Genomic DNA, 56,300 nt, shown 5'->3' with positions numbered 1-56,300 from the left:
GCCTTGGTGGGCCAGGATAGCGGCATGGTCTACGCCCAATTCGGCGCCTTCAGCATCACCGAGGGATCGGTGGCCGGGGGCATTGCCACCGGACTGCGCGCTTTCGCGCTGGCCATCCCGTGCATCTTGCTGCTGGCCACCACGAATCCAAGCGATTTGGGCGGGGCGCTGTCGCAGCAGCTGAAGGTACCCCACCGGTTTGTGCTCGGGGCCTTGGCCGGCATGCGATTGCTCGGGTTGATGGTGGAAGAATTCACCACGCTCACGCTGGCCCGGCGCGCTCGCGGTGTCGGGAACTTCGGCACCGTGGGCCAACGCATCAAGGCAACCCTCGGCCAGGTGCTGGCCTTGCTGGTGCAAGCGATTCGCCGCGCCGGACGGTTGGCCACCACGATGGAGGCCAAGGGGTTCGGCACGGCCAAGCGCACATGGATTCGCACGGCCACCTTCACCTGGCGTGATGGCATGGTGCTGGCCACGGGGATCCTGTTTGGCACGGCCGCAATGGCTGCGGCCGTGCTGGCAGGGACCTACAACTTGGTGTGGTCCTAGCGGATTGCTTCGCTCAGGGCGCTGAGCTCTTCATGGAGCTCAGCGTCCAGGCGCAACGGCTTGGCATCGATGGTGCGCACCGGGGTCAGCAGGCGGATGGAGGAAACCAGCCACACGCCATCGGCCTGGTACAGGTCTTCCGGGCGCAACGGGCCGTAGCCCAGCTCCCAGCCATCCTGGGCCGCGGCGTCGAAGATGGCGCTTTGCGTGGTGCCTGGCAGGATTCCGGTTTCAAGCATCGGGGTCAGCAGCCGCTTGGTCTCGCCATCGCGCTGGGCTACCAGCACGGTCGAGGTCGGAGCTTCCAGGATGATCCCGTCGGCGGAGGTGAAAATGACATCATGGGCGCCGTGCTTGTGCGCGTAGCGCAGGGCGGCCATGTTGATCGAATAGGAAAGGGTCTTGGCGCCCATCATGAGCCATGGCGCACGTTCGGCCAGCTTCGAGTCGTAGCCGCGATCCAGCATCAGGACATCCACACCGGTTTCACGCTGTTCCCTGCCCAAAGCCGGGGCAGGGGTCACGGTGACCCAGCAAATGGCAGGATCATTGTCGTGCTCGCCGCGCGCGGCGACCAGCTTGACCACCGCTTCTTCAGCGCCGCCGGTGGCATCGAAATCGGCCACAGCGGTATCTACCGCGGCAAACCAGCTGCGCGCATCGGGAATGGCCAAGTCGGCAACTTCAGCGGAGGTCGCCAAGCGTGCCAGGTGCGCTTCGAATTTGCGTACGGCCTGGTTGGTGTAGAGCATCGATTCAAAGATGCCATCACCTCGCGTGACTCCCTGTGCTGTGACCAGAAGTTGCGGTGCAGTGATGTCTGCAAGACGACCAGCCGGATAGGCCGGATCCAAGAATACAAGTGAGCTCATAAAGACAGATTATCGAACCCCAGCGTCTTCTGCGTGATTTCTGCAGGCGGAGATTCAGACAAGTCCGGCAATGTTCGATAAGCTAAGCGAAGGATTTTGGCCTGTACATCGCAGATCAGAGGCCGATAATGCCGAATTCGCGGGGTGTAGCCAAGGGGGTGCCCGAGTGTGGCCAAGTAATGAAGTCTTCTTGCAGATTGGCGGCGTTCTCTGGAGCGTGCTGGTCGCAATAGAGCTAGCGGTTCGCTACTTCATGATCGGCATCGTTCCGGGCAACCGGCGCCCCACCACCGCCATGGCATGGCTATTGGCTATCTTCTTCCTGCCCGTTGTGGGACTTGTCGCATACTGGCTTTTCGCCAACCCGCACCTGTCGCGCCGCCGCTTGGAAAAGCAGCGGCGTGCGCACGATGAAATCATGAAGGCCACGAGCCACATGCAGCTGCCCGAAGAATTCCATTCCCAGGAGGAATGGGTCGAATCGGCAGTCATGCTCAACCGCAATCTGGGTGCCATGCCGCTGGAAGGCGGCAACCAGGTAGAGGTCATCTCCGATTACCGGGCTTCGCTCGATGCCATGCGCAAGGAAATCGATAACGCCACCCGCTATGTGCACATCCAGTTCTACATCATGGGCGATGACCCGGATTATGTTGGACCGGTACTCGATGCGCTGGAAGCGGCCGCGGAGCGCGGCGTGCACGTCCGGTTGCTCTTCGACCACCTGGGAACCTTGCGCGTCAAGGGCTACAAGGATTTCAAGAAGCGGCTGAAGAAATCCGGTATTAACTGGCGCCCGATGCTGCCCATCGACCTGATCGGCCGTCGTTGGCGCCGCCCGGATCTGCGCAACCACCGCAAGATCCTCGTTGTTGATGGCGAGGTGGCCTTCACCGGAAGCCAGAACCTGATTGAACCCGGCTACAAGCGCGAGTCCTCGCATAAGGTGGGCCGCGAATGGGTTGAAATGATGCTCCGGGTCGAAGGTCCGCTGGTGCGCAGCCTCGACGTCACTTTCGCTACCGACTGGTGGCAGGAGGACGACGACCAGGAAGTGCTGATGGATATGGCCGAGGCCCGCCACCCGCTGGCCTATGAGGAACGTCCCGGTTCCACCCTGGCGCAGCTGCTGCCCAGCGGCCCCGGATACGGTACCGAGAACAACCTCCGGCTGTTCAATACGCTGATCTATTCTGCCTCCGAACGCCTGGAAATCACCAGCCCGTACTTCGTTCCCGACGATTCGCTGCTCTATGCCATCACCACTGCCGCCCAGCGCGGGGTAGAAGTGGAATTGTATGTTTGTGAAGAGGGCGACCAGTTCCTGGTGCACCACGCGCAGCAGTCCTACTACCAGCAGCTGCTGGAAGCTGGCGTGCGCATTCACCGCTACCCGGCACCGATGGTGCTGCATACCAAGTGCTTCACCGTGGATAACGACGTGGCCGTGGTGGGATCCTCGAATATGGACATGCGCTCATTCAGCTTGAACATGGAAATTTCCGTGATGCTGCTGGGCAAGGAAATGGTCGATGCGGTTAACCAGGTGCAGAACCACTACCGCGGGATTTCCTCGGAAATCACCCTCTCGCAGTGGCGCCGCCGCCCACGCATGCAACGCTGGATCGACAACGTGGCGCGCTTGACGGCCACCTTGCAGTAATGCGGTTGGCTTACGTGTCTTGCGGGAAGCTGGCGCCCAGCGCTTGAAGCACGCCGCGGGATTTGGTGATGACCTCGTCCCACTCTTCAGCGGGCACCGAATCTGCGGTGATTGCCCCGCCAAGGCCCAGGCTCAACCGCCATGACTGGTCAGCTAGCCGGTCGCACACCAGGGTTCGGATCACCACGGAGAAATCGGCGGCACCATCAGCACCCAGATACCCCACGGCCCCGGAGTACAGGCCGCGGGCACGGTGCTCTTCGAGCTCATCCAAGATGCTCATCGTGGACAGCTTCGGTGCACCGGTCATGGAGCCCGGCGGGAAAGCTTCGCGCAGGGCTTCGGCGGCCAGCTGCGGGGAGGATAATGTGGCGTCGATGGTGGAGACCATCTGGTGCACTGTCGCGTAGGTTTCCACCGCGCACAGCCGGGCAACCTTCACCGACCCGGGAATGGCATGGTGCGACAGGTCGTTGCGCAACAGGTCAACGATCATGATGTTCTCGGCCCGGTCCTTGGGATGGGTGGCCAGATCATGCTTCAACGCGAGATCTGATTCTTCATTCTCGCCACGCGGCCGGGTGCCCTTGATCGGCTCGGCCCGCAACTGCCCGTCCTTGGACAGCGCGAGGAACCGTTCCGGTGAAATGCTGGCGATTTGCAGGTCAGTGAAACGCAGGTAGTGGGCAAACGGTGCAGGGCTGGAGCGGCGCATCCGGCAGTAGGCCTCGAACGGATCGAACAGGTCGGCATGGGCCGTCAGTTCGGTCGTCAGGCAAACTTCGTAGGTGTTGCCTTCATAGATCTCGCGTTGGGCCTGGCGTATCTTCTGCTTGTAACCGGCTTCGGTATCCGCGCAGCTGAACTGCGGGATAGGCAACGGGTGGTGGGCGCGCAGTTCTGGAGGATTGCCCAACAGGATGCTCAGCGCTGCTGCCGGTTCGCTAATGCTGTGCAGATGCATCTGGCCTTCTTGATGGTCAATGACCACCACGGTATCCGGCGCAAAGAACTGGGCATCGGGGCGCACCCGCCCGGGTTCAACGACTGCCTGCAGATCCGCGGCGCCGAGCTCGCGCTTGAGCTCATAACCGAGGTACCCCACCCATGCCGGCAGCGGGTAGCCGACTTTAGCGGTGGTTCCGGCAGGCCAGAGGCCTGCCAGCGCGCGGAAGAAATCCTCGCCCAGCCGTACTTGCGCTCCGGGCAAGCTGACGGTGGTGCCATGGCTGGTGGCGCTCAGTACCGGGGGCTGTTCTGCCGCCGAAAGCGCGATCACCGAATAGCGGTTGCGTCCCAACGGGTCGCTGAGCTTATGGCTTGTTGATTCCAATAGTGCGGCATGCGGAAGGGACCGGGCCAGTTCCTCGAAGAGTGACGCCGTATCGTCTGGCGCCTCGTAGCTCTGGCGGAAGGCCGGGGCAATGGGGGACTGGTCGGAAGGGAGGCAAAGCTGGCGCATCATGGCCGGCAGGTAGCGGCAGGAACGCGCCCAGATCTCGATGGGGTCCTGGTCGCCAGCGGCATCAATGAGCAGGGTTGCTGCGGCGTACGGCTGATGGGCCTGCAGGTACCGCTCCTCTTGCTCGGCCCACATCTGCCAGTACGGACGGTAGGCCTGTCCATCGCGTGCCAGCGCCCGGTCGCGACGGAAGCTTTCGGGTGCTTCCAGCCAGATCCCGATATCGAGGAATTCTCGGGCGTCGGAATGGATCGCTCCTACGCCTTCGATGATCACTACCTCGGCCGGAGTGAAGTTCTTGGATGCGCCAAGGGCACCTGCGGCCCAATCCCAGGTGGGGTAGGCAATCGTGTTGCCTGCTGCGAGCTGAGGCAGGATCCGGTGGTAGAGATCGAAGGACCGGTGCAGCCCGTCCCAACCGTGGTAGAGCTCTTCGAGGCGCAAAATAGCTACGGAGGCGGTGGCTTCCAGGTATTTCGCTAGGTCTGTTGCAAAGGTGCTTTTGCCGGATCCGGAACGCCCGTCAATGGCAATCAGCGTTGGTCTAGCGGTTTCCACGAGAGGCGATGTTACTCCGCACGTAATCTACAAGGGCAGGCAGGGAAGCAGAAATGAGTTTCCAGGTCTCGCGGAAGTCTCCGGCATCACCGTACCAGGGGTCATAGATGCCCTGCTGGTCGTGCGGGGAGCTCGCGGTTCCCGGATCAAAGGAACGGAACATCCGCAGTTGCGGACGTTCGCTCGGATCGATTTCGGCCAATTCGGGAACGAGTTCCTCGAAGTGGTCGGTGTCCATCGCCAGTACGAGATCCATCTTGGCGATTTCGTCCGAGTCGATCTGGGCGGCAATGTGCTCAGATGCATCAAGGCCATGGCTGCGCAGAGTACTGGCTGCACGCTCATCGATGCGCTTGCCGACTTCACCGTCGGTGATGGCTCGCGATATGACCTCGACCTGCGAGACCTCGGCATCCTTGAGCGCATTCTTGAGCATGTACTCGGCCATAGGCGAACGGCAAATATTTCCCGTGCACACGATCATTATCCGGAACATGGCATCAGTCTATGGGCACAAGGCGATTCGATCGATAGCTACGCGCCCGTTTCCCGGCAACAAATCGGCAACGATTCGGAAATTGGCGCGGGAATCGGTTCACGGCTAGGAGTTCTACGGCAAGAGCGGGGCGAAAATGCTAGTGCATGAGCAGCAGGAGCGCGGCGACCAGGATGAACAGTACGCCGAAGAGGATGTTCAGCAGCTTGGCGCCGCGGTAGGTCGCGGTGAAGCGCTGGAAGGTGCGGGCCGTGCCGGCAAAGAAGAAGAACATCACCGCGATGTCTACCACGATGACCGTGCCAATGAAGATGGCGTATTGGGCCAGGAGCGGCTGATCGGTGCGGATGAACTGCGGGGTGAAAGCCAGGAAGAAGACAATGGCCTTCGGATTGAGCAGGTTGACCAGGATGCCCCGGTTGAGCATGGACCAGCGGGTCAGGCGGTGCCCGGTGCTGGTTCCATCGGAGGCGACCTCCGGCTTGGAGAGCAGCATGCGGATACCGAGGTACACCAGATAGGCAGCGCCTGCGTAGCGGATGATGGCGAACAGCAACGGCGAGCTGGCCACGAGCAGCCCGACTCCGGCGGCAACGATCACCACGTGGATCAGCAAGGCGATCTGCTGCCCGAGCACGCCCCAAATGGAAGCGCGCCAGCCTTGGCGCATTGAATTGCTCATCGTGTTGATGGCTCCGGCCCCGGGGGTGAAGCTGATGACGATGCAGGCGCTGAGAAGGGATATCCAGAGTGAAAGGGTCACTGCTTAAGGCTAGTGTCCGTCGCGCTCTTGGCTGGTTTCGTTGCCCGCTGTGTTACGACTTCTTCGCGCGCGCTGTCCACGCCGGCCACGGCTTCTGCCATGAAGCGGGCTATGACCTGCAGCTGCTGCTCGTCGTAGTGGCTGATCACTTCCCGCATTTTGGCACCTAGCGGCATGAACATTTCCATGCCCTTGCCGCGGGCTTTGGGTGTCATGGCGATGCGGATGACACGGCGATCCCGGTCCGAGCGCTGGCGCTCGATCATTCCCAGTTTTTCCAGGCGGTCGAGCATGGCGGTGGTAGCCGGAGAACTCAGTTGCAGGTCGCGGCTCAGGTCGCGCGGGGAAGGCAGAAGGCTGCGCTGCTCGTATTTCATGATGATCGACAGTGCGTTCATATCCGTGCGGTGCGTTGCGTAAAGTGCTCCCGTGGACTCAACGTAGCGGTCCGAGGCTTGGCCGAATTCCTGCAGGAGCATGACCAAATTGTGCTGTTGTCTTGCGCTCATAGGCGCAATCCTAGTCGGAAAAGCATTTAATAGCCTGGGAAGTATTTCTACGATGGAAGTAAGTCTTGTAGTATGGCATTCGGATCGCCCTTTGATCCACCGCCAGCAATCACGAGTGAGGACGGATCAGTGGCGCATGTAGCGAAAACCGACCAGCCATCGGGCAAGAAGCGATTGGACAAGAAGGGTATCGGCATCAGGGCAGGAATCTACGCCCTGCTGATCATCCTCTGGCTGGGTGTAGCCGGAATCGGCGGCCCGACCTTCGGCAAGCTTTCCGAGGTCCAGACCAACGACCAGACCTCCTTCCTCCCGGCCACCGCCGAAGCAACCGAAGCCCTGGAATGGCAGAACAAATTCCGCTCCACCGAAGCAATCCCAGCGGTGGTCCTGCTCACCAGCGATGGCGAGGTCAGCAAGGAAACTGCTGGAGGGATCGGCGAGGCGCTGAAGGACTTCACGCATCTGGACGGGCAGATCACCGGGCCCTTCCTCTCCGAGGACGGCAAGGCCGCTGAATTCATCGTTCCGGTCTCCGGCGAGGTGGAGGCCGATACCGGAGTCGAAGAGCTGCGTTCGCTCCTGGCCGCCGAGAAGCCCGAGGGCACCACCGCCTATGTCACCGGGCCGGCAGGCTTCAGCGCCGACCTGGTCGAGGCCTTCGGCGGCATTGACGGCGTGCTGCTGGGCGTGGCCCTGGCAGCTGTGCTGGTGATCCTGCTGCTGGTCTACCGTTCGATCCTGCTTCCCTTCACGGTGCTGCTCACCTCGGTCGTCGCGCTGTGCGCGGCAATTGTCGCGGTGTACTTCATGGCATCCGAAGGCTGGATCCGGCTCGACGGCCAGGCCCAGGGCATCTTGTCCATCCTGGTCATCGGCGCGGCTACCGACTACTCGCTGCTGTTCGTGGCCAGGCACAAGGAAGCGCTCATGGCCGGCCAGGACAAGTGGCAGGCCGTGGCTTCCGCATGGAAAGGCTCGCTGGAACCGATTGTCGCTTCGGGCGGCACCGTGACGGTGGGCCTGCTGTGCCTGCTGTTCTCCGATCTGAACTCCAATAAGGCACTGGGACCCATTGGCGCCTCGGGCATCATCTTCTCGATCATTGCCGCGTTGACGTTCCTGCCGGCGGTGCTCGGCTTGCTGGGACGGGCCGCTTACTGGCCCTTCCCGCCCAAGCCGGCGGCCGTGGACGCCCAAGGCCAGGAGAAGGAAGGCCTGTGGGGCCGCGTTGCGCGGTTCGTTGCCAGCCATCCGCGCCCGATCTGGCTCATCACCGCTCTGGTGCTCGCCGTGGGAGCCCTGGGCATGACCCAGCTCAAGGCCCATGGCGTGCCGCAGAGCGAGCTGGTGGTAGGCGGTTCGGAGTCGCGTGACGGGCAGATCGCCCTGGGCGAGCACTTCCCTGGCGGCACGGGATCCCCGGCCACGGTGATTGTCGATGAATCCGAAGCGCAGACGGCCCTGGAAAAGGCCCTTGATGTCTCCGGCGTGGATTCGGCCTACTTGCAGGCTGAAGACGGCGGACCGGCCATGGCCGCCCGCGGGGCGGAGCCAATGAGCGTCGAAGGCCGCAACCTGATGTCGGTGACGCTGGCCGATGCGGCGGACTCGGATGCCGCCAAGCAGACCGTGGTCGAGCTGCGCGAGCAGATGCATGCGGTCGATGCCGACGCGCTGGTCGGCGGCACCACTGCGACCCAGCTCGATACCAACGAGACGGCGATCGCGGATCTGTTCAAGATCATTCCGATTACCCTCCTGGCCATCTTGCTGATCTTGATGCTGCTGCTGCGTTCCATTCTGGCTCCGGTGCTGCTGATCCTGACCACCGTGCTGTCCTACGGCACGGCGATGGGTGTCAGTGCGCTGGTCTTCAACAATGTCTTCGGCTACGTGGGTGCCGATCCATCCGTACCGCTGTTCGGCTTCGTCTTCCTGGTGGCGCTGGGCGTGGACTACAACATCTTCTTGATGACCCGTGTGCGCGAGGAATCCTTGAAGCGTGGAACCCGTGAGGGCATGCGGGTGGGCTTGAAGGTCACCGGCGGCGTGATTACCTCCGCCGGCGTGGTGCTTGCCGCCACCTTCGCCGCACTGGGTGTGGTGCCAATCATGTTCCTGGGCCAGTTGGGCTTCATCGTGGCCTTCGGGGTGCTCTTGGATACCTTCGTCGTGCGAAGCCTGCTGGTGCCGGCGCTGGTCGAAGAAATCGGACCAAAGGTCTGGTGGCCCTCGAAATTGGCGAAGAAGGAATTCGAGCTGAACTAGGCAGCGCGGCGGACTGTCCCGGGATCCCTAGTGGTGAACGTCTCCCGGGGCGGCAGTGCAAAGCGGGGCCGCTCACAGACGGGCCCCGCTTTTGCACTGTAGTATGGATACTTGTGCGTCACCGGAAAAATCTGTGGTGCATGCGTCGACAGTTTAGATTTCCCTCCTGTGGATCGCCCGGAAAACCTCCGCCGGTCCACTTTTGGCAGCAGGCCTTCCTTGGCCTTGCATGTTGCGGACTTCCTCCTGGCTCGGCGAAACCCAACGCCTGAAGCAGGCGTGCGAATCAGAGAGAAAGTTTGAATATGTCCGTAACTTTTAGCGCCCTCGGCGTGCCCGAATACCTGTCGAAGGTCCTTGCTGCCAGCGGAATCGAAGCCGCTTTCCCGATCCAGGAAGCCACCTTGCCTTCGACCTTGGCCGGCGGCGACGTCCTGGGCCGCGGCCAGACCGGCTCCGGCAAGACTTTGGCCTTCTCGCTGCCCCTGGTAGCCCGGCTGGCAGATCGCCCACAGCGCCGCAAGGCCCGCTTCCCACGCGCGCTGATCATGGCTCCAACCCGTGAACTGGCGACCCAGATTGCCAAGACCGTTGACCCGCTGGCAAAGGCCGCAGGCCTGCGTACCACCGTGATCTACGGTGGCGTGGCCCAGAGCCGCCAGGAAAAGGCCATGAACGAGGGCGTGGACATTGTCATCGCCTGCCCGGGCCGCCTGGATGACCTGATCAAGCAGAAGGTCGTGGACCTTTCCCAGCTGGAAATCTCCGTGCTGGATGAAGCCGACCATATGGCCGATATGGGCTTCCTGCCTGTAGTTCGCCGCATCATGGACCGCATGCCAACCGGCATCCAGCACATGCTGTTCTCCGCGACCTTGGACAACGGTGTGGACAAGGTGGTCAAGCGCTACCTGAGCAACCCGACCATTCACTCGGTGGATGCACCCAAGGCCGCTGTGAACACCATGGAGCACCACGTCTTCGTCATCGGCAACGATGATAAGAAGGACCTGATCCGCGTTCTGGCTCAGGGCACTGCCCGTCGCATCATGTTCATGCGCACCAAGCACCACGCCAAGAAGATGGCCCTCACCCTGTCCAAGGCTGGCGTTCCGGCGGTAGACCTGCACGGTAACCTCTCGCAGAATGCCCGTGACCGCAACCTTGCTGCTTTTGCTTCAGGCGAGGCGAAGGTTCTTGTCGCCACCGACGTTGCCGCTCGTGGCGTGCACGTTGATGGTGTGGAGCTGGTTGTCCACGTTGATCCACCAGCAGAGCACAAGGCCTACACCCACCGCTCCGGCCGTACCGCACGTGCGGGTTCGGATGGAACTGTAGTGACCATCTGCACCCCTGATCAGCAGGGCGACGTTTCGACTTTGCTGAAGCAGGCCGGACTGAAGGTGCCTTTCGAAAAGGTCAACCTGAATTCTCCGGTTGTGGCCAAGGTCGTCGGCGAAGTTGCCGAGCCGGTTGCCTACGTTGCTCCGGTTCAGCAGAAGCGCAATCCTGCCAAGAGCAAGCCTGCCGGTGAAGGTGCCGGCCGCGGTGGCCGCGGCCAGCGCCCGGCGCGTGGCGCCAAGCCAGCTGCCGAAGCCCAGGGCCGTGGCGGCGAACGCCGCCGTACGGAACGTGACGGCGCTAGCCAGGGCGAGCGTCCAGCGCGCAGCGCCCGCGGTGCGAACACCGACCGTCCAGCCCGCGGCGCACGAGGTGCCAACGCTGAACGCCCGTCGAGCCCTTCGCGCTCACCGCGAACCGGCGGCCGCAATGCCGCTGGCGGTGCAACCGGTGGCCGTTCGCGTGGCCCGCGTCGCGCATCGAGCCCAGCTGGTCGCGGCAACTAGGCGCTGGCACTAATCCTTGCGGAGTACTCCCCCGCATCCATCCCAATGGATGCGGGGGAGTTTTGCGTTAAACCCGGGAAATTGCGCGTCAAAAGTTTAGATCTGCTGGCTGATCCCGTTTCGACTACGCGATACGTAGGATTGAAGCAACGAGCCGCCGAGTAACCTTCACCGCTTCAGGAGCACCAGCCATGATTGAATCCCTGCAGAATTTCGCTGCGTCTTTCCCAGAACCGCTGCAGTTCTTGGCGGTTGCCTTGCTAGCTGCCATTCCGCTGATCGAGTCCTACTTTGGTTCGGCCATTGGCGTGGTCATCGGTGTTCCGGTGGTTGCTGCCATTGCCACCGCCGTGATCGGCAACGTGATTTCCATGCTGTTGTTCGTCAACAGCGCCCACGCCGTGCGCAACAAGGTTCGCAAGGGCAAAGACTCGGAGAAGAAGGAACGCAAGTTCGAGAAGCTGCACCGTGCTTTCGATAAATACGGCATTGCCGGGGTGAGCCTTCTGGGGCAGACCATCCTGCCTTCGCAGGTGACCTCTGCTGCCCTGATCTCCTTCGGTGCCAATAAGCAGAAGGTGATCATCTGGCAGATCATCTCGATTATCTTGTGGGGCACCGCGTTTGGCGTTCTGGCTGCCCGGGGAATTAGCCTGATGGGCTAGCCGGAACTCGCTGAAAGCGAACAAGCCGTCCTCGAATGACCGAGGACGGCTTGTTTTCCAGTGGCTATGGAATGCCAAGGGATTACTTGCGGCGTCCAAAAGCAAAATAGGCGATGGGGCCAAGGAAATTGATCATGCTGGCCGCTGCCCATGCCGGCTTTGGACCCTTGACTTGTTCGGCGGGGCGCTTGTACAAATCCCGCAGTGCCGCAACCATCAAGGTCAGCTCGGCAATTGCCGCAAAGGCGACCGCGATCTTTCCGCCCGGTGGCAGATCCTGGAACTTGCGCTTCGTTTCCATGAGGTGGCTCCTAGCTGCCGCTTTTCCCGCCCGCTGGACGCGTTGAAAGCGGATGAATGAAAAATTTTTTCAGGACGGGAATTATTCTCTCACCACCGCAGTTGAAATGATCAGAACGCAAAGTTGAGTCACCTTCGCTCAAGTTGATTTGACAGTCGAAACCGGCTGAGTAAACTTGAGTGCAGAACGCTCAATGAGGATAAATGTCCTCAGCGTTAGTACTTTCAACCAAGGCAAAGGAGAGCCATTATGTCGCGTGCCGTAGGTATCGACCTAGGAACCACCAACTCCGTCGTTTCCGTGCTCGAAGGTGGTGAGCCAACCGTTATCGCAAACGCGGAAGGCAACCGCACTACCCCGTCGATCGTTGCTTTCTCGAAGAGCGGCGAAGTCCTGGTTGGCGATATCGCCAAGCGCCAGGCCGTCAACAACATCGACCGCACCATCGCATCGGTCAAGCGTCACATGGGTACCGACTGGACCATTGACGTTGACGAGAAGAAGTACACCGCTCAGGAAATCTCGGCTCGTACCCTGATGAAGCTGAAGAACGACGCTGAGTCGTACCTGGGCGAGAAGGTCACCGACGCGGTGATCACCGTTCCTGCATACTTCAACGACGCAGAGCGCCAGGCCACCAAGGAAGCTGGCGAGATCGCCGGCCTGAACGTCCTGCGCATCGTCAACGAGCCAACCGCAGCTGCGCTGGCTTACGGCCTGGAAAAGGGCCAGGAAGACGAGCTCATCCTGGTCTTCGACCTCGGTGGCGGCACCTTCGACGTTTCCCTGCTGGAAGTCGGCAAGGACGACGACGGCTTCTCGACCATCCAGGTCCGCTCCACCGCAGGCGATAACCGCCTGGGCGGCGACGACTGGGATCAGCGCATCGTGGATTGGCTGCTGGCCCAGGCCAAGGCCAAGGGCGCGGACCTGTCCAAGGACAAGATCGCGCTGCAGCGCCTGAAGGAATCTGCTGAGCAGGCCAAGAAGGAACTGTCCTCGGCTACCAGCACCAACATCTCGCTGCAGTACCTCTCGGTGACCCCGGAAGGCCCAGTGCACCTGGACGAGCACCTCTCGCGTGCCAAGTTCCAGGACCTGACCAAGGACCTGCTGGAGCGCACCCGCAAGCCATTCAACGACGTCATCGCCGAGGCAGGCGTCAAGGTTTCGGACATCGCCCACGTGATCCTGGTTGGCGGTTCCACCCGCATGCCAGCGGTTGCCGAACTGGTCAAGGACCTGGCCGGCAAGGAAGCGAACAAGGGCGTGAACCCAGATGAGGTTGTCGCCGTGGGCGCAGCGCTGCAGGCAGGCGTGCTGAAGGGCGAGCGCAAGGACGTTCTGCTCATCGACGTCACCCCACTGTCCCTGGGTATTGAGACCAAGGGCGGCGTGATGACCAAGCTGATCGAGCGCAACACCGCGATCCCGACCAAGCGTTCGGAGACCTTCACCACCGCCGAGGACAACCAGCCTTCGGTATCCATCCAGGTCTTCCAGGGCGAGCGCGAGTTCACCCGCGACAACAAGGCGCTGGGCACCTTCGAGCTGACCGGTATCGCACCGGCTCCTCGCGGCATCCCGCAGGTCGAGGTCACCTTCGACATCGACGCCAACGGCATCGTGCACGTATCCGCCAAGGACAAGGGCACCGGCACCGAGCAGTCGATGACCATCACCGGTGGTTCCTCGCTGTCCAAGGAAGACATCGAGCGCATGGTCCAGGAAGCTGAAGCACACGCCGAAGAGGACAAGGCACGCCGCGAGGCCGCTGAGACCCGTAACGCTGCTGAGCAGGCTGCCTACTCCGTAGACAAGCTGATCAAGGACAACGAAGACAAGCTGCCTGAAGAGGTCAAGACCGAGGTCCAGGCTGACGTCGACGCCCTGAAGGCTGCCCTGGAGAAGCAGGACAACGACGACGAGGTCAAGGCCGCGTTCGAGAAGCTGCAGGCATCGCAGACCAAGCTGGGCGAGGCAATCTACGCCAACGCGCAGGCCGAGGGCGCCGAGGCTCCTGAGGGCGAGCAGGCACCGAACGCTGATGAAGACATCGTCGACGCCGAGGTCATCGACGAAGACGAAGCCGACAAGAAGTAAGGAGTTTAGGAATATGTCCGAGGCAAAGGACCAGAACGAGAACTCCGGCCAGGAGCCGGAGAACCAGCCAGAGGCTGCCAACGAGCAGCCAACCGCTGACGCCCTGGGTCAGGCCGAGGCGATCCTGAACGAAGCTGCTGCTGGCGCTGAAGCCGATTCGGCGCAGCCGGAAGAGGCCGGTGCGGTGGAAACCGAACTGCGCAACGACCTGCTGCGCCTGCAGGCCGAATACGTCAACTACCGCAAGCGCGTGGAACGCGACCGGGCCGTAGCGCGTGAAAATGCCGTGCAGTCCGTGCTCAACACCCTGCTTCCGGTGCTTGACGACATCGATGCGGCACGAGCCCACGGCGACCTCGCCGACGGCCCGTTCGCATCGATCGCCAACAAGCTGGATGGAATTCTGGCTCAGCATGGCCTGGAGCGCATCAACGAGGCCGGCGTGGAATTCGACCCGAACATCCACGAAGCCCTGCTTCGCCAGGCTGTTGACGAGATTCCAGCCGACCACGTGGGACAGGTGCTGCGCACCGGTTACCGCAAGGGAACCATCATCCTGCGTGCAGCTCAGGTGCTGGTAGCAACCGGCGAATAGCCACGAATAGCACAATCGATACTGCCCACTGCCGAGTCTTCGACAGTGGGCAGTGTCGAATTGGCACTGAAAGGATGGGGCCCTGATGGCAAGTCAGGACTGGATCGAAAAAGACTTTTACGCCATTCTGGGCGTCTCCAAGGACGCCAGCGAGGCGGACATCAAGAAGGCGTACCGCAAGCTTGCGCGCAAGTACCACCCGGATACCAACCAGGGTGATGCGGCCGCTGAAAAGAAATTCAAGGACATCTCCGAAGCCAACTCGGTGCTTTCGGACAAGGAAGAGCGCGAGCAGTACGACGCGATCCGCGCCATGGGCGGCGGAGCGCGATTCTCTGCTGGTGGCGGCCCGGGCGGCCCCGGCGGGCAAGCCGGCTTCGAGGACATCTTCTCCAACCTCTTCGGAGGCGGCGGAGCGGGCCCACGTGGCCGCGGCGGGCAGCCGGACTTCTCCGACCTCTTCGGTGGTGGCGGCGGTTTCGGTGGCGGCGGCTTCGGCCAGAGCGCACCACCGCGCAAGGGTGCTGACCGCACGGCGAGCACCACGATTTCCTTCTCCGGATCAATTAAGGGCACCACCATTGGCCTGCGCGAGCAGAATGGCGAGGTCATTGACGTGCGCATCCCGGCGGGCATCAAGGACGGCCAGTCGGTGCGCGTGCGCGGCAAGGGCCAGCCTGGTGCTGCCGGCAACGGCGACCTGCTGGTCAAGGTCAAGGTCAGCGAGCACCCGTTCTTCAAGCGCGAAGAGAACAACATCCGCATCCACGTGCCGGTGACCTTCGCTGAAGCGGTGCTTGGAGCAAAGATCCACGTACCGACCCTGGACGGGGATTCCGTTGCGGTGAAGGTTCCCGCTGGATCCAACTCAGGGCGCACCTTGCGTCTGAAGGGCCGCGGCGTGAAGACCTCCAAGGCCACCGGCGATCTGCTGATCGTCCTGGATGTCGCGATTCCGCAGAACCTCTCGGATGCTGCAAAGAAGGCCGTGGAGGACTTCGCATCAGCCACCGAGGGCGAGGATCCACGAGTGGATTTGGCTGCCAAAGCCAGGCTCTAAACCCAATAGGCTGTTTTCCCTGCCCCGTCATCGAATTGGCCGGGCAGGGAAGATAGACTCGAAGGCAATAGGGACCGAATCCAAGGTCCTTGCAGAAAGGTGGTAGAAGCAACGTGAACGGGGAGTACCTGCGACCTGTCTTCGTCATTTCCGTCGCCGCGCAACTTGCAGACATGCATCCGCAGACGCTGCGCCAGTATGACCGCATCGGTTTGGTTTCGCCCAGCCGCCAGAGCGGAAAGCAACGCCGCTATTCGCAGCGCGACGTATCGCTGTTGCGCCAGGTGCAGGCCTTGAGCAAGGAAGGCGTCTCGCTCGAGGGCATCAAGCGCATCCTGGACCTGCAAGATCAAGTCGCCTATCTGCAAACCGAAGTCAATGGGCTTCGCCAAGAACTTTCCGCCGTACGCCAGGGCCAATCTCGCATCTTCGCTGCGGGCACCGCTGGAGGCGACATCGTTTCGTTGGCTAGGGGCATGCGCCCTGAACGCCGTGAACCGACTGTGACGCTGTTTACCACGCGCCGCGCTATCGGACGCTAGATCCGTCCGTGCCGGGCCAAGCGCGCTTCCAATTGGGTGCGCACGGCAGGCCATTCGTGCGGGAGTATTGAGAACACCACCGTATCGCGCAGGGTGCCGCTCTTTGGATCATATTTGTGATTGCGCAGCACGCCATCCTGCTTGGCGCCGAGCCGTGCAATCGCGGCGCGTGAAGCGGCATTGTGCCAGTGCGTGCAGAAGGCCACTGAATAGCAATCCAGTTCCTCGAAAGCCCGGCGCAGCAGCATGAACTTGGCAGCTGGATTGATCCCGGTGCCTTGGGCTGGCATGGCCAGAAACGTTGAGCCGATTTCCACGCGGTGATTTGCCGCGTCGATATTCAAGTAAGTCGTGGCCCCCACCGCTTTGCCGGTGGACAGGTCGATGATCGCAAAGGGAGCCATCTCGCCAGTTTCCTGCAATGCCAAGCGGCGCTGGATATCCAAGCGCATGGATTCGGCCGATGGGGTGGTGGCAAACCACGCTTCATCCAACTGGCCGTTGGCTGCGAGCTGGATCAGATCTGGGGCGTGGTCCATTGACAATTGTTCTAGCCGCACCCCGGCATAGTCCATTCTCGGAGCTTGGGCGTAGTGCAGACTTTGCGCAGAAGAAGAGGCCATGGAATCCATCCTAGGGATTCCATGGCCTCTTCAATGCTTTATTTCGGCGACTAGCCGATGCGGGTGTACGCCAGATCGAAGACCAGGCGACCAGCCTTGAGCGCCTTGCCTTCGAAGCTGGTCAGGATCCGGCGCTCGAAACGCGGGGCCCAGCCACCCTGGGCATCGGTGAATTCTGGCTCGGGGTCGAAGCCTTCCATGCCCTCGCGGCGCACCTTGGTCAGGTTGCTCTCAGTGCCGGACAGATTGCCATGATGCTGGTTCTCGAAGTCCGGATGGGCTTCGAGGACTTCGCGCATTTGCTCGGCGTAGTTGGACCAGTCGGTGGCCAAGCGCAGGGTGCCTCCCGGCTTGAGCACGCGGGAGACCTTGTCCAGGAACGAGGCCTTGATCAGGCGACGCTTGTGGTGGCGCGGCTTGTGCCATGGATCTGAGAAGAAGATCCAGATCTCATCGGCGCTGTTCTCGTCCAGCATGACATCCAGAACCTCTGGTGCATTGGCCTGCACTGCGCGGACGTTGGTGATGCCGAAAGACTCGACCTTCAGCATCAGCTGGGCCAGGCCCGGACGGTAGACCTCAACGGCGAGGTAGTTGCGCTCGGGATCATCTTTGGCGGCGTTGGCGATGCATTCGCCCAGGCCGGTGCCGATCTCCACGATCAGCGGTGCGGTGCGTCCGAAAGCCTCGGCAGGATCGAGCTGGAAGTCATCGGCAACCGAAGTGTCGGCGATCTTGCGGGGCGGCTCAATGACGTACTGATCGGCATTGCGCTCCCAGGCGCTGGCACGGCGGCCCTGCAGGCGGTTGCCGCGGCGCACGAAGGATACCGGCTCGGCACGGAAAAGGTCTGGGTTCCTAGGGGCAGTGCCGTGGGCTGGGCGCTGCTGCTCGCTCGATTCGCTCATGATGATTAATCCTAGCCGAGCAAGCTGCTTCGATGCTTGCCGAACGGTAGGGGATTGGACACCCCTAGAAGAAAATCGGGGGGATCCCCGATGGAGTAAAACAGGCAAAAGACAGAGAATATAACCATGACTGATTTAGTGCGCGGTATTCTCAACATTATTTGGCTGCTTTTCGGCGGCCTGTGGCTGGCCTTGGGCTACGTGTTGGCGGGCATCATCTGCTGCGTGCTGATCGTGACCATTCCATTCGGCATCGCCTCGTTCCGCATTGCCGGCTATGCGCTGTGGCCGTTTGGCCGCACCGTGGTCGACAACGGCCCGGTAGGCGCGTTCTCCACCCTGGGCAACATCATCTGGATCATTTTTGCTGGTATCTGGATTGCCGTGGGGCACGTGGTGACCGCGATCCCGATGTTCATTTCGATTATCGGCATCCCGCTGGGGATCGCAAACTTGAAGATGATCCCGGTTTCCCTGATGCCTCTGGGCAAGGTCATTGTGCCTTCGGACTATTTCATCGGCGGTGTTCGCCGCTAGGCTGCACCAAGACAGCGAATGGCTGCCAACCCTTGATGGGGTTGGCAGCCATTCTCTTTATGTACGAACCTGATCAGCTCTTGAGGTACTCATCGTGCTGGCGGTGCGCTTCGGCGACCTCGACACGGATCTTGTCCACGTCCTTGGCCTTGTCGCGGTACTTCTTTTCCATGGTTTTCACATACGCTTCTTCCTCCACCAAGGCGCGGTAGATGCGTTCGCGTTCGACCGCGTCCGAGGTGTAGCTCAGGTCGTTGTAGCTATTGGCATGGCGGCGCAGGTTGCCGATGGCAGTCTGGGCCTTGCCTGCCTTGCTGAACAGCGAAGCGAGAATTGTCAGTACCAGGACGCCGATAATGACGCTCAGCGACAGGCCGGTGCTGATTTCAATGACCATCACGTGCTCGCCATCATTGATGAATGGCAAGTTGTTCTCGTGCAGTGCGTGCAGGATCAGCTTTACGCCGATGAACGCCAGGATTGCTGCCAACCCGTAGGACAGGTAGATCAAGCGGTCCAGCAATCCGTCGAGCAGGAAGTAGAGCTGGCGCAGTCCCATGAGCGAGAAGGCGGTAGCCGTGAACACGATGTAGACGTTCTGGGTGAGTCCGAAGATCGCAGGGATGGAATCCAGAGCGAAGAGAATATCGGTACCGCCGATGGCCACCATGACCAGCAGCATCGGAGTCAGGACCTTCTTGCCATCGATCTTGGTGAACAGCTTGTCGCCGTCATAGTTGTCGGTAGTGTGGAATAGCTTCTTGGCGATCCGGATGATGAAGTTGTTGGCCTCATCGGATTCGTCATCCTTCTTCAGCAGGTTGCCTGCGGTCAACAGCAGGATCAGGCCGAACAGGTAGAAGACCCAAGCGAACTGGTTGATCAGCGCCGCGCCGACAAAGATGAAGGCGGTACGTGCGATCAGCGAGAAGACGATGCCGAAGAGCAGGACTTTCTGCTGGTCTTCGCGGGGTACGCGGAAGCTGGCGATGATAATCAGGAAGACGAACAGGTTGTCGACCGACAGGGCCTTCTCGGTAATGTAGCCCGCAAAGTACTCGGCACCCATGTCGATACCGCCGAAGACCAGCACCAGTACACCGAAAATGAGGGCCAAGCCAACGTAGATGCTGGACCAGATGGCTGCTTCGCGCAGCGATGGAACGTGGGCCTTGCGGATGTGGAAGAAATAGTCGAAGGCCAGAAGGGCGAGAATCACGACAATCGTGATTCCCCAAATCATAGGGGAAACTCCCATAGGGATTCCTGCTTTCGTAAGTAGCGCGCGAACGCATCTGAGTAAGTCTCTTCACCGACCCCGGGGCTGGCCGCAAAACCCGGCAGGACCATGAAGTCCTGCGTATTGACGGATTCAACGATTATGAATACTCCCTTACGTTTTACCAGCTTATCCTGATGCGGTGCTTCTGGAAAAATCTGTGTCCGTGGATGTCATGATGATCTGTAATGTACTTCGTCTTTGTGCAGTTGGGTAGGCGTCAATAGCAATTCGAAGAATGCAATTCGCTTGGAGCAACGTGGGCTAGGGGCAGGAAGTAGGCGCTGCTAGAGCGACTTGCGCATCTTGATGCTGGTGGTTTCATAGCCAAGCGATTCATAGAGGCCGCGAGCGCTCTGGTTGAATCCGAACACATTCAGCCCCAGGGTACGTGCGCCGTGGTCACGGGCGTATTCTTCGGCCAAATTCATGGTCTGGCGTCCAAACCCCTTGCCGCGGTACCCGGAATCGACAACTATGTCCCAAACCCACCATGAAGCCGGATCGCCTGAGGTGTCGTGGCCGATCCAGACATAGCCCACAGCGCCGAGAATGCCATGCTCCAGGGTGAATACCGCATTGGTGCAACTTGGCAATCCGGTGGGAAAGGCCCGGACCATGGCCCGGTCTGCCTCTTCCTGCGCCTTGCGCTGGGAACTGCCAGCGGCAACAAGGTCCGAAACGTACTCGGCGGTACTTCGTGCCATCCATGACTGGAATTCTTCGGCGGGAAGCGGGTGGAGTTCTAATGGCATGCCCGGAGTCTACCGGTTGAGGGCGGCACGCTATTTCCGCGCCGACAGGATTTGTTCACGCAGGATATCTGCGTGTCCGCAATGCTGAGCCAGTTCACGCAGCATATGCAGCTGGATCCAGCGCAGCGGCAGCGGTCCACGCCGGTTGCCTGAGAAGACGTCATCTCCTGTTTTGCCTTCGACTGCTTGATGCGACAGTTCGATGGCTTGGGCATATTCGTGCCGAATCGAATCGATGGTGTCGGAAGCCTCCAAGTCGAATGATTTGCTGGGCGAAGAGGCAATGCCCAGCTCTGCACGGCTCCGGCCGGTGGCTGCTTCACCGAACCAGACCCGTTCCACGAAGATCGCATGTTTCACCAGCCCGAGCAGCGTGGTCTTGGATTCAACCAACTTCATTCTGGCTTCGGCTTCACTCAGTCCGCCAGTGCAGGAAAGCAGCATCTGCCGGTGCTGATCGATGAAAACTTGGACCATATCATCGTGGGTCAGTGGAAAAATGTCCTTGGAATCCGGGTTGGCCATGCCTTATCTTAAGTCGGTAAATCATCAGTGACAAGGGATTTTGCTTCTGGGGCAAGTGAAATAGAAAATCTTTCGAAAATCTTGCTCTAGCTGGAATACGAAGAGTGCGAGTAGAGTTGAGTTAAGTACACTCAAGTTTATGGGTTCACCCAATTAGAGAAAGGATGCGCGTGGACACCAAACTCACCACTAAGAGCCAAGAAGCTCTCTCGGCTTCCGGGATGAACGCTTCAACCGCAGGCAATCCGCAGATTGAACCTGCGCACCTGCTGAAGGCCTTGCTGGACCAGCGCGACTCCGTCGCAGTCGCCCTCCTGAAGACCGCCGGATTGGATGTCGACGCGCTTTCGGTCAAGGCAAGCGCTGTCATCAACGCATTGCCTTCCAGCTCCGGCAGTTCAGTGGCCCAAGCCCAGTACTCTCGACAGCTGCTGCAGGTTGTGAGCAACGCCCAGGCGGCTGCCGCAGAAATGGGGGACAGCTACGTCTCCACGGAGCACCTGCTTATCGCCTTGGCGTCAGACCAGACCAAGGCCGGCGACGCGCTGCGCGAATTCGGGGCCACCCGCGAACTGCTGGTGGGCACCTTGCCCACCATCCGCGGCGACCGCAAGGTCGATAACCCGGATCCGGAGGCGACCTTCCAGTCCCTGGAGAAGTTCGGCACCGACATGACCGCCCTGGCTCGCTCGGGCAAGCTGGATCCAGTCATCGGCCGCGACCGCGAGATCCGCCGCGTGGTCCAGGTGCTCTCCCGCCGAACCAAGAACAACCCCGTGCTGATCGGCGAGCCAGGCGTTGGCAAAACCGCTGTAGTTGAGGGGCTTGCCCAGCGCATGATCGCGGGCGACGTGCCGGAATCCCTGCGTGGCAAGACCCTGATCTCGCTGGATCTGGGCGCCATGGTCGCCGGCGCCAAGTACCGTGGCGAATTCGAAGAGCGGCTGAAGTCGGTGTTGGAAGAGATCAAGGCTTCGGACGGCCAGATTGTCACCTTCATTGACGAGATCCACACCGTTGTCGGCGCCGGAGCCTCCGAAGGCGCCATGGACGCGGGCAACATGCTCAAGCCAATGCTCGCCCGCGGCGAGTTGCGCTTGATTGGTGCCACTACCTTGGACGAATACCGCGAGAACATCGAGAAGGATCCCGCCCTGGAACGCCGCTTCGCACAGGTGTATGTCGGCGAGCCCAGCGTGGATGACACCATTGCCATTCTGCGTGGGTTGAAGGAGCGCTACGAGGCGCACCACAAGGTTTCCATTGCGGACTCCGCCTTGGTGGCAGCATCCACTCTGTCCAACAGGTACATCTCCGGCCGCCAGCTGCCAGACAAGGCCATCGACCTGGTTGATGAGGCCGCTAGCCGCCTGCGCATGGAGATCGACTCGGCTCCGGAGGAAATCGATGAGCTGCGCCGCGAGGTGGACCGGCTGACCATGGAGGAACTGGCGCTGTCCGATGAAACGGATCCAGCTTCGGTGGAACGCCTGGATGCGCTGCGCAAGGACATGGCCGACAAGAAGGAACAGCTGGACGCGCTGAACTCCCAGTGGGAAGCCGAGAAGGCTGGCTTGAACCGCGTCGGCGACCTGAAGGTCAAGCTCGACGAGTTGCGCAGCCAAGCCGACAAGGCCCAGCGCGAGGGCGATCTGGAGCAGGCCTCTCGCCTGCTCTACGGGGAGATCCCAACGCTGCAGCAGGAACTGGATGCGGCGGCAGCTGCCGAAGCCGATAAGGCCGATACGCACACCATGGTTGCCGAGGAAGTCACCGCGGATGACATTGCAGAAGTCATCTCGGCGTGGACCGGTATCCCGGCCGGGCGCATGCTGCAGGGCGAAAGCCAGAAGTTGCTGGATATGGAAGAAATCATCGGGCAGCGCCTGATGGGGCAGAAGCAGGCTATTGCCGCTGTCTCTGACGCCGTTCGCCGTACCCGCGCCGGCATTGCCGACCCGAATCGGCCTACCGGATCCTTCCTGTTCCTGGGTCCTACCGGTGTCGGCAAGACGGAGCTGGCCAAGTCCCTGGCTGACTTCCTCTTCGATGATCCACGGGCGATGGTGCGGATCGACATGTCCGAATACTCGGAGAAGCATGCGGTTTCGCGCCTGGTCGGTGCCCCTCCGGGCTACGTAGGGTATGAAGAGGGCGGGCAGCTGACCGAAGCTGTGCGCCGCCGCCCGTACTCGGTGATTCTGCTGGACGAGGTGGAAAAGGCGCATCCGGAAGTATTCGATATCCTGCTGCAGGTGCTCGATGACGGGCGGCTGACCGATGGCCAGGGCCGCACCGTGGATTTCAGGAATACCATTCTGATCCTCACCTCGAATCTGGGTTCCCAGTTCCTGGTGGACCAGAGCATGGAAGACGAGGCCAAGAAGTCAGCGGTGATGAGCGTGGTCAATGCATCGTTCAAGCCGGAGTTCTTGAACCGTCTCGATGAGGTCATCCAATTCGATCCATTGAGCATCGAAGAGCTGGGCAGCATCGTCAAGCTGCAGATCGACCTGCTCGCACAGCGCTTGGCCGACCGCCGCTTGAACCTGGAGGTGGATCAGGCCGCCAGCGATTGGCTGGCTCTGACCGGTTACGATCCTGCCTACGGCGCTCGTCCGCTGCGCCGCCTGGTGCAGCGCGAGATCGGAGACCGGCTGGCCAAGGAGATCCTGGCTGGAACGGTGCAGGACGGGGATACCGTAGGGGTCACCCTGGACGAAGTTGGCGACAAGCTCAAAGTTGCCAAGAAGGCCTAGGAGCCTGGCAATGGCGAGGGCATGAACGGATGGAATTCCGTTCATGCCCTCGCCATTTTTCCTGAACGCAGACTTAGCTGTCGGTGGTCTCCTGTGCCTTGGATGGCTCCTCTTCGGAGTTCTCCGACTCTCCATCCGTAGCGCCCTCGGGCAGCAACGAGTTGCGGACGTCGCCCTCGGACAGGCTCAGGAAGCATGAAACGGTGCGGTCGCCCTGGCCCCAGGTGCTCTCAGAGGGACGCGAGAAGTGATAGGTCCATGTGGAGTCCAGCCCTGCACGAGGATCCAGCGACACCGATTTGCACAGGTCTTCGGATTGGGTGAGCAGCACGTTGGCTCCCGGGTACTCCTCGCCGGTGACCTGGAAGATGCCGATCAGCTGGGCATTGTGGGAGGAATCACAGGTCACGACCGTCTGCGTATCCAGTGGTGAATTGAATCCGCGCAGGCAGTCGCCTAGCTCCAACTGGGTTGGAGGCATCTCGGTGGCAACAATGCCGTCGAGGCCTGGATTCTCGTTGCGCTCCACGTTGTTCGCAGTTGGCGAAGCAGGGGGATCCACTAGTCTCAACACCACGAAAACCACTGCCGCGGCCAGTGCGAGAACGGCGACAATCATCAAGGCCCATTGGGCACTTTGACGCTTCGGCTTCTCCGGTTCTGGCTGCAATGGCGGCAAAGCCGCCTGCGGCTCGGGCAGATTGTTTTCCACCACCTGTTGAGCTCCTTCGTGGTTGGGTCGGGCGATCGCTCGCCGGCTCAATACATAGTCGTTGGACTAATCGACAGTCTAGCGGTTTCGGAGGGTGTTGCATTCAGCGCTCGCCGGTGAATCGTGTTAACCTTTAATTACGAAAGAACTGATCACATATTCGGGGGCCTTCATCTTTTCAAGGTGGACCACCTCCCGACTCTACTGAAAAGAGGGGGTCACGCCATGGGGCGCGGCCGTCAAAAGGCTAAAGCACAGCGTCAGGCGCGAGATATCAAGTACTACTCGCCGTCCACTGACCTTTCGGCACTTGAACGCGAGTTGGGCGTTCAGTCCGATCATCATGCTCAGAACACTGAGCGTAATGATTCATCGTATGACGAAGAATATTCGGAATACGACGAGCTGACTAAGAAGTACTCGGGAGATGACGAAGACGAGTAGCCTCGTCTTCTGATGCCGGGAGTCCTTGGCTCAGAGTGCCACACCTTAAGCATTGAGTGGTACAGCTCTTCAGTACATTTTGCGACAAGCCGCAGCGACTAAGCTAAATTAGCTTTTAGTCGTTGCGGCCTTTGTCGTGCCCAGTAATTGTTAGGTGGAACGTGAGCACTCCAGAAGAGCTATCCATCCAGATGGCGCATCATTCGGCCATCCGGTCGATGCAGCGCATTGTCGAGCAGCAGGCACCTGAATCCCCGGAAGCCGAAGCGCGTGCCGGGGTGCGCCACATGCTTTCCGCTGGCGGGGTCCTGGTGGTCACCGGAGCCGGTGTCTCTACCGATTCCGGAATCCCCGACTACCGGGGACCCAATGGTTCATTGCAGCGCCACCGGCCGATGACCTATCAAGAATTCCGATTCCGTCCTGAAGCCCGGCAGCGCTATTGGGCCCGTGGCTACGTCGGCTGGCGCCATATGGACAAAGCCGAGCCTAACCACATTCACCAGCGCTTGGTGCAGTGGGAAGAGCACGGGAAAATCAGTGGCATCATTACGCAGAACGTTGACGGGCTGCACCAGCAGGCCGGATCCAAACGGGTCATTCCGGTCCATGGCGACTTGTCGATCGTCCGCTGCCTGGACTGCGGGTACAGCGAGAACCGCAATGACTTTGATCTGCGCCTGCAGGCGGCCAACGAAGGCTATTTGGAGGCCGTGGAAATCGACCCCAGCGCGGTGAACCCCGATGGGGATGTGGAGCTGCCCCAGTATCTGGTTGACCGGTTCAACATGGTGGCCTGCTTGAGCTGCGGCTCGCTGGCCCTGAAGCCTGATGTGGTGTATTTCGGCGAGAACGTTCCGGTTGAACGCAAGGAACGCATTGCGGCACTTGAAGCGGAATCCACATCGCTCTTGGTGCTGGGCTCCTCCCTTGCGGTGATGAGCGGATACAAGATCCTGTTGAACTTCGTCAAGCGGGATTTGCCGGTGGCGCTGATTACCAACGGCCACGTCCGCGGTGAACAAAAAGCAACCTGGCGCTGGCGTGTGCCTTTGGAGCACGCCCTGAAGCAACTGGACTAGCAGGCCGGTATTTCGTCCCGCAAGGGACACCAATGAAGCGCGCCAAATGCTGCTCTGGGCACTCAGCCCGGCAGGAAGCGCGCACTGGTGCAGCACCACTGGCAGCATTGCCAGGTGCCTGGAAGCCGGGCAAGAGGGCTCCGCTCAACCCTGCATCCCCATTCGCATGGCGATGGCGTTAAAGAACCGATGCGCCGCACTGAAATCAGTGCGGCGCATCGGCAAGGAAGCGGATCCTGCGAGTACTACTTGGCGTAGTTGCCGGTCAGCAGCACTGCGCCGCCGTCAACGCCCTTGGCTCCCTGGACGTAGTCCAGTCCGGCATCGGCTGCCGCTGGATCGATATTCTCGACGCCGCCCATGACCCAAGCTCCCATGCCAGCCTTGTTCAGCAGCTCTACGGCACGATCAGCTACAGCTGGATCAACAACAGCAACCATGCCCACACCCAGGTTCAGGGTGCGCTCAAGGTCAGGCTGCGGCACGTTGCCCAGCTGGGCGATGGTGGAGAAGACTGCTGGCAGGGACCAGGTCGAGCGGTCCACACGGGCCATCAGGCCCTGGGGCAGCACGCGAGCCAGGTTGGCAGCCAGGCCGCCACCGGTGACGTGGCTGAAGCCGTGCACGCCGAAGTTCTCGCCGTCGTTCAGTTCGCCCACCAGATCCAGGCAAGCGGTGGTGTAGATGCGGGTCGGAACCAGCAGTTCCTCGCCCAGGGTCTTGCCGAACTCTGCAACTTCGCGTTCCAGCTCCCACTTGGCGTGGGCGATGACGCGGCGCACCAGCGAGTAGCCGTTGGAGTGGATGCCCGAGGACGCCATGCCGATGACGACGTCGCCGGCCCGCACGCGCTCCGGACCCAGCAGCTGGTCAGCTTCGATGACACCGGTAGCAGCACCGGCAACATCGTATTCGTCCTCGGCCAGCAGGCCCGGGTGCTCCGCGGTTTCGCCGCCAACCAGCGCGGTGCCGGCCAGCTTGCAGCCTTCCGCGATGCCGCGCACGATATCCGCGATGCGCTCCGGGACGACCTTGCCGGTGGCGATGTAGTCGGTCATGAACAGCGGCTTGGCGCCCACCACGACAATATCGTCGACCACCATGCCGACCAGGTCCTGGCCGATGGTGTCGTGGATGTCCAGCTTCTGGGCGATGGCAACCTTGGTGCCCACCCCGTCGGTGGAGGTAGCCAGATACGGCTTCTTGTAACCGGTCAGGAACGATACATCGAAGAGCCCGGCGAAGCCGCCGACCCCTCCGACAACGCCCGCGGTGTGGGTTGCCTTGATCGCGCCCTTCATCAACTCAACGGCACGGTCACCGGCCTCAACGTCAACGCCGGCACCGGCATAGGTGATGGAAGTTGGCTGCTGATCATTGCCGCTCATGGCAGTCGGTTCCTTTTCTGTTCTGGGCGCCGCATGTCCGGCGCCCTTTGCAACGAGATGGTTGGGATCGTGGAGGGGATTAGCTGTTGGTTTCGAACTCGGCATCAGGACCTGGCTCGCAGCCGCCCTGGTTGCTGCGCTCCAGCAGGTTCTTGCCGCGGCGCTCCTCGTTCGGCAATGCGATCGGGTACTCGCCGGTGAAGCACGCGGTGCACAGGCGCTCTCGCGGCTGGCGGGTCGCTTCGATCATGCCGTCTTCGGAAATGTAGGCCAAGGAGTCCGCGCCGATGGAGGTCGCGATCTCAGCCACGGCAGCGCCGTTGGCGATCAGCTCGGCACGCGAGGCGAAGTCGATGCCATAGAAGCAAGGCCACTTGACCGGAGGCGAGGAGATCTTCACATGCACCTCGGCGGCACCGGCCTCGCGCAGCATGCGCACCACCGCGCGCTGGGTGTTGCCGCGGACGATCGAATCATCGACCACGACGACGCGCTTGCCGCGCAGCACGGTTTCCAGCGCATTGAGCTTGAGCTTGATGCCCAGCTGGCGCAGGGTCTGCGATGGCTGGATGAAGGTACGGCCCACGTAGGCGTTCTTCACGAAGCCGTGGGTGAATGGAATGCCCGATTCCTCGGCGTAGCCGATGGCGGCCGGGGTGCCGGACTCCGGAACCGGGATCACGATGTCCGCGTCCGCGCTGTTCTCGCGGGCCAGCTGGCGGCCCATTTCCACGCGGGATTCGTAGACCGAGCGGCCGGCAATGGCAGCATCGGGACGAGCCAGGTAGACGTATTCGAAGACGCAGCCCTTGGGGGTGGCTTCGGCGAAGCGGGTGGAACGCACGCCGTTCTCGTCGATGGCGATCATTTCGCCGGGTTCGATTTCGCGGATGAACGAGGCGCCAACGGTAGCCAGTGCAGGCTGCTCCGAAGCAACAACCCAGCCTCGGTCCAGCCGGCCCAGGACCAGCGGGCGAACACCATGCGGGTCGCGGGCTGCGTAGAGGGTGTCCTCGTTCATGAAGACGAAGCAGAAGGCGCCTTCGATTTTCGGCAGCAGCTCCAGCGCGGTTTCTTCCAGCGACTGGCCTTCGGAACCGGCCAGCAAGGCGGTGACCAAAGCGGTGTCGGTGGTGTTGCCCTGGGCGAGTTCGCCGCGGACCTTGCCGCCTTCGGCCTGCTGCTTGGCGGAGACCATATCTGCCAGATCAGCGGAGTTGGTCAGGTTGCCGTTGTGGGCCAGGGCGACGGTACCGGCCTGGGTCGGGCCCAAGGTCGGCTGCGCATTGGCCCAGTGGCTGGCACCGGTGGTCGAGTAGCGGCAGTGGCCGATAGCCAGCTGGCCGGCCATGGAGTTCAGCGTATTCTCGTCGAACACCTGGGAGACCAGGCCCATGTCCTTGTAGACGTTGATACGCGCACCGTCGCTCGTGGCAATACCAGCGGATTCCTGTCCGCGATGCTGCAGGGCGTACAGGCCGTAATAGGTGAGTTTTGCGACCTCTTCGCCAGGAGCCCAAACGCCAAAAACGCCGCATTCATCCTGCGGCCCCTTTTCGCTTGGAAGCAGGTCGTGATTTAAGAATCCATCGCCACGCGCCATGTTGGTTATTCTCTCATGTTCCAGTTGGTCGACACCGACCAAAAATGTGGTGGGTGGCGGCCAGGTGCGCGGCCGCCTGCTCTTCTAATTCAGGAGAAAAGCTGCCTAGCCTTGTAGTCCGCTGGAGTCAGTGTCCTCGGCCAGAGGAACTGCCAGATGCTTGGTGGTTTTGCGTGAGGTCACGCGATCAACAATCACATACGCCAATGCGCCGATGCCTACGCCCAGGCCTGCACCGAATATGGCGAAGAATCCGGACGCCGAGGTGCGGGTGTAATCCTGCGATGGTTCGCCAAGCAGGCCAATGATGAGACCGGCTAGCGCGCCAAGGACCGCGAAAGTCAAAATGAACGGCCAGAACTTGGGCGACGAGTGAATATGCACTTCAACACTCTGATCGGCAGAAGACGGGGTAGCGGGGTGTTGCTCCATACCCTTAAGGGTACTCAATAAGTGGTAGGTGCGCTGACAAGTCTGCCCTAAGTCCCGAAGCATGCAATTGCCCAGTCTGCAAGGCCTCGGCCCAGCCGATACGCCCAGTAGCAAGGGAAAGCCAGAGTTCAGCAGGCATTTCGACCACATTCGGGGGTGTTCCGCGGGTGTGCCGGGGACCTGCTATGCACTGAGTCACACCGAAGGGCGGAACGCGTACCTCGACCGAGTTGCCCTCGGCGCGGGAGGCCAGCTCCTCCAGCGAAAAGCGCACCGCGGTGGCGAGCACCGGGCGGGCTATTTTTCCTTGTCCCTGCGTGGTTCCGGACCATTCGCGCAGGGCCGCTCGGCCAGCGGTTTCATCAACGCGCCGTTTGATTGCCATGGGTCAATTCCACTTTCTCTCAATGACGGAGAAACGTCATATTTGCGTGCGCTGGGCATCTACTGTGGATCTGGAAAACCAAGAAATCCAGCCATGCCAACTCTAGTTCAGCCAACGCAGCGCTGGTTGGATGCCGGCATGATGCTGTGCCGAAGACTTCCAGGGGGCGCTTTGGGCTTGCTGGCGCCGAATTCGCCCCGCGGCCCGGTGCCAGACGGGCGGCCAGATCGACGGGGCCTGCGGCTAATGCCTGCGCGTCATAGACGCGGTTGACCCGCTGGATCTCCGGTAAACTCGACCGGGTGAAGGTACTGGTTATTGGCCCAGGCGGCCGTGAGCATGCAATTGTCCGTGCACTGAGTGCAGACCCCTACGTCAACGAAGTTCATTGCGCCCCCGGCAACGCCGGTATCGCACAGGACGTCACCACCCACGCGATCGATGCGCAGGACCCTGCCGCAGTCGTCGCGCTCGCCCAGGAACTGGGCAGCGATCTGGTAGTCGTCGGCCCCGAAGCGCCGCTGGCCTCCGGTGTTTCCGATGCGCTGATCGCAGCGCAGATCCCGGTCTTCGGCCCGACCCAGGCTGCCGCGCAGCTCGAAGCGTCCAAGGCTTTTGCCAAGAACGTCATGGCTGCCGCTGAGGTTCCCACCGCCATGGCCCATGTGGCCACCAACCGCGAGGAAGCCGCCAGTGCGCTGGATGACTTCGGTGCGCCGTATGTGGTCAAGGACGATGGCCTGGCCGCCGGCAAGGGCGTCGTGGTCACCGGCGATCGCGACGAAGCGCTGGAGCACGCAGAAGCCTGCTTTGCCGCCGGCGGGACCGTAGTGATCGAAGAATTCCTCGATGGCCCAGAAGTTTCACTGTTTGTCATCTGCGATGGCAAGCATGCTGTTCCGCTGGCCCCGGCACAGGACTTCAAGCGCATCTTCGATAACGACGAAGGCCCGAACACCGGTGGCATGGGTGCCTACTCACCGCTGGAATGGCTGCCGGAGAGCTTCGTCGACGAGGTCATGGACCGCGTCGCTTACCCGACCCTGCGCGAAATGGAAAAGCGCGGCACCCCATTCACCGGCGTGCTGTACTGCGGCTTGGCGATCACCAAGCGCGGCATCCGCGTCATCGAGTTCAATGCCCGCTTCGGCGACCCGGAAACCCAGGCTGTCCTTGCCCGGCTGAAGACTCCGCTGGGCGGTGTGCTGCTGGCTGCCGCCAAGGGCCGGCTCGATGATGCCGAGCAGCTGACCTGGTCCGCGCAGACCGCAGTTGATGTGGTCATCGCCGCCGAGAACTACCCGGACACCCCGGTCAAGGGAGCGGTGATCTCCGGGCTGGAGGCAGCCAACGGAATTGACGGCGTGCACGTGATGCATGCCGGAACTTCCGCGGATGCTGAAGGGAACATCATTGTTTCCGGTGGCCGCGTACTGGCCGTGGTGGGCCTGGGTGATGGCCTCGCGGCGGCCCGCGCCGCAGCGTACGCCGGGGTTGCCGAGATCAGCTGGGACGGTGCCCAGTCGCGCACCGACATTGCGTTGAAGGCCGAACGCGGCGAAATCGCCATCGCCAACGAAAGCAAGTAGAGGACTACAGAACTCATGGCAGGATTCCAGACCGAAGTGCTCGACCTAGAAGGTTGGGACCATTACTACTCGGGCAAGGTACGCGACCTGTACGTGCCTGCGGGCTCCAGCTTCGAAGGCACCGACCGTGTCCTCGTGGTGGCCTCCGACCGCATCAGCGCCTACGACTTCGTGCTGGCCAGCGAAATCCCGGACAAGGGCAAGGTGCTCACCCAGCTCAGCCTGTGGTGGTTCGAGCAGCTGGGCGACTTCGCCAACCATGTCATCTCCACCGATGTTCCAGCCGAGGTGGCCGGACGCGCGATGGTGTGCAAGAAGCTGGGGATGTACCCGATCGAGTGCATCGCCCGCGGATACCTGACCGGATCGGGCCTGGCCGAGTACAAGGCCTCGCAGACCGTGTGCGAGCTGCCACTGCCGGCAGGACTGGTGGATGGCTCGCGCCTGGAACCGGCGCTGTTCACCCCATCGGCCAAGGCCGAGGTGGGGGAGCACGACGAGAACATCTCCTTCGAGCAGACCGTGGAACGCGTTGGCGCCGAAGTGTCCGAGGCGCTGCGCGAGAAGACCGTGGCCCTGTACGAGCAGGCCGAGCAGATCGCCCGCGCGCGCGGCATCATCCTGGCCGATACCAAGGTGGAGTTCGGAGCTGATCCGGCCACCGGCGAGATCACCCTGGGCGATGAGGTGCTGACCCCGGATTCCTCGCGTTTCTGGGATGCCGAATCCTACAAGCCGGGCCAGGCGCAGGCCAGCTTCGACAAGCAGTTCGTCCGCGACTGGCTGACCTCCGCCGAATCGGGTTGGGACAAGAACTCGGGCGAAGAACCTCCTCAGCTGCCAGCCGGAATCATCGAGAAGACCCGTGCCCGCTACATCGAGGCCTATGAACGGCTCACCGGCCAGGTCTTCAGCGCCTAGGCGCAGGCGAAGAACAACCACGCACGGCAAAGCCCTCCGCTGATCGAAGTGATCTGCGGAGGGCTTTGCGCTGTCCTGGGCGGGATCAGACCAGCGAGTCCTTCCAGGCCTTGTGCAGGGCCGCGAAGCGTCCTTCATCGGCAATCAGCTGCGCTGGGGTGCCGTCCTCGGTGATCTTTCCATCGTGGACCACCAGCACGCGGTCCGCGATCTGCACGGTGGACAGGCGGTGCGCGATGATCAGCGCGGTGCGGTTGCCCAGCAGGGTTTGCAGTCCGCGCTGCACGGCCCGTTCCGAAGGGATATCCAGGGAGCTGGTGGCCTCATCAAGGATCAGCACCGCCGGATCGGCCAGGAAGGCGCGGGCAAAGGAAATCAGCTGGCGCTGGCCGGCCGAGACCCGTCCGCCTCGCTTGTTCACGTCGGTGCCGTAGCCCTCGGGCAGGTCCATGATGAACTCGTGGGCGCCGACCGCGCGGGCGGCGGACTCGATATCCTCCGGGGAGGCGCCCGGCCGGCCCAGCGCGATGTTCTCGGCCACCGATCCGGAGAAGAGGAACGCCTCCTGGGTGACCATCACCACGTGCTGGCGCAGTTCCTTGTTCGACAGCTCGTTGATCGGCACCGAATCCAGTTCCAAGGTGCCCGAACGCAGGTCGTAGAAGCGGGCAATGAGCTTGGCTAGGGTGGATTTGCCGGCACCGGTCTGGCCTACCACCGCCACCGTTTGGCCCGCCGGGATCCGCAGGTCGAATTCCTCCATGATCACCGGGCCCTCGCCGTAGCCGAAGACCGCGTCCTTGAAGACCAGCTCGCCGGCCACCTTGCGGATGGTGCGCGGGGCCGCAGGCTCGCGCACTGTCGGTTCTTCCTCCAGCAGCCCCGAAACCTTCTCCAGGGCGGCGGTGGCCGACTGCAGCGAGGAATAGAACATGGCGATCTGCTCGACTGGCTGGAACAGGCGCTTGGAGGCCAGCAGGATGGCCACCATCGCACCGACCTGCATGGTGCCGTCGATGATGCGGAATCCGCCGTAGGCGAGCAATGCCGCCACCGTCAGGTTGCCGATCAGGACCAGTCCCGGCTGCAGGACGCCGAAGAGGTTGAAGGAACGCACCGAGTTCACCCGGTACTGCTCCGCGAGATCCGAGTAGTTCGCGTCGTTGGCTTCCTCGCGGCGGAAGGCCTTGACCGCGCGGATGCCGGTCATGGTTTCCACGAAGGTGGAGATGACCTTGGCCGAGACCACGCGGGATTCGCGGTAGAGCAGCTCGGAGCGGCGCTGGTACCAGAAGAAGAGGATCACTACCGGGAGGGCGGCCACGCAGACCACCAGGCCGCTGCGCCAGTCGAGGAAGAAAATCGAGACCAGGGTGAAGACCACGAACACGCAGGAGGAGGCCAGTTCCGAGACGCCTTGATCGAGCAGCTCGCGCAGCGTTTCCAGATCGGAGGTCTGCCGGGAAATGATCCGCCCGGAGGTGTAGTTCTCGTGGAATTCGAGGCTCAGCCGCTGGGTGTGGCGGAAGACCTGCTGGCGCAGATCCAGGAGCATCGCCTGGGAGATCTTCGCCGCGCTGGTGATGTACCAGGAGAGCAGCACGCCGCTGAGCACGGCGCACACGATGTATCCGGCCCCGGTCATCCCCAGGGCGCCCCAGTTGCCTTCGCGCACCTGCGGCAGGGTCCAGTCGATCGAGAAGGCGATCAGCACCGGAAGCAGCACGCGTGCCGCGTTGGAGAACAGCACCAGCACCACGGTGAGGACGAACAGCTTCTTCTGCGGCACGGCCAGCGAGGCCAGCAACCGGAAGGAACGTTGCCGCACGACCTTGCGTTCGGCGGCAGAGAGCTTGATGGCGTCTTCATTGGCGACGCCCAGTGGCTTGCTCATCGGGAGACCTCCACGGTGGCTGGCTGGTCTTCGTCATCCAGGCTGGCGATGACGAATCGGTAATGCTCATTGGTGCTCAACAGGTGGGCGTGGCTTCCCACCGCGTCGATGCGGCCATCGCGCAGCAGCGCCACGCGGTCGGCGAGCATCACGGTCGAGGGCCGGTGGGCCACGATCAGCGTGGTGGTTCCGGCCAGGACTTGGCGCAGCCTCTCGGTGACCAGTTCCTCGGTACGCACATCCAGGGCGGACAGCGGATCGTCGAGAACCAGCACGCTCGGACGCGCTGCGATGGCGCGGGCCAAGGCGATGCGCTGGCGCTGCCCGCCCGATAGCGACAGGCCTTCTTCGCCGATCAAGGTGTCTACGCCTTCGGGCAACGCGTAGGCGAATTGCGCCTGGGCGACGTCCAGGGCCTCGGAGAGCAGGGCTTCGCGCTGCTGCTCATCCAGGTTTTCCGGGGCGCCGAGCAGCACGTTGCCGCGAATGGAGGTGGAGAACAAGGTGGTGTCCTCGAAAGCCACGGCGATCTCGGTTCGCAGTTCCTGGAGGTCCCAGTCCTTGACGTCCTGTCCGTGGATGAGCACCTCGCCGGCGGTCGCTTCATGCAGGCGCGGAACCAGATTCAGCAAGGTGGACTTGCCTGAACCGGTGATGCCGACCAGGGCCATGGTTTCCCCGGGACGGATCTCCAGGTTGATGTCGGCCAGGATCGGCCGGTGGGTGCCGGCGGTATCCGGGTAGGCGAAGCGCACATGCTCCAGCTTCACGCTGCCATCGCGTTCTGCAGGGACCCGGGGCTGCGCGGGGGAATCGATGTCATTGATTGAATCCATGACCTCGAAGTGGCGGTCCAGCGCAGTTTTGGTGCTCAGCGTCATGCCCAGCAGCATTCCCATGCCCTCGACGGGGCCGGCGATGACCGCGGCGATCGCGAAGTAGGCCACCAGCGAGCCGACGCTCAGCGTGCCGTTGGCGACCTGGGCAATGCCGATGAGCAGGCCGATGCCCAGAATGGTTTCGGGCACCGCAACGACGGTGAGCAGGAAGCTGGCCAGGGTCTTGGCCTTGGTTATTTCGGTTTCCTGCAGGGACTTTGCCTGGGCGCTGAAGCCCGCGTAGACATGCGGCCCGCGGCCGAAGGCCTTGATGACGCGGATGCCGTGCACGGATTCTTCCACCGCGGTGGCCAGGTCGCCAGCCTGGTCCTGGCTGCGGCGGCTGGCAGCCCGGTAGTCGTTGCGGAAACGGTAGGCCTTGATGGCAATCGGGATGGATCCCAGCAGGTAGAGCAGTCCCAGGATCCATGAATGGGTGAACATCAGCACCAGCCCGGTGATGACGGTGACGGTTTCAACGACCAGCATCATCGCGCCGAATGCGAGCCAGCGGCGCAACAAGGAGAGATCCGACATGGAGCGGGAGAGAAGCTGCCCCGAGCCCCAGCGTTCGTGGAACGCCACGGGCAGGCGCTGCAGGTGCTTGTAGAAGCGGATGCGCATCTGCGCTTCAAGGCCGGCTGCGGGATTCAGCACGAATTGGCGGCGCAGGAAGATCAGCAGGGCTTCGACAAGGCCCAATGCGGCAACGATGCCAACAGAGAGCCACACCTCCGAGGCTGCTCCATCACGATGCAGGACGACATTCACCAGCCAGGCGAGCACCTGGGGGATGGCCAGCGCGACAATGCCGGCGCCGAGCGCGCAGAGGAAACCGCAAAAGAGCCGGGGGAAGATCGGCTTGACGAAAGGAGCAAGCCGTTTCAGTGTTGCGGAGAGCGGGACCGGATCTTTCGAACCGGCCTGTTGAGCTTGAGCCACGGTACCCCGCATTCATCCAGAAGTTTGACAGAGTTACAGACTACCGGCAGTAGTTGGGATAATTCAATCAATAGGCAACTATTGGAAAGAAGTGCTTCACATTGGAGGCAAATAATCCCCGGTCGAGCACCAAGAAGGTGCTTGACCGGGGATTACCCGAAGAAATTTCGTGGCTTAGTCGCGGGCAGCCAGGGTAACCATGACGGCTTCCGGCGGGCAGGCGAAGCGAATCGGAGCGAAGCGCGAGGTACCCACGCCAGCGGAAACATTCAACGGAACGGTGTTGCCGTTGTATTCCCAATCGCTCAGGCCGCGGGCGCGCCACGTAGGCAGATCGCAGTTGGAGACCAATGCGCCATAGCCCGGGATGCACACCTGGCCGCCGTGGGTGTGGCCAGCGAAAATGACATCAGCCTTCGCCTCGGTGAATTGGTCAAGAACCCGCTGGTAGGGCGCGTGGGTGAGCGCAATGCGCACGTGGGGCGCCTGGCTGCTTGAGGAGGAACCACGCGGCCAGCCAGCGAAGTGGTCCCGGTCGATGTGCGGATCATCCACGCCGGTAAGATCCAGGCGCAGGCCATTGAGCACCGTGGAATGCGCGCGGTTGGACATGTTGATCCAGCCGGCTCCGCCGAAAGCCCGGTGCATTTCTTCGAACGGCAACTGGTCGCGCGGGGCAGGGTTGGGAGTTCCGGTGGAAGGAGCCAAATACCTGAACGGGTTCTTCAGCTTCGGAGCGTAGTAGCAATTGGACCCGGGAACGAAGGCGCCAGGGAAAGCCATCAGCGGTTCCAGCGCCTTGATCAAAGCAGGCACGCCCTTGCGGTGGCTGAGGTTATCCCCGGTGTTGATGACAAAGTCGGGCTTCAGATCAGCCAGACCGCGCAGCCACTGGGCTTTGGCTTCCTGCCCTGGAACCATGTGGATGTCCGAAAGGTGCAGGACCTTGATGTCGCCGTATCCGCGGGGCAGGACCTTGAGCGATTCGTGGCGCAGCCCGAACTTCTGGGCTTCCAGCATGCCATAGCCCACCAGAGCTCCGCCGATGGCCAGAGCGCCGGTGGCGGCAAGGGCCGCAGTACCGCTGGCATGACGTAATGCCGAAGCGAAATTATTCTGTTCAACCATGACTTCTGTGCCATCGTCCTTTCAAGCCCGGAGGCAACTTCTGGTGGAGTTCTCCTATGCCAATCTAAACCGAAAGGCCGCGTCCAACCAAAGTTGAACGCGGCCTTTCGAATATTCAGCTAGTCATCGGACTTCTTGCCGTTGCCGTTTCCATTGCCGTTTCCGTTGCCGTTGTTATCGGAGTCGGGCTTCGGCGAGGATTCTTCCTTGGGCTTGGAATCTTCCTTCGACTCTTCCTTGTCATCGTCCTTCTCATCCGAGTCGGACTTGGAATCGTCTTCTTCCTTCGGCTTTGGCGGAGGCGGCTGGCGACGGGCCGAACCGAAGTTGTTCCGCTCGTATTCGTGCACGGCCTCCTCCATGAAGTCCACCCACAGCGGAGCAGCGTAGGTCGAGGAGTCGAGCACCATTGAAGCCCGCTGGTCGTTGATCATCGAACCCTGAAGCGTGTTCTTTTCCTCGGCTGCGGTCGCATTGACTCGTCCCACCCAAGCTGCAGTGGAAATGCCTGTCGTGTAGCCCACGAACCAAGTCGAAGTCGACCAGTTATTCGTACCAGTTTTACCAGCGATCGGACCTGAAACTCTACCCTTAGAAACTCGGTCAGTTGCAATAGACTTCAGTGTTCCGTTCAAGTCAGCAACGTATGTCGGATCAATTTCCTGCGAACAGCTCTTCTTCTGAACTTTGTAGTCATTACCATCTTTGTCAGTGATCGAGGTGATTGCCCGTGGTTCGCAGTATTCGCCTCTGTTGGCAAATGCCGCAAATGCAGCGGCCTGTGCCAGTGGGGTGATCTTAGGAGTACCGATAACGAAGGCGGGAGCCGCAGGGGAAATCGGTTTCCCTTCACCAGTGTCGTAATCTAGCAAACCCAGCTTCTCGGTGTAATCGGAAATATTGCACAGATCGAGTTTTGCCGCTTCTGCAACCGTTGCAGAGTTAACTGACCACTTGAGGCCGTAGTTAACTTTCATTTTCCGGGCGAATCCGCGCGATGCATTGCCAACGTGCCAATTATCGTAGGTTCGGGTAGAACCGCCATCCAAGCAAGAAGCTCTCCAACGGTAGGAACCTGAATAGTCCTGCCGAGTGGCATCAATGGTGTCCCACATATTGTGGCCCTCTTTAAGCCATGCCAGTGTGGTGTAAGGCTTCATAGTTGAACCAGCTTGGAAACCACCGGCGCCACCTAGAGAACGCTCAACAGAATAATTCAGAGTAGTTTTTCCGTGACCGCCAGCAGGGTCATAAGCCGTGTTTTGTGCCATAGTCAGAATGTTTCCAGTACCTGGTTCTACTGACACAATGGCGGACGCCACGTCTGTATTCGACTTGGCTTCCGGGTCGATGGCCTTGCGCGCATCCTTTGCGGCCTTCTGATTGAGCTTACTGTTCAAAGTCGTCTTGACAGTTAGGCCGCCCCGGTACAACATGTTTTGACGGTCCTCGCGGGTCTTTCCCAACGCATCGTTTTGCAGAACCAGTTCGGTGGCAAGATCGCAGAAGAAAGCGTCATCGCCAGCCGAATAACAGCCGGAAGACTGAGACTTACTAGGCTTAAGGTCGAGATCCGACTTCACCGCCTTGTCGTATTCCTTCTTGGTAATCGCACCGGCGCGGTACATATTGCCCAGCACCTTGTTGCGGCGATCGATGGAACGCTCAGGGTTGTTGAGCGGGTTGTAGACGTTTGGCAACTGAACCATGCCGGCGAGCATGGCCGACTGCTGCACGTTCAGGTCCTTGGCATCGATGGAGTAGAAGTGCTGAGCGGCAGCCTGCACGCCGTACTCTCGACTCGAGAACAGCACCAGGTTCAGGTAGCCCTCCAGTATCTCGTCCTTGGACATTTCCTTCTCGATGGCCACCGCGTACTTCAGCTCGCGGATCTTATCTGCATAGTCCTTCTGGCCGGAAACGGTGGACTCAGTGGAGCCGGTCAGTTCCTGGTTGTTCACCAGCAGGTTGTTCACGTACTGCTGGGTCAGGGTGGAAGCACCAGAGCGGCTCGAAGAGGTGAGGTTGCCAACTACTGCACGGGCGATGCCCTTGGGGTCGATGCCCTTGTGCTCGTAGAAACGCTCATCTTCCACCGAGATGATCGCCTTGCGCATGTTCGGCGAGATGTCATCTAGCTTCACAGGCTGGCGATTTTGCTGGTAGAAGTTCGCAATGACCTTGCCATCAGCGTCAAGGATCGTGGAAGGCTCCGGGATGGGGAGCTTTTCAAACGAGCTCGGGAGCGCGCTGACGATGTTGTTACCGGTGGTCAAACCGGTTTTTGCGATAGCTGCAATGGGCACGAGCATGCCTGCTGCGAGCACACCACACAGGGCGCTGATTCCGAAGAATGCAACGACTTTTCCCAGGGTGGTAGCGGTATCAAAAAAAGGGGACTTCTTGGCTGCCATACCCACTAGTTTACAAGGACGCGCTAACGTATCGAGTATGACTAAATGGGAATACGCCACTTTGCCGCTTTTGATTCACGCTACGAAGCAGATTTTGGACCAGTGGGGTGACGATGGCTGGGAGCTGGTAACCGTGGTTCCAGGCCCCAACGGCTCATCTCCAGTGGCCTACATGAAGCGTCCGAAAGCGTAACTAGCAACAACCTCTACTGAAGGAGAAATCCCATGCAAGAAGCTACTTCCTCGCGTGTCGAGGCTCGTCTGGCCGAGCTCGGTCATGCCTTGCCAGCTGTGGCAAAGCCGGTAGCCGCCTACCTGCCAGCCGTTACCACCGGCAACTATGTCTACACCTCCGGCCAGCTTCCGCTGATTAAGGGTGAACTCACAGCCGTTGGAAAGGTTGGCGCCGAGGTTTCAGCCGAGGAAGCGAAGGCCCAGGCGCAGACCGCTGCGCTTAACGCGCTAGCCGCCATCAAGGCCGAAATTGGTGATCTAGATCGCATTAAGCGCATCGTGAAGGTTGTCGGTTTCGTGTCGTCGGCACCGGACTTCACCGGACAGCCAGGCGTCATCAACGGGGCATCGGAGTTCTTCGGCGAGGTACTCGGCGATGCAGGCTTGCACGCACGCTCCGCCGTCGGCGTTGCCGTTCTGCCGCTGGATGCACCTGTCGAGGTCGAGGTCATCGCCGAATTTGAGTAATTCAAGGCAGATTCCTGCTGCGCGGTCCCGACGGGCATTCCCGGCGGGGCCGCGCAGCGGTATGGTGCGCCGGCTCTTTGATTTGCCACCGCATCAAATTGCCACCGCCGAAAACTGGTTCTCTTTCGGTTCGCGCACGCCGCGCACCCCGCGGCGCGCGTCCTCCATCTGCCTTGTGAGGGATTCTTCCCACGGCGTGGAGACCTATCTGACTTATCGCCCCGGGGGCTCTCCTCTGGGCAACGTGGCCTTTCCAGGCGGCAGCCACGAGGCGAGCGACCGTGCCACCTACCAATGGTTCGGTCCAAGCCTGTCCCAATGGTCCAAGCGCATGGACATGCTGGACCAGCAGTTGGCGCAGGCATACATCGTTTGCGCCATTCGCGAGCTCTTCGAAGAGACCGGAATCCTGCTGGCCGGCACCGATGAGCAATCCGTGGTCGAAATGACCGATGCTGAAGACTGGATGACCGCCCGCGAAGCAATCGCCGGACAGGACCTGGCCTTCGACGAATTCCTGCGCCGCCGCGGACTGGGGTTGCGCACAGACCTTTTGCGTCCGGTATCCCACTGGCTCAACCCGAACTTTGCCCTGCGCCGCTTTGACACCTGGTACTTCACTGCCACCGTGCCCAACCGCCAGGAGGCTGCCTTGCTGCGCGGCAAAGGCAAATGGGGGCGCTGGTGTGCCGCCGGGGAAATATTGGCCAAACGCTGCACCAGCGAGCTGGGGGACAGCGTTGGCCAACCCAACACCGTGGACCTCACGCTCTCGGAGATCAGCTACCCGGCGGTGGAAATGAACCTGGAAGCCATGGCGGAGGCCAATGGAGTGGTCGCCTACCTTTCGCGGGCCCGTTCGTTGAATCTCAAGCATCCGGACCTGCTGGTGCGCGATGGCATTTACTATCTGGAAGTCCTTGGCTCCATGAGCGCTGAATCCTCCCGCCCATGGCAGACTACTGCCGGGCACTGAAAGCAGAACTTAAACAAAACAGGCCGGGAATCCTTCAAGGATTCCCGGCCTGTTTGCATCACTGCGGGTTAGCGCGAGCGCTGACGCAGACGCTGGATGTCCAGGATCACGACGGCGCGTGCTTCCAGGCGCAGCCAGCCGCGCTGTACGAACTCGGCCAGAGCCTTGTTCACGGTTTCGCGGGAAGCACCAACGAGCTGAGCCAGCTCTTCCTGAGTCAGCTCGTGGGCAACCAGGATGCCGTCGGTAGCTGGGCGACCGAAGCGGTCAGCCAGATCCAACAGAGCCTTGGCAACACGGCCAGGAACGTCAGAGAAGACCAGATCGGCCAGGGACTCATTGGTACGACGCAGACGTGCAGCCAGAGCCTGCAGCAGCTGGATCGAGACCTCAGGGGAGTTCAAGATAGCCTTGCGCATGTTCTCGTGGCTCAGGCCCGCCAAGCGGGTCTCGGACACGGCGGTTGCAGTTGCGTTGCGTGGGTGTGGATCGAACAATGCCATCTCGCCAAACAGTTCGCCTGGGCCAAGAACAGCAATCAGGTTCTCGCGACCATCCGAAGAGGTGCGGCCCAGCTTGATCTTGCCCGAAACGATGAAGTACAGACGGTCACCCTGATCGCCTTCACGGAACACCGATGCGCCGCGGGAGAGATCAACCTCGGTCAATTCTTCGGTTAGCGCGGCGAATACTTCATCACCAAGCGACGCAAACAGTGGCGCGCGACGCAGTACCTCGATATCCATTAAATCTCCTGTCAACAGTAGTAGGCGCTTACTTCATTGTGCCGTATTCGGTAACAATGTGACAGTTTCCACACGTGGTTTAACCAAGAAAATGTTGAAAATCACGCACATTCGACTAAAACTCGCGAATCTGCTCGCAGAAATCCATCAGCTTCTAAGGGTACCTTGGGTCTATACGAACTTTATGAATGAACTGGGGTCTTGGTGCTCGGAATTTTCAGCTGGCTCGACGTAGTCATCTGCGCTGTTTTGCTGACGTTTTTCGTTGTTGGGGTTCGTCGAGGTTTTCTGCTGACCATTGGCGACATGCTCGGCCTGATTGTCGGCGGCGTCGCCGCATTCTTCGCCATCCCGCTGGTTTCCACCTTCGCCACGAACCCCTGGTGGCGGGTCGGCCTGATGATAGCTACCGCAGCCGTGCTGATCATTCTCGGACAAGCTCTGGGACGGGTGATTGCAACCCGCATCCGCCACTGGATGAATGTCGATTTCCTGCGTGCCGCGGACCGCATTGCCGGTGGCGTGCTGTCAGTGTTCATTACCGCCACAATCATCGGTGGCTTGGCCTTTTCCACTTCAAGCATGGGTATTCCAAGGCTTTCGCTGGAGATCAGCAAGTCCAAGATGATCGACTCGATTCGTGGCCTGACACCCGAGTTTGTCGATGCCGCTATTTCCACCGCACGCTCCAAGGTGATCGCCGAAACCCTCCCCGCATTCCTGGAGCCTTTCGCGCCCCCGGTCCAGGCGCCGGCTAACACCGAATGGGCAGCTAACGACCTGCAGCTGGCAGCTGCTCGATCGGCCGCCAAGATCTCCGGTACCGCGGTGCAATGCGGTGTGAACCTGACCGGTTCAGGCTTCGTTGTCGACCACGAGCTGGTCATGACCAATGCGCACGTGGTCGCCGGATTGAGCGCGGCAACCGTGGAGGTCGGCGGTGACGAAGTTCACCGCGGAAAGGTTGTTTATTTCGATCCCAAGGCCGACATCGCGCTGCTTTACGTCGAAGGACTGGAGGCAGAGCCCATCGACCTCGCCGCTGATGACCTGATGCGCGGCGACTCGGCAACTTTTGTCGGGCACCCAGCGGGCGGCCCGCAGCAGATCCGCGGTGCCCTGATCGCTTCCCGTGCCTTCGTCTCCATTGCCAATATCTATGGCGCGGACCCATCTCGAATTTCTGTCTACCAGCTCACCGCGGAAGTAGCCCAGGGCAATTCCGGCGGACCGCTGCTGGATGAATCCGGCGACGCGGTGGGCTTGATCTTCGCCAAGTCGCGCAGCGATGACGAGGTCGGCTTCGCCCTGAGCCTCGAAGAGATCGAGAACGCCATGGAACTGGGCGGCGATCGGCGCACCAGCATCAAGACCGGCGACTGCGTCACCGGCTAGGGCCTGCGGCTATTTGCCCAGCAAATGCGCGAGCTGCTGAACCGCCAGCTTGTAGCCGTGCACGCCCGCACCGATGATGATCGAGCTAGCTACCGGCGAGATGAAGGAATGATGGCGGAACGCTCCACGCTTGTGCACGTTCGAGATATGCACCTCGATGGCTGGCAACTGCACGCCGCTGATGGCATCGGCAATAGCCACAGAGGTATGGGTGAACGCGCCGGGGTTCATGATGATGCCGGCTGCGGTAGTGCGGGCCTCGTGAATCGCGTCGATGAGCACACCCTCATGGTTGGACTGCAAGGCGCGCAATTCGAAGCCGAGGGCCGCAGCGGTTTCCCGGGCCAGCTGCTCGACATCGGCCAGGGTGTCGTGGCCATAGATTTCCGGCTCCCGGGTGCCCAGCAGATTCAGGTTGGGGCCGTTGAGCAGCAAGATGGTGTTCGATGCGTTCTCAGTCATGAACTCAAATCTATTACACAACCGGGAAATTCCCGCCCGAATTCTTTGGCCCCGTAATACAAGAAGCCGCCGTTCGTCCACACCAGCGGTGTGGACGAACGGCGGCTTGCTGCACCGGGGCGTGCTGAGGCTATTTGCCCATGGACTGCGCGATCTGGCTCATCACCGTTGAATCCGACAGCGTGGTGGCATCGCCGACCTCGCGACCCTCGGCCACGTCCTTGAGCAGGCGGCGCATGATCTTGCCCGAGCGGGTCTTAGGCAGTTCCGGAACCACCAGCACATGCTTCGGCTTGGCGATCGGGCCGATGTCCTTGCCCACGTGGTTGCGCAGGGTCGCCACCACATCCTCGCCTTCCGCCGGCTCGGTCTGCAGGATCACGAAGGCCACCACGGCCTCGCCGGTGGTCTCGTCCTTCGCTCCCACCACGGCGGCCTCTGCCACGTATGGGTGGGCGACCAGCGAGGACTCGATCTCGGTGGTGGACAGGCGGTGCCCGGAGACGTTCATCACGTCATCCACGCGGCCCAGCAGCCAGATATCGCCATCGGCGTCCTTCTTCGCGCCGTCGCCAGCGAAGTACATGTTCTCGAACCGCGACCAGTAGGTGTCCTTGTAGCGTTCCATGTCGCCCCAGATGCCGCGCAGCATCGCTGGCCACGGCTCGCGGATGACCAGGAAGCCGCCCTCGCCATCGGCCACGGAAACGCCTGATTCATCCACCACGTCAATGGCGATGCCCGGCACGGCCACCTGGGCCGAACCCGGCTTGGTTGCGGTGACGCCCGGCAGCGGAGCGATCATGTGCGCGCCGGTTTCGGTCTGCCACCAGGTGTCCACGATCGGGGCCGGGTGTTCCTTGCGTTCGCCGTTCTTGCCGTTGTTGGTGCCGATGGCATCGCGGTACCACATCCATGCTTCCGGGTTGATCGGTTCGCCCACCGAACCCAGCACGCGCAGGGAAGACAGGTCGTAGCTATCCGGGATCTCGCGGCCCCACTTCATGAAGGTGCGGATCGCGGTGGGCGCGGTGTACAGGATGGTGACGCCGTACTTTTCCACCAGTTCCCACCAGCGGCCTTGGTGCGGGGTATCCGGGGTGCCTTCGTAGATCACTTGGGTGGCGCCGTTGACCAGCGGCGCGTAGATGACGTAGGAATGGCCGGTTACCCAGCCGATGTCCGCGGTGCACCAGTACACGTCGGTTTCCGGGTGCAAGTCGAAGGTGTCGCGGTGGGTCACGGCGCCCTGGGCCAAGAAGCCGCCGGTGGTGTGCACAATGCCCTTGGGCTTGCCAGTGGTGCCCGAGGTGTACAGCACGAACAATGGGTGCTCGGAGTCGTGGGCTACCGCAGTGTGCTCGGTGGCGGCGGTGCCGACGACGTCATCCCACCACTTGTCCAGTGCGCCGAATTCGGTGGGCTCGCCGTTGCGCTTGACCACCAGCACGTTTTCCACGGTGTGGCCCGGTGCTTCCAGCGCCGCATCCACTGCCGGCTTCAGCGAGGACGGCTTGCCGCGGCGCCAGGTGCCATCGGCGGTGACCACGAGCTTGGCGTCCGCGTCATCGATGCGGCTGCGCAGCGCGTCGGCGGAGAAGCCGCCGAAGACCACCGAGTGGATGGCGCCGATGCGGGCGCAGGCCAGCATGGTGATGACCGCTTCCGGGATCATTGGCAGGTAGACGGCCACGCGGTCGCCCTTGGCCACGCCCAGGGATTCGAAAGCGTTGGCGGCCTTCTTGACCTCTTCGGTCAGCTGCGCGTAGGTGTAGGTGCGGGTATCTCCCGGCTCGCCTTCGAAGTAGATGGCGACGCGGTCGCCCAGGCCGTTTTCCACATGGCGGTCCAGCGCGTTGTAGGCCGCGTTGAGCTTGCCGCCGACGAACCACTTGGCCACCGGTGCCTGCGACCAGTCCAGGGTTTCAGTGAAATCGGTGTCCCAGGTCAGTACCTGGCGTGCCTGGTCCGCCCAATAGCCCAAGCGGTCTGCCTTGGCTGCGTCGTAGCGGGCCTGCGTTGCGATGGCCTGATCGCCGAAGTCCTTGCTCGGGGCAAAGGAACGGGTTTCGGTCGACAGGTTGTCCAAGGTTTTCGAATCACTCACTGTGTTCGCGTCCTTCCGCGTAGTCACAAATATTTCCCTGTGATCAAAGTTACATCCTCCAGCAGGGCCGGTGTGCTTTGTGTCACCGGGAAAGGGGAAATGGGGTAATCTCTGCGCCGAGCGGTTAGCTGCACGCGATGAACAGCACGCCAAGATGGTGTCCAAGGGTGAAAACTTCACGCCCTCATGACACGATCTAAAGCGTGGCGAAGAAATTGGACAACGAAACCGAGCTGGGGCTGAAGCGCCGGGCACGCAAGATCAACCGGGAACTGGCGAAGGCCTACCCCTACGCGGTGCCCGAACTGGACTTCGAGAACCCCTTCGAACTGCTGGTAGCCACCGTGCTCTCCGCGCAGACCACCGACGTGCGGGTCAATGCCATCACTCCAGCGCTCTTCACCCGTTTCCCGGACGCCCACGCAATGAGCCAAGCCGAACGGGGCGAGCTTGAGCAGCTGATCCGCCCCACCGGTTTCTTCCGCGCCAAGACGGACTCCCTGCTCGGGTTATCCGCCGCCTTGGTTGAACGCTTTGACGGAGAAGTACCAGCCAAGCTCGAAGAGCTGGTGAAGCTTCCCGGGGTGGGACGCAAAACCGCCAACGTCGTGCTGGGAAATGCCTTCGGTGTTCCCGGAATCACCGTGGACACCCACTTCGGGCGCCTGGCCAACCGCTTTGGGTGGACCGATGAAACCGACCCGGTCAAGGTCGAGCACGCGGTGGGGGAACTGTTCGAAAAACGCGACTGGACGATGCTCAGCCACCGCGTGGTCTTCCATGGCCGCCGCGTCTGCCACTCGCGCAAACCTGCCTGCGGGGCCTGCGCCATCGCCAAGCTTTGCCCCTCGTTCGGCATCGGCGAGGAAATACCTGCCAAGGCCACAGCGTTGCTCAAGTATGAGCTCGCACCAGGACGGGAAGAATTGCTGGCGAAAATGATCGCCGGCGCAACCCGCCGCGAGCTGAGGGCTGAAGGATACGGATTGGACGCATGAGCGCGCGCTTGGAACTGGAAAAAGTAATTGCCCGCCACACGGCACAGGTCGGGGCAACGCAGAAACTGCCCAGCGAATGGGTGATGAGCGATATCGAGCTCGGTGCTGCGCGCCGTGCCGCGGTGCTGATCCTGTTCGGCGCTGCCGGCGAGGCGGCCCTGGAGCCGCACTCCCGGGCCGATGATCTGGACGTGCTGTTCGTGGAGCGCGCCGCGACCCTGCGCAAGCACGCAGGCCAGATCGCTTTCCCCGGAGGCGGCATCGACCAGGAGGACTCGAGCGTTGCCGACGCCGCCTTGCGCGAGGCGTGGGAGGAAACTGGCGTGGACACCTCCGGGATCGAGGTCCTGGGCACCTTGGGGGAAACCGAATTGCCGGTTTCGAACTTCCTGGTCACCCCGGTGATTGGCTGGTGGCATACCGAATCCAGGGTTTATCCGGCTGACCCGGCCGAAAGCGCCGGCGTATTCCGCGCCCCGGTGGCGCACCTGCTGGAGCCGAGGAATCGCCTGACCGGCGTGGTGCAGCGCGGCAATCAGAAGTTCAAGTCCCCGGCCTTCGATTTTGAAGACCGGATCATCTGGGGCTTCACCGCGATCGTGCTGGACAGGCTGTTCAACGAGCTGGGTTGGACCCAGCCGTGGAACAACCGCCGTGAACTGCGCATGGCCTGAAACCGGCTACTTCGCATCCGCGTAGTTCCCGGAGATCGCAACACTGACCGGGAAGCGCGGCGAGGCCTGGCCGAACAGGGAACGCCCGGCGAGCATGGCCGCATGCCGGATGAGCTGCTGCAGTTGCCCAGCCAATTCGGTGGGGCATTCAAAGACAATTTCGTCATGGACAAAGAACACCTGGCGGCAGGTCTGGCTCCACCCGGCCTGATGGATCAGGTGCCGTGCGTGGCCCATCCACACCAAAGCCCACTCCGCGGCGGTCGCCTGTACGACAAAGTTCCTGGTGAACCGGCCGCGGGCTCTCGCCGCGCCGTCAGCAGCCCGCTGCGATGCTTCGTCGTTGGTAGCTTTCTGCGCCTGCAACCACTGCTCATCGGCTGGCGGGCAGCCGCGGCCGAGGAAACTGCGCACGCCTTCACCTTGCTCGCCGGCAAGAGCTGCCTGTTCGACAAAACGCATGGCGGTGGGAAAACTGCGGGTCAGGGCCGCACCCACTGCACCTGAAGCGCCGCCGCCACCGCCGTAGATCACCGAGAGCATGCCCAGCTTGGCATCATCTCGGGAAGCCACGAGCTGGGCATCGAGCAGCCACTGGTACAGGTCATCTTGCTGGCCTGCTTTTTGCAATTGCTGGTCATTGGAAATAGCCGCAAGGATTCGAGGTTCCAGTTGCCTCCCGTCGGCCACCACAAACGTCGAGCCGGGACGGGTGCGCACGACCTGCCGGATGGAATGCGGCAATTGGAGCGCCCCGCCACCAGAAGCGGCCCAGCGTCCTGAAGTCACCGTTCCCAGCACATAATGCGGATGGAAGCGGCCGCCTTTCACCCATTGATCCAGCCACGCATCACCATGGGTGCTGGCAAGGCGCGAGAGTTTCTTGTATTCAAGAACCTCAGAAATCAATGGATGCTTGATCTGCTCCAGTTCCCAGGCCCGCACCGAGCTCACCGCGAAACCGGCCTTATGCAGGGCGCGCAACAGTTCCTGCGGCGAATCCGGGTTGAGCCCGGGACTGCCTAAGGCCTTGGCCAGTTGCTGGGCCTTGGCCGCGAGTTTCGGCGGCCGTCCATAGTCGGATACGCGTTCGCCCAATTGCTCGCGCAGCAGGGCGCGGTGTCCGGCTTCATCCCACGACAAACCGGCCGCTTCCATCTCGCAGGCAATCAACGCACCTGCCGATTCGGCGTGGATCAATAATTCCAGACGCTGACGGGTGCTGGGCTCCCGCGGCAACGCTTTGCGCTGGGCAACGTACATGGCTACGAGCTCGGAAAGGGACTCGCCGGAGGTCGGGGCGGCAAAGAGCGCATCCTGGTTGGCCCTTTCGTGAGCCTGAACTGGTCGTTCAAGATCGAAGTCTTCGAGCTTTTCCGCACTCAGCGGCGAGCGGTGCAAGATGCGTTGAGCCAAGGAGAGAATATAGGCCTTGGCCAGATGAACACCGGCAGAGACAAGCGGCTGCATCCACGGGGTGGTGCGGAGCATGGCCCAGCGGGGCGAATGCCGTGCCTCGATTTCGGCAACAAATCCGGCAAAATCATCCCGGGATACCGAGGCGACCGGCTGCAGCGAGTTGCCAGAGTACGGGTCGCGAAGATCGATCAGGGCATAGCCATCAGGATCGGCAGCAAGGAAAGCGATGGCACTCATGGATCTATTGTGCCGTGCCAGCGGCCGATATCCCCAGTTGGTTGGCGAGCGGCACGCAAATGATTGGGCAGATGCCACGCTCGATGCATGAAATGGCTATCAGAGTCCTCATCGGCTGAACCGCTGAAGAGCACCCAACGATTCGTGATGACTGAACTGGATTTCGCGCAGGCGCCTCCCAACAACGCCAGGAGGCCGGCAGCTGCTGACCGCACGGCGGAAGATGAGCCGATCTGCACCATCGTGAGCAACGATGCACGGATTATTGAGCGATGCGCGGTGATCGCGGTCGGCGCGGCGGTGAGAATCAACAAATGCACCGACCCGCAGCTGCTGCCCGCCGATGGTTCTGGGCCGGTGCTGTGGGGCAGCGACATGGCAGCACTGGCCGAAAATACGAGCCGGCCGGTGGATGTCCTGGTCGGTCTGGAAGATGGCGAGGCCATCGTGTGGAGCCTGGCCAGCAGAATTCCCAAGGCAAGGGTGGCAGTTTTGCCCTCGGCCAGCCAATGGCTCGGCGAGTACCTGGGCCTATGGGCCATGAGGGCCGGGCATGGACACACACTGGCACTGCATTCCACAGCAGGCGGGCTGGGAACAACGACCCTGGCCCTGTTGCTGGCGCATGCCGGGACATTAAGCGGTCTTCGCAGCGCCATGATTGATCTGGATCCGCATTCCCAGGGCGCTTGGCCGCTGGTTTGCACGCAACCGCCAACGGGAATTGGATGGGAAGAATTGCGGCAATCCGGTGGCGCGCTTGCTGCTCATCAACTGGCTGAAACGCTGCCGAAGCTTCGCGATACCGCGATCTTGACCTGGTCCCAGGCAAGCAGAACGCATGAGCTGGAAGACCAGCTGGTGATCCGCCTGCTGGCCGCCGCCCGGCAAGGATTCGATCTGGTCGTAGTGGATGCCGGGCGCGCACCGCATCCGCAACGGCTGGCTCTGAACCAATTCATAGACCGGAATATCGCCACTGCCAGTTCGCTGACCGTGCCAGCCTCCGGGGAAGTGGTGCTGTGCGGGGAACAGAAACTACGCAGCACCCCTTCGGGTTTTCCTCAGATTCTTGGTGCCTTCCCCGATTTTCCCCGGATCAGCAAAGCGATCGAGCGCGGCCAATTATTCGACAGTTTCAAATCCCGGGCATTGCGCCAGCACCTGTCCAACCTCTGCCTGATACCGCAAATGAAGGAGCAGTCCCCATGAGCCCGGGCCGGCATAGCCACAACGCCAACCCATCAACGGGTGGGCCCGTGCTGGATGCCAAAATCCTTGAATCCGTGCGTGAACGCGCATTGCTCACCGGCGGGCAGCTAGATGCGATTGCCTTGGCAGGAGCCGTTCACGACTCCGGCGCGGCTCTGGGTTCCCAAGGTGCCGCACAATCGCTGGAATCGCTGCAGAACGAAGTGGCAGGATTATCAATCCTCGAGCCTTTCGCACAGCGGCCCGAGGTGACCGATGTCCTGGTCGACGGGCAAGGGATGGTCTGGACGGATTCTCCGGCCGGCCTGCAGCCCACCGAATTCCGGTTTTCTTCCCCAGAGCAGGTTCGGACCCTGGCCGTCCATCTTGCAACCCTTGCGGGCCGACGGCTCGATTCAGCTAGCCCGTTCATGGACATGAGCTTGAAGAATTACCGCGTCCACGCTGTACTGCCTCCAATTGCCACAGCCGGACCGCTGATCTCGATTCGCGTCAAGCGCAGTGCCCAGCTCGAACTGGGCACCGTCCTGGAAGGATCGAACGGGTTCTGGCTACCGCTGCTTCAAGCCATCGTGGAACGCCAGATGAACTTCCTGATTACCGGAGGAACAGGGAGCGGCAAAACTACCCTCCTGCAAGCCATGCTTGCCGAAGCCAATCCGCGGCACCGTCTGGTCATCGTGGAAGACTCGCAAGAACTGCATGTACCGCACCCGCATGTTGTGTCCTTGCAAACCCGGTCGGCCAACGTCGAGTCTGCCGGCCAGGTGCAGCTGAAGGATTTGGTTGTCCAAGCCCTGCGCATGCGCCCTGACCGACTGGTCGTTGGCGAATGCCGTGGGGAGGAGATACGCGATTTTCTGGCAGCCATGAACACAGGGCATCAGGGAGCCGCAGGCACCATGCACGCCAACAACCCGCAGTCAGTTCCGGCCCGCTTGGCGGCGCTGGGTGCGCTCGCCGGATGGAGCGTGCAGGCGACTTCGTTGCAGGCCTCCAGCGCCTTGGATCTTGTCATTCACATGAACAGGGGGAGCCAAGGGCAGCGCGGACCGGTGGCTCTTGGATGCCTGGACACCGGTAGCGATGGCCAGATGCACATGCGGCGCCTGATAGACCTGGACGCCGCCGAACCGCTGGCCGACTACGGGCACAGCTTCCTGGCGAACAGATTTGGCCCATCGCTCACGCGCACCATTGCCAAGGCGCTAGGCGATGAGCACGCCAAGGAGCGTTGACCAATGCTGATCCTCATCTTTGGCGCACTGGCCTTGTGGCTGTGGATCCCCGCGCACCCGGCAAGCAAAATCAACGCGGGTTCCCTGCGCAGGCTCCGGGATCGCGGGGCGGAACGCCACACGGACGATGACCAGGTAGTGAGCACCGATGCCCGCATCATTCGTGAACTCTCGGCGCTGCTCCGAAGCGGATTGGATTTCCATCCCGCAGTTGATGCGTTGCTGGAGGCCGAGGACGACAGCGGGAACATCATCCGAGCGCTCAAGGACCTCCAAGCAACGCATCGGCTAAGCAACAGCGCTCCCGGACCCGGTCTTCCGGCGGAGCAGGGACAAGGTCCAGCGGTGCGACGGCTGCACTGGTGCCTGGAACTCTCCGAACGCAGCGGTGCCAGCCTTGCCGATGTGCTGGAACGGCTAGCCGAAGACCTCGAATGCGCCCTAGTAGCCCAGCAAGCATTCGAAGCGGCCATGGCAGGCCCGAAAGCAACCACTAAGTTGCTGACCTGGCTTCCACTAGTCGGGTTTGGATTCGGGCTGCTTGTGGGCATTGATGTTCTAGGCACAATAGGCCGATCATGGGCGGCGCAACTCAGCGTGCTCATTGGAGCACTACTGTGGATCGCCAACCGGATCTGGTGCCGGAAGCTCATGCAGGCAACCACTAGCCAGGCACTGTCATGATCGCGCTGATTCTGCTTCTGGGGGCGCTTTCCATCGCTCTGGCATTAGGACCGCCCAACTCGAAAAGTCGAGGAAGCAAGGCGCCGCAGCGCCTTGGGAAAAGACGGCAGGACGATGAAAAACCTGTTGAGCTGGTCCTGGATCTGAGCGCCAGCCTGTTGGATTCGGGAATGCCCATCACCGAGATCCTCGATCTGCTCGGTCACAGCATTGAACAGTGCGCGGTGCTGCGCAGCGTAGCGCGCTGCTTGGAAATGAACATGGCTTGGGACAAAGCCTGGGAAGCCGTTCCGCCCTGGCTCGACCCGCTGCGGAGAGCACTGCACTTTGCCCACATGACCGGAGCGCCGGCAGCCAATCTGCTACGAAATACCGCGATTCTGCAACGCCGTGAACATGCACAGAAAGTCGCGCGCCTCGGAGCGCAATTCGGTACCAGGCTCGTACTGCCTCTAGGGGCCTGCGCACTGCCGGCTTTCATCGCTCTGGGCGTGGTGCCACTGATCATCGCGCTATTCCCCAGCTACCAGTAATCCCCGGCCGAAGGTTATGCCCAGCTCGTAGGAAACCCATGTTGCTGCCCGCGGCGCTCGCCGAAGGTAGAAGCACAACATCCACGGCATCGACGTCGGGGATGACAGTCTAGAAAGGACAACACAATGAACCGACGGTTCCGGGAAATCAGGGATCTGCTGCGAGAAGAGCAGGGATCCACCACCGCCGAATTTGCTATGGTCACGCTGGCTGCCGTGGCTTTTGCCGGCTTGCTGATCAGCATCCTGTCCAGCGGCGACGTACGTGGCATGCTGATGGGCCTGATTACTAAAGCGCTGTCGCTGTAGGCCATGAGCTTTAGCGACGAATCGGGTAGCAGCACCGCCGAATTTGCGGTGCTGCTACCCGCGGTTGCCATGATGCTGTCCTTGGGTTTGTGCTTGGGTGTCGTCGGGATCCAGCAGATCCAAGTTCAGCAGGCAGCCGGCGCCATGGCCAGGGAATTGGCCCGCGGCGAGGACGATGCAACCGCTCGCGCCAGCGGCGTGAGGCTGGCAGGAAGCCAAGCCCGCTTCTCGCTATCAACAGCCAATGGCTACTGGCAGGTTCACGTCAGCAAATCGGTGAGCCTTCCAATCGTTGGCAGCCTTCAAATCCATGGACAAGCCAGCGTGGCCGTCGAATGAAAAAGCGGCGGAGCCTTCGAAGCGAACAGGGCAGCGGAACGGTCATGGCAACAGCGCTCGTGGTTGTTGCACTGCTAATTGCCGGTGCCGTCTTGGCATGGGTTGCAGCAACCCGAGCCGCGATGCAGGCTGCCAGCGCCGCCGATCTGTCGGCGCTGGCTGCTGCGGATACGGCCCGCGGGTTGCGCCCCGGGGACCCCTGCACAGTTGCGGCGTTGTTGGCCGAATCCAACGGTGCACTGCTGGCAGCATGCACGGTGGAACCCGACGGTCAGTCGGTGCGCGTTACGACTAACGTTCCTGTCGGATTCCGCGCCATGGGCATAGAACTGTATCTGGCCGAAGCCCAGGCACGGGCGGGCGCACCGCCACTGGATGCACCGGGGCGGTGAGCGTGGCGGAAGCTGTTAGCGGTGGTGCGCTGGCTCCACGTCGTCAAGCACGGCCGTCAACAGCAAGATCGCTCCAGCCTTGTCCAATGGATTATTGCGGTTACCGCACTTGGGGGACTGCACGCAGCTTGGGCAGCCGTGCTGGCATTCGCAGGCCTCGATGGCATCCCGGGTAGCCCGGATCCAATCGGTGAAGCGCTCGAAACCACGCTCTGCGAATCCAGCACCGCCAGGCTGCGCGTCATAGACGAAAATTGTCGGATGGCCGGTATCCATGTGCAGCGCAGTGGATACTCCGCCGATATCCCAACGGTCGCTGGTAGCAACCAGCGGCAACAACCCGATCATGGCATGCTCGGCAGCATGCAAGGCTCCGGGGAACTGATCTACCTCCAAACCAGCTCGAAGCAATCGCTGCTCGGTCAGGGTGAACCAAATGGACTTGGTATTCAGATCCCGGGCTTCAAGCTCCAACGGTTCTTCGGACAGCACTTCATTAGAAGCCACCGACTTCCGCTGGAAAGACACGACCTGGGTGGTCACAGTGACTTCACCGAAATGAATCGTCAGTTCTCGGTGGTTACGGCTGCGTTCCTCGGAATCAATGGCAACCGTGGTGAGATCACGCGCCGTGGTGTAGTAATCAGGATTCACCCGAGCCACGATCACCACGTGGTTCTGCTCATCAAGTTCTTCCACATGGTAGCTGGCACCCTGATGGACGTAGATGGCCCCGGGATGCGCCTGATAATGCGTTTGCGGAGAATCCATCGTGCCTAGCAGAGCGCCGGTTTCCGCATCGATGATGTCCACTGGTCCACCGCCATCGGCCCGAATGGAGAACATCCCTGCCGCGTGTTGCGGATGCGTCCAGAACCATCCAGCCGGGCGCCGGCGCAAGTAGCCGCGTTGCACCAGCGAATCCAGAAGCTGTTCGGTCTGCGGACCAAAAATTTCCAACTCCTCCGGGCGCAGGGGAGATTCTTGCGCGGCGGCGCAGAGGTGGCCGCTAAGCACATACTTATTCTGCGGATCAAAGACTGTCGCTTCGACACCCAAATCGAAGATGGCTTCGGGATGATGCGCAAGGTAGGTGTCCAACGGATCTTCAGCTGCGACAAAGATCGCCAGCGCATCCTGGCCCGCACGTCCGGCACGGCCGATTTGCTGGAAGAACGATGCGCGGGTGCCTGGCCACCCAGCCACCACTACCGCGTCCAGCCCCGCAATATCGATGCCCAGTTCCAGCGCCGAAGTTGAGGTGACACCCAGCAGCTCGCCACTGCGCAATTGCTTTTCCACCTCACGGCGTTCATTAGGCAAGTAGCCCGAACGGTACGCTGCAAGCCGGACGGATAGATCCGGTGCAAATTTTTCGAGATGCTTGCGGGTGAGCGTTGCGATTGTTTCAGCACCGCGGCGGGACTTGATGAAGACAATGGTTCGAACATGATCAGCCATCAGATCGGTGAGGATCGAAGCGCTCTCGGCGATGGCGGTACGCCGTACCGGCGCACCATTTTCACCGCGGTGATCACTCATCGGAGGTTCCCACAAGGCCATCACCAGCTCACCGCTGGCGGAGAAATCGTTGGTCACCGCTTGAGCTGGCGCCCCAATGAGACGCCCGAAGGATGCTTCGGGGTCTGAGCTCGTCGCGGACGCACCGATGAAGACCGGACAGCTGCCGTAATAGGCGCAAATGCGACGCAACCGGCGCATCAGGTTGGCTACATGTGCGCCAAAGACCCCACGGTAGGAATGGGCCTCGTCGATAATGATGTAGCGAAGGCGCTTGAAGAATCTGGACCAGGCCGGATGGTTGGGCAGGATGCCGCGATGCAGCATATCTGGGTTGGTGAAGACGAAGTTGGCGTGCTGGCGTACCCAAGCACGTGTGGCCTGGTCGGTATCGCCATCGTAGGGAGCGGCTCGGACCCCGGGAACGCCCAAGGACTCCACAGCGGAAAGCTGGTCGGCTGCCAGTGCTTTGGTTGGGCAGATATAAAGCACCGATGCACCGGCATCAGCATCGTTGAATCCGCTGTCCTTCGTCTGGTACAACTGTTCCAGACTTGGCATCAGGTAGGCCATGGACTTGCCTGAGGCGGTACCGGTGGAAACTATGGTGTGGTGGCCCTCGTGGATGAGGTTGGCTGCTTGGGCCTGGTGCAGCCAAGGCTGTTGGATGCCCAGTCCCTGGAATATCCCAACTAGTTCAGCGCTGAGCCACGCTGGCCATTGGCTGGTGATCTCGTCTTTGGCAGCCCTGGTGCGGCGGTGCACCACAGCATCGGGATCATTGGTCCGGTCATAGGGATCTAAGAGAGAACGCACTGACTTCACGAGGACGCCTTCCGGACCGAGAACTGCTGGAGTTAAAGACTATCGCCGTGGGGGGGGGGGGGGGGGGGCCCCCC

At 61.4% G+C, this 56,300-nt stretch carries 52 protein-coding genes (1 of these 52 running past the window's edge); 27 read left to right on the top strand and 25 right to left on the bottom strand.

Translation table 11 applies throughout. The features are described from left to right. Positions 1–552, top strand: the 3' end of a protein-coding gene (locus AAZQ98_RS16860; protein WP_434693921.1) for an ATP-binding cassette domain-containing protein. Its footprint begins 1,776 nt before the window's first position; the window shows 552 of its 2,328 coding nt (coding positions 1,777–2,328); its start codon lies off the left edge, out of view; it ends in the stop codon at positions 550–552. Here AAZQ98_RS16860 and AAZQ98_RS16855 read toward each other — a convergent pair. Further along, a complete protein-coding gene (locus AAZQ98_RS16855; protein ID WP_105657010.1) occupies positions 549–1,424 on the bottom strand; it encodes an aminodeoxychorismate lyase in 876 nt (291 codons plus the stop codon). The two genes, AAZQ98_RS16860 and AAZQ98_RS16855, sit on opposite strands and share 4 nt — an antisense overlap. Before the next feature lie 166 nt (positions 1,425–1,590). On the opposite strand from AAZQ98_RS16855, the gene cls reads away from it, so the two are divergent. Next, positions 1,591–3,087 (top strand): cardiolipin synthase, encoded by a 1,497-nt coding sequence (gene cls, locus AAZQ98_RS16850; RefSeq protein ID WP_286134130.1) that lies wholly within the window; start codon positions 1,591–1,593, stop codon positions 3,085–3,087. A gap of 10 nt (positions 3,088–3,097) precedes the next feature. On the opposite strand, the gene AAZQ98_RS16845 is transcribed toward cls, so the two are convergent. The 4 genes from AAZQ98_RS16845 to AAZQ98_RS16830 all read right to left on the bottom strand — a co-directional run bounded on the left by AAZQ98_RS16845 (position 3,098) and on the right by AAZQ98_RS16830 (position 6,875). Further along, entirely contained in the window at positions 3,098–5,107 is a 2,010-nt protein-coding gene (locus tag AAZQ98_RS16845; protein ID WP_434693916.1) for a chorismate-binding protein, read from the bottom strand. Then, positions 5,094–5,603 carry a low molecular weight protein-tyrosine-phosphatase gene (locus AAZQ98_RS16840; RefSeq protein WP_105657007.1) on the bottom strand — a complete coding sequence of 170 codons (510 nt, stop codon included), beginning with the start codon at positions 5,601–5,603 and terminating at the stop codon, positions 5,094–5,096. Before AAZQ98_RS16840 ends, AAZQ98_RS16845 begins: the two co-directional genes overlap by 14 nt. Before the next feature lie 139 nt (positions 5,604–5,742). Then, positions 5,743–6,366: a LysE family transporter gene (locus tag AAZQ98_RS16835; protein ID WP_133833557.1), complete on the bottom strand. Its 624-nt coding sequence runs from the start codon at positions 6,364–6,366 to the stop codon at positions 5,743–5,745. Next, positions 6,363–6,875, bottom strand: a complete 513-nt coding sequence (locus tag AAZQ98_RS16830; RefSeq protein WP_434693914.1) for a MarR family winged helix-turn-helix transcriptional regulator — start codon at positions 6,873–6,875, stop codon at positions 6,363–6,365. Before AAZQ98_RS16830 ends, AAZQ98_RS16835 begins: the two co-directional genes overlap by 4 nt. Positions 6,876–7,004: 129 nt before the next feature. On the opposite strand from AAZQ98_RS16830, the gene AAZQ98_RS16825 reads away from it, so the two are divergent. The 3 genes from AAZQ98_RS16825 to AAZQ98_RS16815 all read left to right on the top strand — a co-directional run bounded on the left by AAZQ98_RS16825 (position 7,005) and on the right by AAZQ98_RS16815 (position 11,658). After that, positions 7,005–9,146 (top strand): MMPL family transporter, encoded by a 2,142-nt coding sequence (locus AAZQ98_RS16825; protein ID WP_434693912.1) that lies wholly within the window; start codon positions 7,005–7,007, stop codon positions 9,144–9,146. Positions 9,147–9,451: 305 nt separating this feature from the next. Next, positions 9,452–10,993, top strand: a complete 1,542-nt coding sequence (locus AAZQ98_RS16820) for a DEAD/DEAH box helicase (RefSeq protein WP_388022923.1) — start codon at positions 9,452–9,454, stop codon at positions 10,991–10,993. Positions 10,994–11,184: 191 nt separating this feature from the next. After that, on the top strand, positions 11,185–11,658 hold the full coding sequence (locus AAZQ98_RS16815; protein ID WP_434693909.1) for a hypothetical protein: 474 nt from the start codon (positions 11,185–11,187) through the stop codon (positions 11,656–11,658). A gap of 82 nt (positions 11,659–11,740) precedes the next feature. Here the strand turns inward: AAZQ98_RS16815 and AAZQ98_RS16810 are convergent, their stop codons facing one another. Beyond that, positions 11,741–11,959: a PLD nuclease N-terminal domain-containing protein gene (locus AAZQ98_RS16810; RefSeq protein WP_434693907.1), complete on the bottom strand. Its 219-nt coding sequence runs from the start codon at positions 11,957–11,959 to the stop codon at positions 11,741–11,743. 249 nt (positions 11,960–12,208) lie between these two features. On the opposite strand from AAZQ98_RS16810, the gene dnaK reads away from it, so the two are divergent. The 4 genes from dnaK (at position 12,209) to AAZQ98_RS16790 (ending at position 16,259) form a co-directional block, all read left to right on the top strand. After that, a complete protein-coding gene (gene dnaK / locus AAZQ98_RS16805; protein ID WP_434693905.1) occupies positions 12,209–14,062 on the top strand; it encodes a molecular chaperone DnaK in 1,854 nt (617 codons plus the stop codon). A gap of 13 nt (positions 14,063–14,075) precedes the next feature. Continuing rightward, positions 14,076–14,657, top strand: a complete 582-nt coding sequence (locus AAZQ98_RS16800; RefSeq protein ID WP_105657000.1) for a nucleotide exchange factor GrpE — start codon at positions 14,076–14,078, stop codon at positions 14,655–14,657. A gap of 85 nt (positions 14,658–14,742) precedes the next feature. Next, the gene (locus AAZQ98_RS16795) at positions 14,743–15,717 is read left to right on the top strand and encodes a DnaJ C-terminal domain-containing protein (RefSeq protein WP_434693902.1); all 975 of its coding nucleotides are present in this window, start codon (positions 14,743–14,745) and stop codon (positions 15,715–15,717) included. A 113-nt stretch (positions 15,718–15,830) separates the two neighbouring features. After that, positions 15,831–16,259, top strand: a complete 429-nt coding sequence (locus tag AAZQ98_RS16790) for a heat shock protein transcriptional repressor HspR (RefSeq protein WP_434693899.1) — start codon at positions 15,831–15,833, stop codon at positions 16,257–16,259. On the opposite strand, the gene AAZQ98_RS16785 is transcribed toward AAZQ98_RS16790, so the two are convergent. Then, positions 16,256–16,834 (bottom strand): GNAT family N-acetyltransferase, encoded by a 579-nt coding sequence (locus tag AAZQ98_RS16785; RefSeq protein ID WP_332503335.1) that lies wholly within the window; start codon positions 16,832–16,834, stop codon positions 16,256–16,258. The genes AAZQ98_RS16790 and AAZQ98_RS16785 overlap by 4 nt on opposite strands. Before the next feature lie 98 nt (positions 16,835–16,932). Next, positions 16,933–17,790 carry a tRNA (guanosine(46)-N7)-methyltransferase TrmB gene (trmB, locus tag AAZQ98_RS16780; RefSeq protein WP_133833561.1) on the bottom strand — a complete coding sequence of 286 codons (858 nt, stop codon included), beginning with the start codon at positions 17,788–17,790 and terminating at the stop codon, positions 16,933–16,935. A 126-nt stretch (positions 17,791–17,916) separates the two neighbouring features. Between trmB and AAZQ98_RS16775 the strand changes: the two genes are divergently transcribed. Then, positions 17,917–18,327, top strand: a complete 411-nt coding sequence (locus AAZQ98_RS16775; protein WP_105656996.1) for a YccF domain-containing protein — start codon at positions 17,917–17,919, stop codon at positions 18,325–18,327. A gap of 73 nt (positions 18,328–18,400) precedes the next feature. Here AAZQ98_RS16775 and AAZQ98_RS16770 read toward each other — a convergent pair whose 3' ends face one another. From AAZQ98_RS16770 to AAZQ98_RS16760, 3 genes are all read right to left on the bottom strand, one after another. Next, positions 18,401–19,585 (bottom strand): TerC family protein, encoded by a 1,185-nt coding sequence (locus AAZQ98_RS16770; RefSeq protein WP_434693896.1) that lies wholly within the window; start codon positions 19,583–19,585, stop codon positions 18,401–18,403. 308 nt (positions 19,586–19,893) lie between these two features. Then, on the bottom strand, positions 19,894–20,361 hold the full coding sequence (locus AAZQ98_RS16765) for a GNAT family N-acetyltransferase (protein ID WP_434693893.1): 468 nt from the start codon (positions 20,359–20,361) through the stop codon (positions 19,894–19,896). Positions 20,362–20,391: 30 nt separating this feature from the next. Beyond that, positions 20,392–20,886 carry a DinB family protein gene (locus tag AAZQ98_RS16760; RefSeq protein WP_434693891.1) on the bottom strand — a complete coding sequence of 165 codons (495 nt, stop codon included), beginning with the start codon at positions 20,884–20,886 and terminating at the stop codon, positions 20,392–20,394. Between the two features lie 170 nt (positions 20,887–21,056). Between AAZQ98_RS16760 and clpB the strand changes: the two genes are divergently transcribed. Further along, positions 21,057–23,645, top strand: coding sequence for an ATP-dependent chaperone ClpB (clpB, locus tag AAZQ98_RS16755; RefSeq protein ID WP_434693888.1), 2,589 nt, complete (start codon positions 21,057–21,059; stop codon positions 23,643–23,645). Positions 23,646–23,718: 73 nt separating this feature from the next. On the opposite strand, the gene AAZQ98_RS16750 is transcribed toward clpB, so the two are convergent. Next, entirely contained in the window at positions 23,719–24,360 is a 642-nt protein-coding gene (locus AAZQ98_RS16750) for a septum formation family protein (RefSeq protein WP_434693886.1), read from the bottom strand. Positions 24,361–24,582: 222 nt separating this feature from the next. On the opposite strand from AAZQ98_RS16750, the gene AAZQ98_RS16745 reads away from it, so the two are divergent. Then, positions 24,583–24,801, top strand: coding sequence for a DUF3073 domain-containing protein (locus AAZQ98_RS16745; protein WP_105657086.1), 219 nt, complete (start codon positions 24,583–24,585; stop codon positions 24,799–24,801). Positions 24,802–24,992: 191 nt separating this feature from the next. Beyond that, complete coding sequence (locus tag AAZQ98_RS16740; protein ID WP_434693965.1) at positions 24,993–25,883, top strand: Sir2 family NAD-dependent protein deacetylase; 891 nt, start codon at positions 24,993–24,995, stop codon at positions 25,881–25,883. A 245-nt stretch (positions 25,884–26,128) separates the two neighbouring features. Here the strand turns inward: AAZQ98_RS16740 and purM are convergent, their stop codons facing one another. From purM to AAZQ98_RS16720, 4 genes are all read right to left on the bottom strand, one after another. After that, positions 26,129–27,271 (bottom strand): phosphoribosylformylglycinamidine cyclo-ligase, encoded by a 1,143-nt coding sequence (purM, locus tag AAZQ98_RS16735; RefSeq protein ID WP_332485915.1) that lies wholly within the window; start codon positions 27,269–27,271, stop codon positions 26,129–26,131. Between the two features lie 79 nt (positions 27,272–27,350). Then, positions 27,351–28,874, bottom strand: coding sequence for an amidophosphoribosyltransferase (purF, locus tag AAZQ98_RS16730; protein WP_434693881.1), 1,524 nt, complete (start codon positions 28,872–28,874; stop codon positions 27,351–27,353). A 105-nt stretch (positions 28,875–28,979) separates the two neighbouring features. Beyond that, positions 28,980–29,306 (bottom strand): hypothetical protein, encoded by a 327-nt coding sequence (locus AAZQ98_RS16725; protein WP_105656989.1) that lies wholly within the window; start codon positions 29,304–29,306, stop codon positions 28,980–28,982. 4 nt (positions 29,307–29,310) lie between these two features. Next, on the bottom strand, positions 29,311–29,691 hold the full coding sequence (locus tag AAZQ98_RS16720) for a sterol carrier family protein (RefSeq protein WP_105656988.1): 381 nt from the start codon (positions 29,689–29,691) through the stop codon (positions 29,311–29,313). A 302-nt stretch (positions 29,692–29,993) separates the two neighbouring features. On the opposite strand from AAZQ98_RS16720, the gene purD reads away from it, so the two are divergent. Further along, complete coding sequence (gene purD / locus AAZQ98_RS16715; RefSeq protein ID WP_434693877.1) at positions 29,994–31,280, top strand: phosphoribosylamine--glycine ligase; 1,287 nt, start codon at positions 29,994–29,996, stop codon at positions 31,278–31,280. A 15-nt stretch (positions 31,281–31,295) separates the two neighbouring features. After that, positions 31,296–32,201: a phosphoribosylaminoimidazolesuccinocarboxamide synthase gene (locus tag AAZQ98_RS16710; protein WP_434693875.1), complete on the top strand. Its 906-nt coding sequence runs from the start codon at positions 31,296–31,298 to the stop codon at positions 32,199–32,201. Between the two features lie 85 nt (positions 32,202–32,286). Here the strand turns inward: AAZQ98_RS16710 and AAZQ98_RS16705 are convergent, their stop codons facing one another. From AAZQ98_RS16705 to AAZQ98_RS16690, 4 genes are all read right to left on the bottom strand, one after another. Beyond that, positions 32,287–34,095, bottom strand: coding sequence for an ABC transporter ATP-binding protein (locus tag AAZQ98_RS16705; RefSeq protein WP_434693874.1), 1,809 nt, complete (start codon positions 34,093–34,095; stop codon positions 32,287–32,289). Beyond that, positions 34,092–35,927: an ABC transporter ATP-binding protein gene (locus AAZQ98_RS16700; RefSeq protein ID WP_434693872.1), complete on the bottom strand. Its 1,836-nt coding sequence runs from the start codon at positions 35,925–35,927 to the stop codon at positions 34,092–34,094. The genes AAZQ98_RS16705 and AAZQ98_RS16700 overlap by 4 nt, the downstream gene beginning before the upstream one ends. 162 nt (positions 35,928–36,089) lie before the next feature. Further along, positions 36,090–37,043, bottom strand: a complete 954-nt coding sequence (locus AAZQ98_RS16695) for a metallophosphoesterase (protein ID WP_434693870.1) — start codon at positions 37,041–37,043, stop codon at positions 36,090–36,092. Between the two features lie 119 nt (positions 37,044–37,162). Next, the gene (locus AAZQ98_RS16690) at positions 37,163–39,457 is read right to left on the bottom strand and encodes a transglycosylase domain-containing protein (protein ID WP_434693867.1); all 2,295 of its coding nucleotides are present in this window, start codon (positions 39,455–39,457) and stop codon (positions 37,163–37,165) included. A gap of 225 nt (positions 39,458–39,682) precedes the next feature. Here AAZQ98_RS16690 and AAZQ98_RS16685 point away from each other — a divergent pair, with 225 nt between their 5' ends. Both AAZQ98_RS16685 and AAZQ98_RS16680 read left to right on the top strand, forming a co-directional pair. Further along, positions 39,683–40,159, top strand: a complete 477-nt coding sequence (locus AAZQ98_RS16685) for a RidA family protein (protein WP_105656982.1) — start codon at positions 39,683–39,685, stop codon at positions 40,157–40,159. A gap of 61 nt (positions 40,160–40,220) precedes the next feature. Further along, positions 40,221–41,135: an NUDIX hydrolase gene (locus tag AAZQ98_RS16680; RefSeq protein ID WP_434693963.1), complete on the top strand. Its 915-nt coding sequence runs from the start codon at positions 40,221–40,223 to the stop codon at positions 41,133–41,135. Between the two features lie 68 nt (positions 41,136–41,203). Here AAZQ98_RS16680 and AAZQ98_RS16675 read toward each other — a convergent pair whose 3' ends face one another. Further along, positions 41,204–41,881, bottom strand: a complete 678-nt coding sequence (locus tag AAZQ98_RS16675) for a Crp/Fnr family transcriptional regulator (protein WP_022874282.1) — start codon at positions 41,879–41,881, stop codon at positions 41,204–41,206. 204 nt (positions 41,882–42,085) lie between these two features. Here AAZQ98_RS16675 and AAZQ98_RS16670 point away from each other — a divergent pair, with 204 nt between their 5' ends. Then, positions 42,086–43,276 (top strand): MarP family serine protease, encoded by a 1,191-nt coding sequence (locus tag AAZQ98_RS16670; protein WP_434693960.1) that lies wholly within the window; start codon positions 42,086–42,088, stop codon positions 43,274–43,276. Positions 43,277–43,285: 9 nt separating this feature from the next. Here the strand turns inward: AAZQ98_RS16670 and aroQ are convergent, their stop codons facing one another. Beyond that, complete coding sequence (gene aroQ / locus AAZQ98_RS16665) at positions 43,286–43,738, bottom strand: type II 3-dehydroquinate dehydratase (protein ID WP_434693863.1); 453 nt, start codon at positions 43,736–43,738, stop codon at positions 43,286–43,288. Positions 43,739–43,868: 130 nt separating this feature from the next. Then, positions 43,869–45,845 carry an acetate--CoA ligase gene (gene acs, locus AAZQ98_RS16660; RefSeq protein WP_434693860.1) on the bottom strand — a complete coding sequence of 659 codons (1,977 nt, stop codon included), beginning with the start codon at positions 45,843–45,845 and terminating at the stop codon, positions 43,869–43,871. A gap of 203 nt (positions 45,846–46,048) precedes the next feature. Between acs and nth the strand changes: the two genes are divergently transcribed. Both nth and AAZQ98_RS16650 read left to right on the top strand, forming a co-directional pair. Then, entirely contained in the window at positions 46,049–46,843 is a 795-nt protein-coding gene (nth, locus tag AAZQ98_RS16655; protein WP_434693859.1) for an endonuclease III, read from the top strand. Continuing rightward, positions 46,840–47,517, top strand: a complete 678-nt coding sequence (locus tag AAZQ98_RS16650; RefSeq protein WP_434693857.1) for an NUDIX hydrolase — start codon at positions 46,840–46,842, stop codon at positions 47,515–47,517. Before nth ends, AAZQ98_RS16650 begins: the two co-directional genes overlap by 4 nt. Positions 47,518–47,523: 6 nt before the next feature. On the opposite strand, the gene AAZQ98_RS16645 is transcribed toward AAZQ98_RS16650, so the two are convergent. Further along, positions 47,524–49,173, bottom strand: coding sequence for a bifunctional 3'-5' exonuclease/DNA polymerase (locus AAZQ98_RS16645; protein WP_434693854.1), 1,650 nt, complete (start codon positions 49,171–49,173; stop codon positions 47,524–47,526). Between the two features lie 87 nt (positions 49,174–49,260). On the opposite strand from AAZQ98_RS16645, the gene AAZQ98_RS16640 reads away from it, so the two are divergent. The 7 genes from AAZQ98_RS16640 to AAZQ98_RS16610 all read left to right on the top strand — a co-directional run bounded on the left by AAZQ98_RS16640 (position 49,261) and on the right by AAZQ98_RS16610 (position 53,880). Further along, complete coding sequence (locus AAZQ98_RS16640; RefSeq protein WP_434693851.1) at positions 49,261–50,385, top strand: hypothetical protein; 1,125 nt, start codon at positions 49,261–49,263, stop codon at positions 50,383–50,385. After that, positions 50,382–51,623, top strand: coding sequence for a TadA family conjugal transfer-associated ATPase (locus tag AAZQ98_RS16635; protein WP_434693849.1), 1,242 nt, complete (start codon positions 50,382–50,384; stop codon positions 51,621–51,623). The genes AAZQ98_RS16640 and AAZQ98_RS16635 overlap by 4 nt, the downstream gene beginning before the upstream one ends. Before the next feature lie 3 nt (positions 51,624–51,626). Then, on the top strand, positions 51,627–52,307 hold the full coding sequence (locus AAZQ98_RS16630; protein WP_434693846.1) for a type II secretion system F family protein: 681 nt from the start codon (positions 51,627–51,629) through the stop codon (positions 52,305–52,307). Next, positions 52,304–52,840, top strand: coding sequence for a type II secretion system F family protein (locus AAZQ98_RS16625; RefSeq protein ID WP_434693844.1), 537 nt, complete (start codon positions 52,304–52,306; stop codon positions 52,838–52,840). The genes AAZQ98_RS16630 and AAZQ98_RS16625 overlap by 4 nt, the downstream gene beginning before the upstream one ends. 126 nt (positions 52,841–52,966) lie before the next feature. Then, on the top strand, positions 52,967–53,149 hold the full coding sequence (locus AAZQ98_RS16620; RefSeq protein WP_105656970.1) for a DUF4244 domain-containing protein: 183 nt from the start codon (positions 52,967–52,969) through the stop codon (positions 53,147–53,149). 3 nt (positions 53,150–53,152) lie between these two features. Beyond that, positions 53,153–53,488: a TadE family type IV pilus minor pilin gene (locus AAZQ98_RS16615; RefSeq protein WP_105656969.1), complete on the top strand. Its 336-nt coding sequence runs from the start codon at positions 53,153–53,155 to the stop codon at positions 53,486–53,488. Next, complete coding sequence (locus tag AAZQ98_RS16610) at positions 53,485–53,880, top strand: Rv3654c family TadE-like protein (RefSeq protein ID WP_332727160.1); 396 nt, start codon at positions 53,485–53,487, stop codon at positions 53,878–53,880. Before AAZQ98_RS16615 ends, AAZQ98_RS16610 begins: the two co-directional genes overlap by 4 nt. A gap of 15 nt (positions 53,881–53,895) precedes the next feature. Here AAZQ98_RS16610 and AAZQ98_RS16605 read toward each other — a convergent pair whose 3' ends face one another. After that, positions 53,896–56,226 carry a DEAD/DEAH box helicase gene (locus tag AAZQ98_RS16605; protein ID WP_434693841.1) on the bottom strand — a complete coding sequence of 777 codons (2,331 nt, stop codon included), beginning with the start codon at positions 56,224–56,226 and terminating at the stop codon, positions 53,896–53,898. Positions 56,227–56,300 lie beyond the last annotated feature (74 nt).

The sequence above is a fragment of the Glutamicibacter sp. Je.9.36 genome (assembly GCF_051129975.1).
Classification (GTDB): Bacteria; Actinomycetota; Actinomycetes; order Actinomycetales; family Micrococcaceae; genus Glutamicibacter.
Note: the sequence above shows the minus strand (reverse complement) of the source record. Positions and strands in the feature narration are given on the sequence as shown.

Excerpts from the sequence above, each read along its gene's own strand:
- AAZQ98_RS16855 (WP_105657010.1), bottom strand. The coding sequence starts at position 1,424 with ATGAGCTCACTTGTATTCTTGGATCCGGCCTATCCGGCTGGTCGTCTT.
- AAZQ98_RS16840 (WP_105657007.1), bottom strand. The coding sequence starts at position 5,603 with ATGTTCCGGATAATGATCGTGTGCACGGGAAATATTTGCCGTTCGCCT.
- AAZQ98_RS16830 (WP_434693914.1), bottom strand. The coding sequence starts at position 6,875 with ATGAGCGCAAGACAACAGCACAATTTGGTCATGCTCCTGCAGGAATTC.
- AAZQ98_RS16820 (WP_388022923.1), top strand. The coding sequence starts at position 9,452 with ATGTCCGTAACTTTTAGCGCCCTCGGCGTGCCCGAATACCTGTCGAAG.
- AAZQ98_RS16815 (WP_434693909.1), top strand. The coding sequence starts at position 11,185 with ATGATTGAATCCCTGCAGAATTTCGCTGCGTCTTTCCCAGAACCGCTG.
- AAZQ98_RS16810 (WP_434693907.1), bottom strand. The coding sequence starts at position 11,959 with ATGGAAACGAAGCGCAAGTTCCAGGATCTGCCACCGGGCGGAAAGATC.
- dnaK (WP_434693905.1), top strand. The coding sequence starts at position 12,209 with ATGTCGCGTGCCGTAGGTATCGACCTAGGAACCACCAACTCCGTCGTT.
- AAZQ98_RS16800 (WP_105657000.1), top strand. The coding sequence starts at position 14,076 with ATGTCCGAGGCAAAGGACCAGAACGAGAACTCCGGCCAGGAGCCGGAG.
- AAZQ98_RS16795 (WP_434693902.1), top strand. The coding sequence starts at position 14,743 with ATGGCAAGTCAGGACTGGATCGAAAAAGACTTTTACGCCATTCTGGGC.
- AAZQ98_RS16785 (WP_332503335.1), bottom strand. The coding sequence starts at position 16,834 with ATGGACTATGCCGGGGTGCGGCTAGAACAATTGTCAATGGACCACGCC.
- trmB (WP_133833561.1), bottom strand. The coding sequence starts at position 17,790 with ATGAGCGAATCGAGCGAGCAGCAGCGCCCAGCCCACGGCACTGCCCCT.
- AAZQ98_RS16775 (WP_105656996.1), top strand. The coding sequence starts at position 17,917 with ATGACTGATTTAGTGCGCGGTATTCTCAACATTATTTGGCTGCTTTTC.
- AAZQ98_RS16770 (WP_434693896.1), bottom strand. The coding sequence starts at position 19,585 with ATGGGAGTTTCCCCTATGATTTGGGGAATCACGATTGTCGTGATTCTC.
- AAZQ98_RS16765 (WP_434693893.1), bottom strand. The coding sequence starts at position 20,361 with ATGCCATTAGAACTCCACCCGCTTCCCGCCGAAGAATTCCAGTCATGG.
- AAZQ98_RS16760 (WP_434693891.1), bottom strand. The coding sequence starts at position 20,886 with ATGGCCAACCCGGATTCCAAGGACATTTTTCCACTGACCCACGATGAT.
- AAZQ98_RS16745 (WP_105657086.1), top strand. The coding sequence starts at position 24,583 with ATGGGGCGCGGCCGTCAAAAGGCTAAAGCACAGCGTCAGGCGCGAGAT.
- AAZQ98_RS16740 (WP_434693965.1), top strand. The coding sequence starts at position 24,993 with ATGGCGCATCATTCGGCCATCCGGTCGATGCAGCGCATTGTCGAGCAG.
- purM (WP_332485915.1), bottom strand. The coding sequence starts at position 27,271 with ATGAGCGGCAATGATCAGCAGCCAACTTCCATCACCTATGCCGGTGCC.
- purF (WP_434693881.1), bottom strand. The coding sequence starts at position 28,874 with ATGGCGCGTGGCGATGGATTCTTAAATCACGACCTGCTTCCAAGCGAA.
- AAZQ98_RS16725 (WP_105656989.1), bottom strand. The coding sequence starts at position 29,306 with ATGGAGCAACACCCCGCTACCCCGTCTTCTGCCGATCAGAGTGTTGAA.
- AAZQ98_RS16720 (WP_105656988.1), bottom strand. The coding sequence starts at position 29,691 with ATGGCAATCAAACGGCGCGTTGATGAAACCGCTGGCCGAGCGGCCCTG.
- AAZQ98_RS16710 (WP_434693875.1), top strand. The coding sequence starts at position 31,296 with ATGGCAGGATTCCAGACCGAAGTGCTCGACCTAGAAGGTTGGGACCAT.
- AAZQ98_RS16705 (WP_434693874.1), bottom strand. The coding sequence starts at position 34,095 with ATGAGCAAGCCACTGGGCGTCGCCAATGAAGACGCCATCAAGCTCTCT.
- AAZQ98_RS16700 (WP_434693872.1), bottom strand. The coding sequence starts at position 35,927 with ATGCGGGGTACCGTGGCTCAAGCTCAACAGGCCGGTTCGAAAGATCCG.
- AAZQ98_RS16695 (WP_434693870.1), bottom strand. The coding sequence starts at position 37,043 with ATGGTTGAACAGAATAATTTCGCTTCGGCATTACGTCATGCCAGCGGT.
- AAZQ98_RS16690 (WP_434693867.1), bottom strand. The coding sequence starts at position 39,457 with ATGGCAGCCAAGAAGTCCCCTTTTTTTGATACCGCTACCACCCTGGGA.
- AAZQ98_RS16685 (WP_105656982.1), top strand. The coding sequence starts at position 39,683 with ATGCAAGAAGCTACTTCCTCGCGTGTCGAGGCTCGTCTGGCCGAGCTC.
- AAZQ98_RS16680 (WP_434693963.1), top strand. The coding sequence starts at position 40,221 with ATGGTGCGCCGGCTCTTTGATTTGCCACCGCATCAAATTGCCACCGCC.
- AAZQ98_RS16675 (WP_022874282.1), bottom strand. The coding sequence starts at position 41,881 with ATGGATATCGAGGTACTGCGTCGCGCGCCACTGTTTGCGTCGCTTGGT.
- aroQ (WP_434693863.1), bottom strand. The coding sequence starts at position 43,738 with ATGACTGAGAACGCATCGAACACCATCTTGCTGCTCAACGGCCCCAAC.
- AAZQ98_RS16650 (WP_434693857.1), top strand. The coding sequence starts at position 46,840 with ATGAGCGCGCGCTTGGAACTGGAAAAAGTAATTGCCCGCCACACGGCA.
- AAZQ98_RS16645 (WP_434693854.1), bottom strand. The coding sequence starts at position 49,173 with ATGAGTGCCATCGCTTTCCTTGCTGCCGATCCTGATGGCTATGCCCTG.
- AAZQ98_RS16640 (WP_434693851.1), top strand. The coding sequence starts at position 49,261 with ATGAAATGGCTATCAGAGTCCTCATCGGCTGAACCGCTGAAGAGCACC.
- AAZQ98_RS16635 (WP_434693849.1), top strand. The coding sequence starts at position 50,382 with ATGAGCCCGGGCCGGCATAGCCACAACGCCAACCCATCAACGGGTGGG.
- AAZQ98_RS16630 (WP_434693846.1), top strand. The coding sequence starts at position 51,627 with ATGCTGATCCTCATCTTTGGCGCACTGGCCTTGTGGCTGTGGATCCCC.
- AAZQ98_RS16625 (WP_434693844.1), top strand. The coding sequence starts at position 52,304 with ATGATCGCGCTGATTCTGCTTCTGGGGGCGCTTTCCATCGCTCTGGCA.
- AAZQ98_RS16620 (WP_105656970.1), top strand. The coding sequence starts at position 52,967 with ATGAACCGACGGTTCCGGGAAATCAGGGATCTGCTGCGAGAAGAGCAG.
- AAZQ98_RS16615 (WP_105656969.1), top strand. The coding sequence starts at position 53,153 with ATGAGCTTTAGCGACGAATCGGGTAGCAGCACCGCCGAATTTGCGGTG.
- AAZQ98_RS16610 (WP_332727160.1), top strand. The coding sequence starts at position 53,485 with ATGAAAAAGCGGCGGAGCCTTCGAAGCGAACAGGGCAGCGGAACGGTC.